General features: G+C 62.9%; 53 protein-coding genes and 2 tRNA genes. 30 read left to right on the forward strand and 25 right to left on the reverse strand.

The features are described from left to right. A partial coding sequence (locus BUE39_RS23745; RefSeq protein WP_073431167.1) for a transposase occupies positions 1 to 236 on the reverse strand: 236 nt, incomplete at its 3' end. Between the two features lie 54 nt (positions 237 to 290). Here BUE39_RS23745 and BUE39_RS23750 point away from each other — a divergent pair. Together BUE39_RS23750 and BUE39_RS23755 are read left to right on the forward strand one after the other, a co-directional pair. Further along, positions 291 to 752, forward strand: a complete 462-nt coding sequence (locus BUE39_RS23750; RefSeq protein WP_073431168.1) for a hypothetical protein — start codon at positions 291 to 293, stop codon at positions 750 to 752. A gap of 522 nt (positions 753 to 1274) precedes the next feature. Continuing rightward, positions 1275 to 1487, forward strand: a complete 213-nt coding sequence (locus BUE39_RS23755; protein ID WP_073431169.1) for an AidA/PixA family protein — start codon at positions 1275 to 1277, stop codon at positions 1485 to 1487. Positions 1488 to 1502: 15 nt separating this feature from the next. On the opposite strand, the gene BUE39_RS34415 is transcribed toward BUE39_RS23755, so the two are convergent. Both BUE39_RS34415 and BUE39_RS23760 read right to left on the reverse strand, forming a co-directional pair. After that, on the reverse strand, positions 1503 to 1952 hold the full coding sequence (locus tag BUE39_RS34415) for a hypothetical protein (protein ID WP_143031980.1): 450 nt from the start codon (positions 1950 to 1952) through the stop codon (positions 1503 to 1505). A gap of 691 nt (positions 1953 to 2643) precedes the next feature. Continuing rightward, positions 2644 to 3066 carry a hypothetical protein gene (locus BUE39_RS23760; protein ID WP_073431170.1) on the reverse strand — a complete coding sequence of 141 codons (423 nt, stop codon included), beginning with the start codon at positions 3064 to 3066 and terminating at the stop codon, positions 2644 to 2646. 335 nt (positions 3067 to 3401) lie between these two features. On the opposite strand from BUE39_RS23760, the gene BUE39_RS23765 reads away from it, so the two are divergent. Further along, positions 3402 to 4160 carry a TraB/GumN family protein gene (locus BUE39_RS23765; RefSeq protein WP_073431171.1) on the forward strand — a complete coding sequence of 253 codons (759 nt, stop codon included), beginning with the start codon at positions 3402 to 3404 and terminating at the stop codon, positions 4158 to 4160. A 29-nt stretch (positions 4161 to 4189) separates the two neighbouring features. Here the strand turns inward: BUE39_RS23765 and BUE39_RS34930 are convergent, their stop codons facing one another. Continuing rightward, positions 4190 to 4414 carry a hypothetical protein gene (locus tag BUE39_RS34930; RefSeq protein ID WP_159442589.1) on the reverse strand — a complete coding sequence of 75 codons (225 nt, stop codon included), beginning with the start codon at positions 4412 to 4414 and terminating at the stop codon, positions 4190 to 4192. 186 nt (positions 4415 to 4600) lie between these two features. Between BUE39_RS34930 and BUE39_RS23770 the strand changes: the two genes are divergently transcribed. Then, positions 4601 to 5095 carry a GNAT family N-acetyltransferase gene (locus BUE39_RS23770; protein ID WP_073431172.1) on the forward strand — a complete coding sequence of 165 codons (495 nt, stop codon included), beginning with the start codon at positions 4601 to 4603 and terminating at the stop codon, positions 5093 to 5095. 62 nt (positions 5096 to 5157) lie between these two features. On the opposite strand, the gene BUE39_RS23775 is transcribed toward BUE39_RS23770, so the two are convergent. Genes BUE39_RS23775 through BUE39_RS23785 form a run of 3 tightly spaced genes read right to left on the reverse strand, consistent with a single transcriptional unit; the run spans position 5158 to position 7162 of the window. Continuing rightward, the gene (locus BUE39_RS23775) at positions 5158 to 6021 is read right to left on the reverse strand and encodes a cytochrome c oxidase assembly protein (RefSeq protein ID WP_073431173.1); all 864 of its coding nucleotides are present in this window, start codon (positions 6019 to 6021) and stop codon (positions 5158 to 5160) included. Positions 6022 to 6030: 9 nt separating this feature from the next. Further along, positions 6031 to 6492, reverse strand: a complete 462-nt coding sequence (locus BUE39_RS23780) for a copper chaperone PCu(A)C (protein WP_073431174.1) — start codon at positions 6490 to 6492, stop codon at positions 6031 to 6033. A 16-nt stretch (positions 6493 to 6508) separates the two neighbouring features. Continuing rightward, positions 6509 to 7162, reverse strand: a complete 654-nt coding sequence (locus tag BUE39_RS23785; protein ID WP_374709824.1) for an SCO family protein — start codon at positions 7160 to 7162, stop codon at positions 6509 to 6511. Between the two features lie 377 nt (positions 7163 to 7539). Here BUE39_RS23785 and otsB point away from each other — a divergent pair, with 377 nt between their 5' ends. Both otsB and otsA read left to right on the forward strand, forming a co-directional pair. Then, positions 7540 to 8289: a trehalose-phosphatase gene (otsB, locus tag BUE39_RS23790; protein ID WP_073431223.1), complete on the forward strand. Its 750-nt coding sequence runs from the start codon at positions 7540 to 7542 to the stop codon at positions 8287 to 8289. Positions 8290 to 8344: 55 nt separating this feature from the next. Further along, entirely contained in the window at positions 8345 to 9817 is a 1473-nt protein-coding gene (otsA, locus tag BUE39_RS23795) for an alpha,alpha-trehalose-phosphate synthase (UDP-forming) (RefSeq protein WP_073431175.1), read from the forward strand. Positions 9818 to 9936: 119 nt separating this feature from the next. Here the strand turns inward: otsA and BUE39_RS23800 are convergent, their stop codons facing one another. Further along, the gene (locus tag BUE39_RS23800) at positions 9937 to 11808 is read right to left on the reverse strand and encodes an ABC transporter ATP-binding protein (RefSeq protein WP_176035815.1); all 1872 of its coding nucleotides are present in this window, start codon (positions 11806 to 11808) and stop codon (positions 9937 to 9939) included. Positions 11809 to 12474: 666 nt separating this feature from the next. Between BUE39_RS23800 and BUE39_RS23805 the strand changes: the two genes are divergently transcribed. From BUE39_RS23805 to BUE39_RS23815, 3 genes are all read left to right on the forward strand, one after another. Then, complete coding sequence (locus tag BUE39_RS23805; protein WP_073431176.1) at positions 12475 to 13539, forward strand: glycosyltransferase family 4 protein; 1065 nt, start codon at positions 12475 to 12477, stop codon at positions 13537 to 13539. A gap of 241 nt (positions 13540 to 13780) precedes the next feature. Beyond that, positions 13781 to 14632 carry a hypothetical protein gene (locus BUE39_RS23810; RefSeq protein WP_073431177.1) on the forward strand — a complete coding sequence of 284 codons (852 nt, stop codon included), beginning with the start codon at positions 13781 to 13783 and terminating at the stop codon, positions 14630 to 14632. Positions 14633 to 14784: 152 nt separating this feature from the next. Continuing rightward, complete coding sequence (locus BUE39_RS23815; protein ID WP_073431178.1) at positions 14785 to 15249, forward strand: DUF2214 family protein; 465 nt, start codon at positions 14785 to 14787, stop codon at positions 15247 to 15249. Between the two features lie 146 nt (positions 15250 to 15395). Here BUE39_RS23815 and BUE39_RS23820 read toward each other — a convergent pair whose 3' ends face one another. The 5 genes from BUE39_RS23820 to BUE39_RS23840 all read right to left on the reverse strand — a co-directional run bounded on the left by BUE39_RS23820 (position 15396) and on the right by BUE39_RS23840 (position 19961). Beyond that, the gene (locus BUE39_RS23820) at positions 15396 to 17273 is read right to left on the reverse strand and encodes an ABC transporter ATP-binding protein (RefSeq protein WP_073431179.1); all 1878 of its coding nucleotides are present in this window, start codon (positions 17271 to 17273) and stop codon (positions 15396 to 15398) included. A gap of 451 nt (positions 17274 to 17724) precedes the next feature. Beyond that, positions 17725 to 17799, reverse strand: a tRNA-Val gene (locus tag BUE39_RS23825). A gap of 48 nt (positions 17800 to 17847) precedes the next feature. Then, positions 17848 to 18582 (reverse strand): DNA polymerase III subunit epsilon, encoded by a 735-nt coding sequence (gene dnaQ / locus BUE39_RS23830; protein ID WP_073431180.1) that lies wholly within the window; start codon positions 18580 to 18582, stop codon positions 17848 to 17850. A gap of 81 nt (positions 18583 to 18663) precedes the next feature. Then, the gene (gene rnhA / locus BUE39_RS23835; RefSeq protein ID WP_073431181.1) at positions 18664 to 19110 is read right to left on the reverse strand and encodes a ribonuclease HI; all 447 of its coding nucleotides are present in this window, start codon (positions 19108 to 19110) and stop codon (positions 18664 to 18666) included. Then, entirely contained in the window at positions 19107 to 19961 is an 855-nt protein-coding gene (locus BUE39_RS23840) for a class I SAM-dependent methyltransferase (RefSeq protein WP_073431182.1), read from the reverse strand. Before BUE39_RS23840 ends, rnhA begins: the two co-directional genes overlap by 4 nt. A 17-nt stretch (positions 19962 to 19978) precedes the next feature. Between BUE39_RS23840 and gloB the strand changes: the two genes are divergently transcribed. The 7 genes from gloB (at position 19979) to BUE39_RS23875 (ending at position 30199) form a co-directional block, all read left to right on the forward strand. Beyond that, entirely contained in the window at positions 19979 to 20770 is a 792-nt protein-coding gene (gene gloB / locus BUE39_RS23845; RefSeq protein ID WP_073431183.1) for a hydroxyacylglutathione hydrolase, read from the forward strand. A gap of 155 nt (positions 20771 to 20925) precedes the next feature. After that, positions 20926 to 22569, forward strand: coding sequence for a transglycosylase SLT domain-containing protein (locus BUE39_RS23850; protein WP_073431225.1), 1644 nt, complete (start codon positions 20926 to 20928; stop codon positions 22567 to 22569). Positions 22570 to 22768: 199 nt separating this feature from the next. Then, positions 22769 to 24010 carry an MFS transporter gene (locus BUE39_RS23855; protein WP_073431184.1) on the forward strand — a complete coding sequence of 414 codons (1242 nt, stop codon included), beginning with the start codon at positions 22769 to 22771 and terminating at the stop codon, positions 24008 to 24010. A 438-nt stretch (positions 24011 to 24448) separates the two neighbouring features. Next, positions 24449 to 25603 (forward strand): glutamine-hydrolyzing carbamoyl-phosphate synthase small subunit, encoded by a 1155-nt coding sequence (carA, locus tag BUE39_RS23860; RefSeq protein WP_073431185.1) that lies wholly within the window; start codon positions 24449 to 24451, stop codon positions 25601 to 25603. A 180-nt stretch (positions 25604 to 25783) separates the two neighbouring features. Then, a complete protein-coding gene (gene carB / locus BUE39_RS23865; protein WP_073431186.1) occupies positions 25784 to 29038 on the forward strand; it encodes a carbamoyl-phosphate synthase large subunit in 3255 nt (1084 codons plus the stop codon). A 154-nt stretch (positions 29039 to 29192) separates the two neighbouring features. Beyond that, positions 29193 to 29669 (forward strand): transcription elongation factor GreA, encoded by a 477-nt coding sequence (gene greA, locus BUE39_RS23870; RefSeq protein WP_073431187.1) that lies wholly within the window; start codon positions 29193 to 29195, stop codon positions 29667 to 29669. 20 nt (positions 29670 to 29689) lie between these two features. Then, the gene (locus BUE39_RS23875) at positions 29690 to 30199 is read left to right on the forward strand and encodes a DUF4149 domain-containing protein (RefSeq protein WP_073431188.1); all 510 of its coding nucleotides are present in this window, start codon (positions 29690 to 29692) and stop codon (positions 30197 to 30199) included. A gap of 167 nt (positions 30200 to 30366) precedes the next feature. Here the strand turns inward: BUE39_RS23875 and BUE39_RS23880 are convergent, their stop codons facing one another. Next, complete coding sequence (locus BUE39_RS23880) at positions 30367 to 30894, reverse strand: YhbY family RNA-binding protein (protein ID WP_073431189.1); 528 nt, start codon at positions 30892 to 30894, stop codon at positions 30367 to 30369. Between the two features lie 209 nt (positions 30895 to 31103). Between BUE39_RS23880 and BUE39_RS23885 the strand changes: the two genes are divergently transcribed. The 11 genes from BUE39_RS23885 to phoR all read left to right on the forward strand — a co-directional run bounded on the left by BUE39_RS23885 (position 31104) and on the right by phoR (position 43241). After that, positions 31104 to 31766, forward strand: a complete 663-nt coding sequence (locus BUE39_RS23885; RefSeq protein ID WP_073431190.1) for an RlmE family RNA methyltransferase — start codon at positions 31104 to 31106, stop codon at positions 31764 to 31766. Positions 31767 to 31955: 189 nt separating this feature from the next. Then, the gene (gene ftsH / locus BUE39_RS23890) at positions 31956 to 33845 is read left to right on the forward strand and encodes an ATP-dependent zinc metalloprotease FtsH (protein WP_073431191.1); all 1890 of its coding nucleotides are present in this window, start codon (positions 31956 to 31958) and stop codon (positions 33843 to 33845) included. An 83-nt stretch (positions 33846 to 33928) separates the two neighbouring features. Further along, on the forward strand, positions 33929 to 34828 hold the full coding sequence (folP, locus tag BUE39_RS23895; RefSeq protein WP_073431226.1) for a dihydropteroate synthase: 900 nt from the start codon (positions 33929 to 33931) through the stop codon (positions 34826 to 34828). A 25-nt stretch (positions 34829 to 34853) separates the two neighbouring features. Next, a complete protein-coding gene (gene glmM, locus BUE39_RS23900; RefSeq protein WP_073431192.1) occupies positions 34854 to 36212 on the forward strand; it encodes a phosphoglucosamine mutase in 1359 nt (452 codons plus the stop codon). A 284-nt stretch (positions 36213 to 36496) separates the two neighbouring features. Next, positions 36497 to 37528, forward strand: a complete 1032-nt coding sequence (gene pstS, locus BUE39_RS23910) for a phosphate ABC transporter substrate-binding protein PstS (protein WP_073431193.1) — start codon at positions 36497 to 36499, stop codon at positions 37526 to 37528. Positions 37529 to 37660: 132 nt separating this feature from the next. Next, positions 37661 to 38662 carry a phosphate ABC transporter permease PstC gene (gene pstC, locus BUE39_RS23915; protein WP_073431228.1) on the forward strand — a complete coding sequence of 334 codons (1002 nt, stop codon included), beginning with the start codon at positions 37661 to 37663 and terminating at the stop codon, positions 38660 to 38662. Further along, positions 38659 to 39555, forward strand: a complete 897-nt coding sequence (pstA, locus tag BUE39_RS23920; RefSeq protein ID WP_073431194.1) for a phosphate ABC transporter permease PstA — start codon at positions 38659 to 38661, stop codon at positions 39553 to 39555. The genes pstC and pstA overlap by 4 nt, the downstream gene beginning before the upstream one ends. 17 nt (positions 39556 to 39572) lie before the next feature. Further along, positions 39573 to 40421 carry a phosphate ABC transporter ATP-binding protein PstB gene (gene pstB / locus BUE39_RS23925; RefSeq protein WP_073431195.1) on the forward strand — a complete coding sequence of 283 codons (849 nt, stop codon included), beginning with the start codon at positions 39573 to 39575 and terminating at the stop codon, positions 40419 to 40421. Between the two features lie 28 nt (positions 40422 to 40449). After that, entirely contained in the window at positions 40450 to 41154 is a 705-nt protein-coding gene (gene phoU, locus BUE39_RS23930) for a phosphate signaling complex protein PhoU (protein WP_073431196.1), read from the forward strand. A 26-nt stretch (positions 41155 to 41180) separates the two neighbouring features. Then, positions 41181 to 41882 carry a phosphate regulon transcriptional regulator PhoB gene (gene phoB, locus BUE39_RS23935; RefSeq protein WP_073431197.1) on the forward strand — a complete coding sequence of 234 codons (702 nt, stop codon included), beginning with the start codon at positions 41181 to 41183 and terminating at the stop codon, positions 41880 to 41882. Positions 41883 to 41927: 45 nt separating this feature from the next. Next, the gene (gene phoR / locus BUE39_RS23940; protein ID WP_073431198.1) at positions 41928 to 43241 is read left to right on the forward strand and encodes a phosphate regulon sensor histidine kinase PhoR; all 1314 of its coding nucleotides are present in this window, start codon (positions 41928 to 41930) and stop codon (positions 43239 to 43241) included. A gap of 134 nt (positions 43242 to 43375) precedes the next feature. Here phoR and ppk1 read toward each other — a convergent pair whose 3' ends face one another. Next, on the reverse strand, positions 43376 to 45439 hold the full coding sequence (gene ppk1, locus BUE39_RS23945) for a polyphosphate kinase 1 (protein WP_073431199.1): 2064 nt from the start codon (positions 45437 to 45439) through the stop codon (positions 43376 to 43378). A gap of 202 nt (positions 45440 to 45641) precedes the next feature. Here ppk1 and ppx point away from each other — a divergent pair, with 202 nt between their 5' ends. Next, positions 45642 to 47267 (forward strand): exopolyphosphatase, encoded by a 1626-nt coding sequence (gene ppx / locus BUE39_RS23950; protein WP_073431200.1) that lies wholly within the window; start codon positions 45642 to 45644, stop codon positions 47265 to 47267. Positions 47268 to 47340: 73 nt separating this feature from the next. Here the strand turns inward: ppx and BUE39_RS23955 are convergent, their stop codons facing one another. From BUE39_RS23955 to BUE39_RS23975, 5 genes are all read right to left on the reverse strand, one after another. Next, complete coding sequence (locus BUE39_RS23955) at positions 47341 to 48153, reverse strand: GNAT family N-acetyltransferase (RefSeq protein ID WP_073431201.1); 813 nt, start codon at positions 48151 to 48153, stop codon at positions 47341 to 47343. Positions 48154 to 48352: 199 nt separating this feature from the next. Further along, complete coding sequence (gene sixA, locus BUE39_RS23960) at positions 48353 to 48811, reverse strand: phosphohistidine phosphatase SixA (RefSeq protein ID WP_073431202.1); 459 nt, start codon at positions 48809 to 48811, stop codon at positions 48353 to 48355. A gap of 220 nt (positions 48812 to 49031) precedes the next feature. Next, positions 49032 to 49108 (reverse strand) — tRNA-Pro (locus tag BUE39_RS23965). 85 nt (positions 49109 to 49193) lie between these two features. After that, entirely contained in the window at positions 49194 to 49352 is a 159-nt protein-coding gene (locus tag BUE39_RS23970) for a DUF3309 family protein (protein ID WP_073431203.1), read from the reverse strand. 470 nt (positions 49353 to 49822) lie between these two features. Next, a complete protein-coding gene (locus BUE39_RS23975; RefSeq protein ID WP_073431204.1) occupies positions 49823 to 50002 on the reverse strand; it encodes a hypothetical protein in 180 nt (59 codons plus the stop codon). Positions 50003 to 50252: 250 nt separating this feature from the next. Here BUE39_RS23975 and BUE39_RS34935 point away from each other — a divergent pair, with 250 nt between their 5' ends. Beyond that, a complete protein-coding gene (locus BUE39_RS34935) occupies positions 50253 to 50426 on the forward strand; it encodes a hypothetical protein (protein ID WP_159442590.1) in 174 nt (57 codons plus the stop codon). A gap of 263 nt (positions 50427 to 50689) precedes the next feature. Here BUE39_RS34935 and BUE39_RS23980 read toward each other — a convergent pair whose 3' ends face one another. After that, a complete protein-coding gene (locus BUE39_RS23980; RefSeq protein WP_073431229.1) occupies positions 50690 to 52018 on the reverse strand; it encodes an MATE family efflux transporter in 1329 nt (442 codons plus the stop codon). A gap of 56 nt (positions 52019 to 52074) precedes the next feature. After that, a complete protein-coding gene (locus tag BUE39_RS23985) occupies positions 52075 to 52383 on the reverse strand; it encodes a DUF2288 domain-containing protein (RefSeq protein WP_073431205.1) in 309 nt (102 codons plus the stop codon). A gap of 110 nt (positions 52384 to 52493) precedes the next feature. Here BUE39_RS23985 and BUE39_RS23990 point away from each other — a divergent pair, with 110 nt between their 5' ends. After that, on the forward strand, positions 52494 to 53234 hold the full coding sequence (locus tag BUE39_RS23990; protein ID WP_073431206.1) for a pentapeptide repeat-containing protein: 741 nt from the start codon (positions 52494 to 52496) through the stop codon (positions 53232 to 53234). Positions 53235 to 54072: 838 nt separating this feature from the next. Here the strand turns inward: BUE39_RS23990 and BUE39_RS23995 are convergent. From BUE39_RS23995 to BUE39_RS24005, 3 genes are all read right to left on the reverse strand, one after another. Then, complete coding sequence (locus BUE39_RS23995; protein ID WP_073431207.1) at positions 54073 to 54399, reverse strand: hypothetical protein; 327 nt, start codon at positions 54397 to 54399, stop codon at positions 54073 to 54075. 120 nt (positions 54400 to 54519) lie between these two features. Next, complete coding sequence (locus BUE39_RS24000; RefSeq protein ID WP_073431208.1) at positions 54520 to 55233, reverse strand: peptidoglycan DD-metalloendopeptidase family protein; 714 nt, start codon at positions 55231 to 55233, stop codon at positions 54520 to 54522. A gap of 184 nt (positions 55234 to 55417) precedes the next feature. Continuing rightward, positions 55418 to 56326, reverse strand: coding sequence for an aldose epimerase family protein (locus BUE39_RS24005; RefSeq protein WP_073431209.1), 909 nt, complete (start codon positions 56324 to 56326; stop codon positions 55418 to 55420). Positions 56327 to 56868: the final 542 nt, after the last annotated feature.

Below are 56868 nucleotides of genomic sequence, written 5' to 3' on the forward strand. Positions count from 1 at the left end.
GAGCGGATGCTGTAGAGCACCTGGATCAGCATGGCTCGCAGCAACTTCTCCGGCGCGATGCTCGGCCGCCCACCCTTGAGGTCGGCCTCGTACATCCCGGCAAACAACCGATCCATCTTCACCAGTGCTTCGTTCGCCATCACCCGGATCGAACGCAACGGATGCGACTTCGGAACGAAGTCGTCCAGCTTGCGCATGGAAAACAAACTCTCGGTGAATGTGTCGGCGCCGCGCATGATCTCCAAGGGGCAAGTGGGGGTCTTCCATCAACGCTTCAGGGGCCTTCAGCGATGACATTACCGCCGATACTTCAGCAGCCTGTTAGGGTTGTTGTCATTAACCGCGGTGATGCTCCAGCGTCGCTTGGCAGAGTATGGGTTGACAGTGAATATTTAGCGGGAGCTACAAAATTTAGGCTTCGAAATGATTCGGATGCCATTATTCAGCCTGGAAGCAAACTACTCACATTTGATATTATTCCCCTGCTGGATGAGGGCGAGTCTTATCGCAGTTCTTTGGAAATGATGTCCCTCGTCTTGCAAAAAAAATCTGCGCCACGCACGGAAATTCGTTTTCAATTGCTTCAATCTGATGGACGATTTGTAATTCAGGCAACATCGTTGGATGCAGACCAGCTGTTCCAACTGTTACGAGCTAATTCCGATCGCTGCTCATCCATCAAGACGCCTGATTTCGAAAATGGGTGTATCGGCGGAGGAACACCTAAAGAGGCACGAGTTCCGGCGTCGTGAGTCAAAGTACCGTGAGGCTTGGATCAATAAGTCTGAAATTCGGATCGGCCCATGTGACCACTCTAGTAAAAATTTTGACAAAAATACTCGCTTTCGCTCAGAGTCAAGAAAACTATATTCAAGGGAGCCGGGCACACGTACGCCCGCGATGTCCGCTTGCCGTTGCCGGCCCGTTTCGGTCGCCCTCGTAAGCTATGCCAGACGACTGTTATGGCCGATGACTTGCCGGCGGGTACGAGGCGCTGAATGTCGATGTACCTTGAAAGCTGCCGCCTAAGCCGAACTACGGCGGACAACCCGCTTCGTTGGCAAGCGCGAAGTCTTCGTGTTTGGGGTGCTGTTTTATATGGCGAACACCAACCTGTTTGCGTTGGAAATTTCTATTTTTGCGGGAACAAAGGCATAAACCTGTAAACGCTGACAGGTGTACTCGGACTGCAATCGTGGGAAATTGCGTGGGCAACATGTTGAAGAAGTGTCGTCAAGATTAAACCCGCGAAATCTACGCAATGGAGAACACTTATGACATCCGACGTGACTCTGCTAGCGACCACCCAACAGGTCAATATACTGGTGGTAATCGACACGGAATATGTTAAGGCTATAACCAAGAATCCAAGCAAGGATTGGAAAACTCCGACCGGCATCACGCACACCGGCCAGTTCATGCTTTGCACTGGCTCGCGAGGCCCCGTGAAAGGACAGGGGACGGGCGATTTAGAGTTCATGGCATGACCAGATTTCTGCTAGTCAACTTGTGTAATTGAAGTTAAATTCAATTGTATCGCCCGCGTTATGCACACCCGTGATAGTGGCAAAATTGGTCCAGGCCGCCGCAACAAGTTGTAGACCCGGTCCCGGTGTAATCAGTAACGTATTGTCATCTCGCAGAAAAAAGTATGCTCTCTCTGCAAAACTAACGCCACAAGCGATCAGGATCCCGCCCACATTATTTCCGTTAATAGGCCAAGAATCGCCCACGATTCCGAGGTATGCATCACCATCGGCTAAAATATTATGCATCGCACCGTTTTCTGGATCCGGAACTATATGGAATATTTCAGCAGGATTTCCGTTGTTCGTGGGATACGATATTAGCGGCGATGTTTTCGTTTGCTGGCCCACTATTTGGTGATCTATTGCGAATTGCAGCGTCTTGTCGTGACTAAGTATAGTCGCGTAACCTTCTTTCAAAATCATTTCGTTCCTCGCTTAGTGTATTGATTGAAACGGAAGAGTCTCCGATTCAACGATACGGCTTCGTGGTGGTTTAAGCTCAAAAGGCACGCTTTGGAATTGTTGCAAAGGTTTATCGGTTGACCGCGGCGCTTGTTCCGCAAGTGCGAGGTAGTCCCCCAATAATCATACGAATTATCGCGCGGCTAGTACATCGGAACAACCTGTCGATGTTGGTAGGTACCGTCGGCCTGCCCCGGCCTCGCGGGATGACAGTCCTCGGCAGTCTCATCAATTTTGTCTTTCCAGTCTCCTGGATTCGCCATCAGGCTCAAGAATTCCCGGCATCCTCACGCAAAGGTCCGTTGTCCAAGCGAAGCGGTCGCCCGAAGGTCCAGTCGCTGGCAGAGGCAGACGTCACTTGATGGCCGCGACCGGTCTCTCGACGGAAACGGACAGCGCCGGCAAAGATATGTGAAGTGGTTAATCTGGATGGTTAATCGATGTAAGTGATTGAATCAAGAGGGATGGTGGCGGCCTGCAAAGCCGTTTAGGCCGGTTCGACTCCGGCTCGCGCCTCCAGTAGTTGATGTAAGGAAAAGCCCCGACTCGTCGGGGCTTTTCTTTTTTCGGCGTCTTGTCATGCATGTCAATGCGGTGCGCGCGGTGTGATGCGAGGCGCTTTCCAATTATCGGCACCAGGTCGATACGGTATTCAGAAGCGTCGGCTATAGGAAATCGCGACGGTGCGGCTGCGGCCATCCCGGCTATAGCTGATGGCCCAGTTGGTCAGCAATGCTCCGGTCAGCGCGCCCGCTACGTCGGCGACCAGATCCTTGTACGAAAACCCGCCGCCGCGGCACGTGCCGTCGATGCCTTCCTTGATCAAGCCAGGTATCGTACCGATCAGCGTGCCGTAGATCACGGGATGCTCGGTATCGCGCGTCAGGTAGGCGCCCAGTGCGCCGAAAGGCGCCGAGACCGCGAAGTGCTTCAGCTTGTCGCTGTGAAACCAGCTATCCGATGTTTGCATGCGATACCCACCGCGTCCCCCGTTGCAGTCTATGTCCGCATGCGCCGCAGCGCTTACGCTTAGCATCGTGGCAAGCCAGATGCCGTGTCGCCATTTCGTTGACATGTTTTACTCCCCCTTTTGTTTCTACGTTTTCGTTTCGACGTTTTTCTTATCGGGACGCATACCGGGCCGGTACCCGATTTGCGCGTCGCCAATCTGTGTTGTCGTTTTACAGGGGGGCATGCGTGGGAAACGTCGGTTGGCATACGACCATTCCGCCAACTGTGTGCGCTGTGCCGCAGATGCGGATAATGGCGGCTTCGCGTGCGGGTAATCACGCACGGCCAAAGCCGGCATCTCGAACACCGCTGCGTTTTTCCGCTGTTGGGATTGCGCTCGGCGTCACTACGTGAATCGCTCGCTTCTTCGCATCATTTTCCCGTCCGCACCGAGGCTGCATGTATCTACAACTCACCGGCACCCAGGTCCGTCTGCTGGGCTCGATGCATCTGTTCCCCGCGGCGAGCCGCAAGATGCCGCCGTGGATCGCCGAAGCGTACGACTGGGCCGAAGCGCTGGTCTTCGAGTCCGATCCGCCGACGATCCTGCCGTTTCTGAAGGCGCATCCGCACGATGGCGCAAACCGGCTGCGGTCGCTGCTATCCGCCGATGCCTGGCACCGTCTCGAGGCGGCGTGGCCCGTCGAGGGAGCATTGGCGCCGCTCGCCGATCTGCGTCCGTGGGCGGCGTTGATCGTCGCGCCGACGTTGTTCCAGCAGGTGGTCGAAGGTGTCGAGCCGCGCATGCTGCGCTCGGCGATCACGCAAGGCAAACCGTATCGGTATCTGGAGACCGCGCAGGAAGTGGCCGCGTCGCTCGAATCGATTCCGCTCGATGCGATCGGCGCCGCGCTCGGCTTGCTGATGTCCGATCTGGCGGAACCGCAGCGCACGCTCGAGCGGATGCACGCAGCCTGGCTGGACGGCGATCTGGCCGAGGTGCAGCGCATCGCCGCCGAATCGCCGATGTTCAATTTGCCGGGCATCCGCGAGGCGATTCTGGATGCACGCAATCGCGCCTGGGCGGCGCGTTTGAAGGATCTGGCAACGCGTCCCGAACGGACGTTGATCGTGGTGGGCGCGCTGCATCTGTGCGGTCCCGGCAACCTGATCGACTGTCTCGCGCATCCCGTCGAACCGGTTTTTGCGAGCACGTAGCGGATTCGCGTCTCGCATGCCTCGCGGCATCACGAGTTGAGCGTGAACGTCCCGTATGACAGAACTCCCCGGACTCGTACCCGCACCTGCTCGACGCGCGCAACGCCCAGGCTCAGCGCGGTTATCAGATCCGCTATAGCGTTGGCCAGAAGCAATACGATCCGGTGCGGCATGGCGCGATCGGCGAACTGCTGGCGGCGGCCGATGCCGCGATGTACAGCCACAAGCAGGCGTCGAAAGCGCGCACCGTTCATAGCCGCTGAGCGCGGCTCGGGGCGTCAGCGGGACCGGACGTGCTTCATGCGCCGCGAGCATCTCACGCTGCTTTTTGCGCATGCATCGTCACCACGCGCGCGCTGCCGCGTGACTCAAGCGCAGCGCGCCCGGCATAATTGCGGATCGCCGCCACCTGTCCCGGCCCACTTCTTTTGAGCCTTTCCATGAACGAACCGAAGCACACTGCCGCCGCGCGGCTCGCTGAAATCGAATGGCGCTGGAAAGCCTTCGACGAACTCACGAGCGCCGAAGTCTATGCCATGCTGGCCGCGCGCAGCGCGGTATTCGTCATCGAACAGCATTGCCTGTATGGCGACATCGACGGGCTCGATACCGACGCCTGGCATCTGTTGGCCTACGGGCCCGGCGCAACGCGTCCGCCGCTGGCCGGCTATCTGCGCGTGCTGTTGCCCGACGCCGATGATGCCGATATCCGTATCGGTCGCGTGCTGACCACCGCGGATTTTCGCGGCATCGGTCTCGGCAACGCGATGCTCGAACGCGCGCTCGAACACATCCGCGCGCAGTGGCCGCGGACGCCGGTTCGTTTGCATGCGCAGGCGCATCTTCAAGGCTTCTATGGGGCGTTCGGCTTCGCGCCGGTATCGGAAATCCACGAAGAGGACGGCATTCCGCACGTCTGGATGCGCTCGGCCTGAGCGTCGTCACGAAGCCCTGCGCGTGCGCGCCGAACGGCCGGCTCCTGTGCCGGACGCCTGGCTCAGCGTTGGCCGCGCGCCAACGCTTGCGCCGCCAGCGCGCGCCGTTCGCCGCGCAGGCGTCCGCGAGCGGAGAGCCGCATCCAGTGACGCAGCGCCACCAGCGCGCCGATCACGCTCATCATCGAGCCCGGAATCCATAGCAATAGCCCGCCGATCTGCTGATCGCGCATCGGACTCAGCCACGTGAAGGCACGGCCGCAGATCGAATAGATCGGATACAACTCGCGCGGCGTGAAGAAGATGAACGCGCCGAGGATGATTTGCGGCGGTATCGCGGCGATCACCACCAGCACGCGCTTGCCGGGCGACAAACGCGCCGGCGGCGCCGGCCGCGGATCGAGCACGAGCCACCAGAACAGCAGGCCGTCGATCACCATGCTCCAGTTCATCACGCGATAAAGCCGCCAGTCGAGCATCGCGACGAAATGCACCGGCGACATCAGCCAGAAGTAAATCAGGCCGACGAACAACGTGACCGCGACCACCGGATGCATCACGATATCGAGCAGTTTGCGCACCGCCGGGGTTTCGAGCGCGGGCCGCACGAAGCGCTGCCGCCAGCCGAACGGAATTCCCGCGCGCAATGCGGTGCCCGGATACGACAGCGCAATGAAGAACGGCCCGAGGTGATGCAGCACCAGATGCTGCGCGCGATGCATGAAGAACTCATGCTCGAAGAAATAATCGAGCCGCGTATGCAGGGCGACGTATAACGCCACCAGCCCGAACCAGAAGGAAACGCGCCGGGCGGCCGACAGCTTCGCCTTGCGCGCGCCGCGCACGAACAGGATCGCCGGCACCAGCAGGGCGATCACGACGGTCGGCGAAAACTCCCAGGGATCGAGCCAGTAGAGCAGGTTCATCGCGGCGGGTTACTTGGTCTGGGCCGGCGATTTGACGGCGAACGGCGCGTCGAGCGTTTCGCCGTCGGAGAACTTCAGCTTGAGACGCACCGTGTCGCCCGGTGCGATCTTGCGCTTCGCATCTTCGAGCATGACGTGATAGCCGCCCGGCGCAATCGCCACCTGGCCGTGCGCGGGCACCGTGAGCCTGTCGACCATCACCATCTTCTGCGACGAACCGTTCGACACGGTCTGATGCAGCATCGCGTCGCCATAATCGCTGCTCGAAATATCGACGAGATCGACCGGCTTATCGCTGGCATTCACGAGCGTCGCGTAGCCGGCGGCGGGCAAGTTGTTGGGCAGCCAGCGGACCCAGGCGTCCTTGACGCTGATCGCCTGCGCGCCGGCGGCTTGCGCGGGCGGAGCGAAACCGAACGAAAGGGCGAGGGTGCAGGCGAGGGCGGCGAACGGTTTTTTCTTGATCGACATAGTGGAATCGGAAAGGTCAGGAGCGGTCATCGATGATACGGCGCAGGTCCTGCGCGATCGCATCGGGGGTGTCGTGGTCGGTGGCCAGCAGACGCGCGCGGCCTTGCGGATCGAACACGTAGACGGCGGAGCTATGGGTCACTTCGTAGCTGCCATTCGGGTCGCGCTTTTCCATCTGATAGGCGACGCGGTAGCGCTTGGCGAGCGACTCGATTTGCCGGTCGGTGCCGGTCAACCCTTCGGCGTGTTGCGAGTCGAAGGCGCCGACGTAATCGTGCAGGGCCTGCGGCGTATCGCGCGCGGGATCGACGGTGATGAACAGGATGCGCACTTTTCGCGCGTCGGGGCCGAGCTTGCCGAGCACTTGCATTAGCCGGCCCATCGTTTCCGGGCAGACATCCGGGCAATGCGTGTAGCCGAAGTAGACCAGCGCGGTGCGGCCCTTGAACGAATCGCCGTCGACGGCGCGGCCGTCGTCGGCGGTCAGCGTGAAGTCGAGGTCCGGCAAGTGCCCGGTCACATTGGTCAGGTGCCAGGGCTCGGCGCGTTGCGTGCAGCCGGCGAGCGCTGCCAGCGCGGCGATCGCGACGACCGCGCGCAGCGCGAACCGTTGCACCAGGCGCGGCCGGTCTGACGGTGCGCGATCGGCTTGCCGGCGTCGTGATGAGATGGTCGGGAACAAAGCAGGTATCAATGACTCGATTAAAAAGCGGCGCTTGAAGGGCAGCCGCCATCGCCGCCAAGCCGCGAGATCGTGCAAATATGAACGTGACCGCAACGGTCCGGCGTGGCAGCGACTGTATCGCAAAATCTCCGGTGGCGTCGTCGAGCGCCCGCTGGCGCGCGGTTTGCGAGGCAATTTGACGCACGCCGATGAAAGCCGGCTGCAGCCTGATCGTTCTCTTTTTGAATGCAATCCGAAGCGGTCTTGCCGCGCGCCGTCAGGCCGAGCCTGTGTCCTCGCTTACTTTCTCGAAAAATTGACTGATGCGCGGTAAGATGCGCACACTTTTCCGGCCGCACAAGGCTGAAAGGCAAAACCAACCGATGCAAGTACTTCCGGCTGTCCTGTCTCCGAGCGAGACGGCATTTTTCTTCGATTTCGACGGTACGCTCGTCGAGCTCGCACCCACGCCGGATGGCGTGCAGGTCGAACCTCGCGTGGTCGAACTGCTGAGCGAACTGCGGCGTTTGACGAACGGCGCGGTCGCGGTGGTGTCGGGCCGCGGCATCGACAGTATCGACGCGTTCCTCGGCATGCCCGACCTGCCGATTGCCGGCCTGCATGGCGCCGAGCGGCGCGACGCGAACGGCGACACGCAGCGCATCGGCTTTCACGATCAGCGGCTGTTGCGAATGGAGCAGGTGCTCGCGCAGGTGGTCAACGAACATCCCGGCATGCTGCTCGAAATCAAGGGCGCGGCGCTCGCGCTGCACTACCGCAACGCGCCGGACCGCGAGCCGGTGGCGCGCGAGGCGACCGAGCGTCTGGTGGCCGATTACCCCGGCGCATACGTGCTGCAGCCCGGCAAGATGGTCTACGAAATCAAGCCGAAGGACGTCGACAAGGGCCGCGCGATGCGCGCGTTCCTGGACGAGCCGCCGTTCGTCGGCCGCTTCGCGGTGTTCGCCGGCGACGATCTGACCGATGAGAAAGGCTTTGCCGTCGTCAACGAGCGCGGCGGCCTGTCGATCAAGGTCGGCGTGGGCGAGACGATGGCGCATACGCGCATCGAATCGGTCTCCGCGCTGCTCGACTGGGTCGAATCGATTATCGCGGCGGCGCACAGGGCATGATCGCCACGCCGCGCCGCTCAACGCACCTAACGCACCGTATCGGGAATCGCGCTTCATGAGCCGACTGATCATCGTATCGAACCGGGTTGCGCCGATCTCGGAGGGCGGCCCGGCGGCGGGTGGTCTGGCGGTCGGCGTGTACGACGCGCTGAAGGAAACCGGCGGCATGTGGTTCGGCTGGAGCGGCGACGTGCTGAGCTCGGGTCAGCCGCGGATCAAGGTCGAGGAGCGCGGGCCGGTGACCTTCGCGACCATCGCGCTGATGCGCCGCGACTACGATCAGTACTATCGCGGCTTCTCGAATGCGACGCTCTGGCCCGCGTTCCACTACCGCGCCGATCTGTTGCACTACGACCGGCACGACTTCGAGGGCTACGGGCGGGTCAATGCATGGCTCGCGCAGCAACTCGTGCCGCTTCTGCGCGACGACGACGTGATCTGGGTCCACGACTATCACCTGATTCCGTTCGCGCAGGCGTTGCGCGCGGCCGGTGTGAAAAATCGCATCGGCTTCTTTCTGCATATTCCGTTTCCGGCTTCGCAGGTGCTGCTCGCGGTGCCGCCGCATCGGGAACTGGTCGAGGCGCTGTGTTCGTTCGATCTGCTGGGCTTCCAGACCAGGCCGGACTTGCGCGCGTTCTGCGATTACATCGTCAACGAGGCGAACGGCACGGTCGACGCATCGGCGAGCGGTCCGCTCACCGTTCACGCGTTCGGCCGCACGTTGCGCGCGTCGGCGTACCCGATCGGCGTCTATCCGGACGAGATCGCCGAACTGGCGAAAGCCGGCGAGCGCGGCAAACCGGTGCGCACGATGAAGGCGACGCTGCATTCGCGCAAGCTGATCATGAGCGTGGACCGCCTCGATTATTCGAAGGGGCTGGTCGAGCGTTTCCGTGCCTTCGAGCGTCTGCTCGAACATGCGACGGCGCAACGCAACAAGGTGTCGTTCCTGCAAATCGCGCCGCCCACGCGCGCCGACCTGCACGCGTACCAGGACATTCGTCTGCAACTCGAAGGGGAGTCGGGACGCATCAATGGCCGCTTCGCCGAACTGGACTGGACGCCGATTCTCTACATTCACAAGCAATACGAGCGCTCGGTGCTGGCCGCGCTGTTTCGCACCGCGCACGTCGGTTATGTCACGCCGTTGCGCGACGGCATGAACCTCGTCGCCAAGGAATATGTGTCGGCGCAAGACCCGGAGAATCCGGGTGTGCTCGTGCTGTCACGCTTTGCCGGCGCGGCGCAGGAACTGGATGGCGCGCTGATCGTGAATCCGGTCGATATCGACGGCATGGCCGAAGCGCTTGCTCGCGCATTGGACATGCCGCTTGCGGAGCGCCAGGCGCGTCATCGCGACATGATGGTGCAGTTGCGGGAGAACAATGTATCGGTGTGGCGCGATAACTTCATGCGCGATCTGCAAGGTGTCGACGGCGCCGGGAATGGTGCAAGGAGCACCAGAAGCGGGAAGGCGCGCGCCGTGGCGGGGAAAAAGGCGGCGCGCGAAACGCTGGCCGGATAGCGCTTTAAAAAGGCTGCCTCCCGAGGTTCGGAAAAACAGAAAAGCCGCTTTCGAGCGGCTTTTCTGTTTGCAGCCTGCTGACGGGTTACAGCGCAGGGTTACACCGCGTCGCGCGTGGCTCAGACCACGTGCTGTTCGTCGACTTTCTTGCCGCCGACATGCAGCGTCGCGCCCTTGCCGTACTGCTTCGACAGCAGATCGCGATACAGACCGGGGCGCAGGCGCAGCTCTTCCGGGCTGCCGTCGTCGATTACCTTGCCGGCGCTCATCACGATGATCCGGTCGAAGTTGTTCAGCGTCGACAGGCGGTGCGCGATCGCGATCACCGTGCGGCCCACCATCAGGCGGTCGAGCGCTTTCTGGATCGCTTCTTCCGACGCGCTGTCGAGCGCCGAGGTGGCTTCGTCCAGCAGCAGGATCGGCGCGTTCTTCAGGATCGCCCGAGCGATCGCGATGCGTTGACGCTGGCCGCCGGAAAGCTTCACGCCGCGGTCGCCGACAATCGTGTCGAAGCCTTCCGGCATCGCCTCGATGAAGTCCGTGCAACGCGCCTCGCGCGCGGCGGCGAGCACTTCTTCGCGGCTCGCTTCGGGACGGCCATAGGCGATGTTCTCGTACACGGTGCGATGGAACAGCGAGATATCCTGCGGCACCAGCGCGATCGCATGGCGCAGGCTGTCCTGCGTGATCGTGGCGATGTCCTGGCCGTCGATTTTGATCGCGCCGCCCTGGGTCTCATAGAAACGCTGCAGCAGCGCCAGCACGGTGGACTTGCCCGCGCCCGACTTGCCGATCAGGCCGACCCGCTGGCCCGCCTCGATATGCAAATCGAAGTGATCGAGAATCGGACGGCGGCGCGGGTAGGCGAACGTCACGCCTTCGAAGTCGACCCGGCCGCCTTGCGGCACGAGTTCCGTCGCGCCGTCGCGATCCGGCATGCCGTGCGGCTCGAGCAGCGTGCGCACGGCCTCCGCGAGCCGCGCCACGTGCTGCGTGACGTCGACGAGCGCCACGGCCAGATCGCGCGTGCCGTGCAGAATCGTGAAGCCGAGCGAACTGACGAGCACGATGTCGCCGGAAGTCGCCCGGCCCTGGTCCCACAGCCACAGCGCCCAGCCGAGCAAGCCGGCCGAGAGCAACGCGGTGATCACCGCGTGCAGCAGGCGCAGCTTCTCCAGATACAGCAGGCTCTGCTGGCGCGCCTCCATTTCCGCCTTGACGGTCGCGCCGAAACGCTGCTGCTCGCGAAACGTCATGCCGAACGCGCGCACGAGGCCCATGTTGCTGATCACGTCGACCAGTTCGCCGTCCACGGAGGCCGCCCGGGTGGCGAAATGATGATGACGCGCCGAGCCGCGGCCGGCGAGCTTGTACAGCACGACCGACAGGATCGCCGAGCACAGCATCAGGCCGCCGGCCATCAGCGGATTCACCGCGGTGATCATCACGATCGCGCCGAGCACCGCGATGCACGGCGGCAGCACGTTCCAGGCGGTGGTGTTCTCGGCGGTGTACACCGCGTTCGAGGTGGCCGTGATCCGGCTCGCGAGCATGCCCGGCTGCTTCTCCGAGTAATAGGTCGGCGAGTGTCCGCTCAAATACTGGAACAGATCGCGCCGCAAGTCGCCGGTCACGGCGACGAACGTGTGCGCGGCGACCCAGCCGCCGACCCGCCACAGCAGGTTGTCGGCGGCGATCAGGCCGACCAGGATGGCGAACGCCCCCCACAGCGGACCGGGATGATGCCGGCCCTGGCCGAGCACGTCGATCAGGTGTTTGATCGCGTATTGCGATGCGAGCGCACAGCCCACGGCCGCGAATACGCTGCACACGACGATCGCATGCGCGAGCGGGTGGCGGCGAATAAAGCGGAAAAGAAACGCAAGCGGCCGATGCGCATAGCTCGCGAGCTTTGCGTTCTGGGCGTTGCGCTGGGCGATGGTTAAGTGTTCCAAATTGATCGTGGGTTCGATGGGTTTCGGCTTGCGCATGCAAAGCGCGGGCCATACGGAAAAAAGGGTTCGCCGCGAACCCGATGCTTCGCATTGTAAACATGCAAAAGCGATTACGCCCTGGGTATCCGGGCCGTGACGCGAGTGATTTCGCGATAGAACTGCACAACCTGTAGTTGCTCGACCGCCCAGCACGGCGTGGGGTTCACGCCGGCTGCGAAAAGTTTCGAGATACAATTACAAATTGCCTTCAACCGAGGCGCGTCATTGCTTCAACGCTGCCGGTAAAGTTGACGCGCAAGCTTGCAAGAGCTTGCACATGTCGGGTCGACCGGACCTGTCCAAGGCCAACCGCCACTGTAGAACCGCCTTATAAAACAAGGGTTTGTAAAGTGTTTCCCTCGTGTAACAACGTAAAGACTTTGAAATGTCGTGGCGCGGCAAGGATTCGGGCATCGATAATGCGTGCTCCGTAGGCTCCTGAAATTTCTGACAGTTTGTCAACGTAGGCCGCGCGAGTGCGTTTACCGGCACATGCGCAGACGGTGATCGACTGGTCTGGGCCACTATCCAGGCGACCCATCGCAAGATTTCTCGAAGAATCAGGCCGCGCCGGCATGTCCGGCAGGCGGCCCGGGCGAGCAAGCGAGTCGCTTTTATCAAACGCAGTACCTTTGCCTGATTTTTTACGAGGAGTTCTTCATTATGCGAATCGCTCAAATCGCTCCGTTGCACGAGGCGGTTCCTCCCAAGCTGTACGGTGGTACGGAACGCGTCGTGTCCTACCTGACCGAAGCGCTGGTCGAACAGGGCCATGATGTGACGCTGTTCGCGAGCGGCGATTCGCAAACCTCGGCAAAACTCGAAGCTTTCTGGCCGCAGGCGCTGCGCCTCGATCCGACCATTCGCGACGTGATGGCGCCGCACATGCTGCTGCTCGAGGAAGTGCGCCGCCGCGCGGACGAATTCGACGTCCTGCATTTCCATATCGACTATTACCCGTTCTCGCTGTTCGCCCGCCAGCCGGTGCCGTTCGTGACCACGCTGCATGGCCGTCTCGATCTGCCGGAATTGCAGCCGATCTTCAACACGTTCAGCGACGTGCCGGTGGTGTCGATTTCGGACAACCAGCGTATTCCGCTGCCGCAGGCGAACTGGCTGCAAACCGTCTATCACGGCCTGCCGGAAAACCTGCTCACACCGATCAAGGACGTGAAGCCGAGCTACCTCGCGTTCCTCGGCCGCATCTCGCCGGAAAAGCGTCTGGACACCGCGATTCGCATCGCCCAGCAAGCCGGCATGCCGATCAAGGTTGCCGCGAAGCTCGACAAGGCCGACCGCGCCTATTACGAAGAAGTGATCAAGCCGCTCATGTCGCTGCCGCACGTCGAATACATCGGCGAAATCAGCGAATCGGAAAAGACCGAGTTCCTCGGCAACGCCCACGCGCTGCTGTTCCCGATCGACTGGCCGGAGCCCTTCGGTCTGGTGATGATCGAAGCCATGGCTTGCGGCACGCCGGTGATCGCGTTCAATCGCGGTTCGGTGCCGGAAGTGATCGAAAACGGCGTGTCGGGTTTTGTCGTCGAAGATGAAATCAGCGCGGTCGCCGCGGTCAAGCGTCTGCACACGTTGCCGCGCGAAACGGTGCGCAAGGCGTTCGAGTCGCGCTTTTCGTCGAAGGTCATGGCGCAGAACTACGTCGCCACCTACGAGGAACTGCTGCGTCAGAAGCATCGCACGGTGCTGCGCGAAGTCAACGCCAGCTAATGCGCCATAGGTAAAAGCAGTCAAGCCGGTTCACCAGGCGCTTTCGGGCGCTCACTGAACCGCGAGTAACGCCCCGTGAGCCACTCGCCGCGGGGCGTTGTTGCATGCGCGCCGCGTTTTTCCCGAGGAGCGGCGGAAATGGAGGGTTTCGTGTCTGCAAGAATGGGTCACCCTCCGTAATATCCCTATAATGGCCGTGCCGCAAATTTGGCTGCGGCGCCGCCGACGACAGGAGGATGCCTTGGCGAGAACGAAAGAGACGCGCGCGAACGCGGCGCCCGGCGCCGGAACGATTTTCGCGCTGCGCGCCATCGGTCTCGTGCTTCTGGCTCGCTGGCTGTTTTCGATGGCGCAGATGGACCTGGGCGCGGCGCTGTCGGCGATGGTGTCCTCGCCGTGGGCGTGCATCAACCTCGTGTTCCTGTTCCTGCTGATCTTCCTGCCCGGCGCGCGCGCCGTGGCCGAGCGTCCGTTTCATCCGCTGCCGCAATGGCTGCGCCAGGCGCTGCGTCTGTTTGCTTTCCTTGGATTCCTGTTCGCGGTCTGGTCGGTGGGCGCGTTCGCGGCGAGCGCCGGTTGGCGGCGCACCGTGCAAACGGTGGCGGCCACCAACGGCTGGCTGCTGGCCGCGCCGGCGCTATACGCGGCCGTCCTGTGGATTTGCCGCCCGCGCGCGCTGTGGCGAACCAATGTCGCCGCGCGCCGCTTTGCGATCGGCCGCTATGCGGTTGCGCTCGATCCCGTCACGCGCACAGTGAGCGTGTGGGCCGAGCGTCGCAAGGTGGGGCAGTACGACGCTCGCGAATTGTCGGTGCGTTGGGCCGCCGCGCAAGGCGTGCGCGGCACGCCGGCGGCCGCTCGCACGGTGGTGTTCGCGACGGCCGGCGAGCCGGACGGGCACGCGGCGCCTCGCTCGACCGCTGCGCCGTCGCTGGCGCGCGGCGCCTTCGGCCGCCGCCCGAAAATCGAATTGCTGTGGGACTCGCCGGCTGCTGCCGGCCATAACCGACAGACCGTATTCCGCACCGCGCTGACTACCGAAGGCGATCGGGTCGCCGCGCGTGCGCTCGACACGTCTTTGCAGCAAGTCTGAATCCGACGCTTTGTGCAGTCGGCCACACGCGGTGGCCGAAGCGGGCGTCGTAAAGTAAGCGCTGGTCGATAATGAAGTGAGTGCCGCACGGCGCTGCAAGGCCGGCGGGTCAGACGTACACCGATCGTATCGCGTCGTTTGCAGGAGTCGCTATGCTGGTTCGCTGGTTGCTTGCCGCCATTCATCTGCTCGCTTATGGGTTCGCGCTCGCGTCGATTCTCCGGCGTACCTGGGCGCTACGCCGAGCCACTGTGCCCGCGGCCTTGCGATCCCTGTTCCGCGCCGACACCCGCTGGGGCCTCTCGGCACTGGTGCTCGTCATTACCGGCTTGATGCGCGTCTTCGGCACCTACGAAAAAGGCGCGGACTACTACCTGCATGAGCCGCTCTTTCACGTCAAGATGACGCTGCTCGTGGTGATTCTCGTCCTCGAAGTACCGTCGATGCTGGCGCTGATGCGCTGGCGCGCCGCGGTGAGGAAGGGCGCCGCGCCGGATCTTCGAAAGGCGCGTTCGTATGCCCACCTCAGCGTGATCCAAACGGTGCTGCTGGTTTTGATGGTGTTCGCGGCCGCGGGAATGGCGCGCGGCATTGGCTTGTCCGCGGGCGCGGTGTAGCTGGCGCGCCCCAACGATAAAACCGGGCGGGGCGTGCCGTCGCGTTGTACGGCCAACGCGCTAAGCGTGTGAAACGCCAGCGCAAACCGTTTGCTACCGGTACTTACCGGCGGTCTCCGCTCGACGTTCCACACATTCGTTGCAAGTTACTTCCCCACGAGCAGACTGGAATCATCTGTCCGGTTTGCCTTGGCGGCCGCCGTCTCGGGCAAGGTATCCGGCTCGCTCAAGCCCTTGATGAGTTCCAGCGCCTGACGTTCGAACAACCGCCGGTACAGCCCGTTCTCGAGCTTGATCAGCGCATCGTGACTGCCTTCCTCGATGACCTTGCCCTTGTCCAGCACCAGCAACCGGTCGAGTGCCCGCACGGTGGACAGGCGGTGCGCCACCACTAGCGTCGTGCGGCCCATCATCAGCCGTTCCATGGCCTGCTGGATCAGCACCTCGCTTTCACTGTCGAGGCTCGAGGTGGCTTCGTCCAGAATCAGGATCGGCGCGTTGGCGAGGAACGCGCGCGCGATCGCCACGCGCTGACGCTCGCCGCCCGACAGCTTCACCCCGCGTTCGCCGACCAGCGTGTCGTAGCCATTGGGCAGCGCCGCGATGAAGTCGTGCGCGCTGGCGAGCCTCGCGGCGCGCTCGATCTCGGCGCGGCTCGCGCCGGGCCGCGCATACGCAATGTTCTCCGCGAGCGAGCGGTGAAACAGCACCGGCTCCTGCTGAACGATCGCGATCTGGCTGCGCAACGACGCTTGCCGCACGTGTGCGATGTCCTGACCGTCGATCGTGATGCGGCCTTCCGACAGATCGTAAAGGCGTTGGATCAGCTTGATGAAGGTCGTCTTGCCCGAACCCGAATGGCCGACCAGTCCGACGCGTTCTCCGGGCGCGATCCGCACGGAGAAGTTGTCGTAGAGCGGCGTGGCGTTCGCACCGTAATGGAAGGTGACGTGCTCGAAACGAATCTCGCCCTTGCCGATCACGATCGGACCCGCGCCCGGCTGATCCTCGATGCCGAGCGGCTGACGTTCCAGCGACACCAGCTCTTCCATGTCGTTGACCGAACGCTGCAGATTGCGAATGTGCATGCCCACCTCGCGCAGATAACCTTGCAGCATGAAAAACATGGTGAGCGCGAACGTGATGTCGCCGACACTCGCCTCGCCGCGCATCCACAACAGCAGCGCGGCGCCGAGAATCGCAGCCTGAATCGCCACCAGCATGCCGCCCTGCACGCCGCCATTGATGGTGCCGCGCATCCACGTGCGGCGCGTGCGATGACGCCACTTGCCGATCACGCCCGCAAGCAGCGCCTCTTCGCGCTCCTCGGCACCGAACGCCTTCACCACGCCGTTGCAACTGACGGCGTCGGCGAGCGCGCCGCCCATGCGCGTGTCCCACGCATTCGCAAGGCGCGCGGCGGGCGCCACGAAGCCGAGCGACAGGGCCACGGTCACCGCGATATACAACACCGAGCCGATGCCGACGACCGCGCCCATCATCGGCCAGCGCCAGCCGAGCAAGGCCGTTGCGCCGACCAGCATGACCAGCGACGGGAACAGGGCGATCAGCAGCGTATCGTTGAGCAAGTCGAGCGCCCACATGCCGCGCGTGATCTTCCGCACGGTCGAGCCGGCGAAGCTGTTGGCGTGCCAGTCGGTCGAAAAGCGCTGCACGCGATGAAACGCGTTCGCGGCGACCTCGCTCATCATCTTGAGCGTGAGCTTGATGATGTGAAAGAACACGCCCTGGCGAAGCAGGGTGGCGCCGAGCCCAAGCGCGCTCAGCAGGCCGAAGGCCGTGAGCGCGGCGTGCCAGGCGACGGCGTTGCCGGCCGAGCCGGACGCGATCGCGTCGACGAGATGCCCGGCGAACATCGGCGTGAGCACGTCCGCCACGGCCGAGAGCAGCACGAGCACCGTGATGGCGACGATGCGCCAGGGCTGCCGCGCCCAATGCAGGAAGGTGAAGCCGAGGACGTCCTTGAAGGCTTGTCCGCGAAAGTCGAGTTTTTTTCTGTTCATTTGCGACGACCCGGCGACGCATGAGCGCACCGAGGTTCCAGTCAGAAGCGAGAGAACGAGACAGTCGAAGCGTGCCGGAAAGCACCGGCAATGAAACTGTGGACTGTCTGGGATTTTGCGCGGAACGCCGGGTTCAGGCGGAGCCGCGTAAGCGACGGATTAAGGTCGCGAGACCATGTAAGGGATGGCGATGTGCACTGCAAACATGTGACGCCTCCCTATGGTCGAATGAGGTGAAGAAGATGGACGGGGCGAATGCCCGAGTGCCGACTATATCAGCAAGTGCCTGGCGGCTGCAATCGTACGAAGTTTCGGTGTTGACGCGCAAGCCTGACGAGGCTGGCGCACTGCGGCATGCAATCAGACGCTGAAGCTTGAGCGGCAAATAGAAAAGGGCCTACGCATTTCTGCATAAGCCCTTTAGTCTTCGGTGATCGACACACCAAAATTCTGGTGGGTAGTACTGGGATCGAACCAGTGACCCCTGCCGTGTGAAGGCAGTGCTCTACCGCTGAGCTAACCACCCGAAGAGAGCCGAATTATGTCAGGGTTTTTTTTACGCGTCCAGTATTTTTTAAGCGGCTTGCTCATCCGCTGCGGGCACGGTTTCGAGGCGCCACACGCTCGTGCCCTTGACCGCCTTGTCGAGACCGTCCAGCACGGCCTGATGCGCCACGATTTCGTCGTCGCTGGCGGCGATCACGACCAGTTCGAGCGAGTCGATCGCCACACGCGGCGCATGCTCGTTTCCATTCGCGTGAGACTCGCCGAGCATGTCGATGACGAGGCTTTCCTGGCCGCGCGTCATCGCCAGATAGACCTCGGCGAGCAACTCCGAGTCCAGCAGCGCGCCGTGCAGCGTACGGTGCGCGTTGCTGATGCCGAAGCGATCGCACAGCGCATCGAGTGAATTGCGCTTGCCGGGGAACATCTGTTTGGCGCGCGCGAGCGTGTCGATGATTTCCCCGCAATAGGTGCTGACAGGCGGCAGACCCAGCAGGGCGAACTCGGCGTCGAGGAAGCCGATATCGAATGGTGCGTTGTGAATGATCAGGTCCGCACCCTGGATGAAGTCGCGGATCTGGTCGGCGATCTCGCCGAACTTCGGCTTGTCGCTCAGGAACTCGGTGGTCAAGCCGTGCACCGCCAGCGCGCCCGGATCGCTGTCGCGTTCCGGATTGATGTAGAAGTGCAGGTTGTTGCCGGTTAGCCGGCGGTTCACGAGTTCGACGCAACCGAGTTCGAGAATCCGGTCGCCGGTGCGTGCATTCAGGCCGGTGGTTTCGGTATCGAGGATGAGTTGGCGCATGGGGGATTAGCCTGCTTCAAAAAATTGCAGCAAAAAAGACGGGTGCACGCATGGGTGCCGGCGCGGACCTCATGGCGGACGTCACAGTTCGGCGAGCGACGCGACGCCGCGATTGGCCAGTTGATCGGCGCGTTCGTTTTCCGGGTGGCCATTGTGGCCGCGCACCCAGCGCCATTCGATTTCGTGTTGCGCGACGAGCGCGTCGAGCCGCTTCCACAAATCGGCGTTCTTCACCGGCTGCTTCGCGGCGGTGATCCAGCCTTTCTTTTTCCAGCCGTGAATCCATTCGCTGATGCCCTTCTGCACGTACTGCGAGTCGGTATGCACGACCGCCTTGCAGGGGCGCTTCAGCGCTTCGAGCGCGGCAATCACGCCCATCAGTTCCATGCGATTGTTGGTGGTATTCGCCTCGCCGCCGAACAGTTCTTTTTCCTGGTCGCCGAAGCGCAGCAACGCGCCCCAGCCGCCGGGGCCGGGGTTGCCCTTGCAGGCGCCGTCGGTATAAATATCGATGTGATCGGAAGTCATTGAGTGTGGTTGCGTGTGTTCGGTGTGGCGGCGGGCGCGAGGCCCGGAGCGAGGACGGGTTTCTTCACTTTCAGCGGGCCGACGAGACGCATGCCGCGCACGCGCTTGATCGCCTTGATCATGTAGGTCGCGCCGAAAATCGGCCACCAGCGGTCGCCGGCGGCTTCCATGAAACCGTAGCGGGACAGCCACTGATCGCTGCCGAGGGGCGGACGATAGCAGCCGAAGCGCCCGCGTTCAAGGTCGAAACCCAGTAGCTTGATCCAGTCCTTCAGGCGCGTGAAGGCGATCAGATCGACCGCGGCGGGCACAAAGGGCCGCCCGGTCATTTTGCCGACCGATTGCCGCGCGCCCCATAACGACAGCGAGTTGAAGCCGAGAATGATCAACTGGCCTTCGGGCATCAGTACGCGCTCGGCTTCGCGCAGCAGCCGGTGCGGGTCGCTGGTGAATTCCAGCGTGTGCGGCATCACGATCAGGTCGACGCTTTGCGCTTCGAACGGCAAGTCGAGCAGATCGCACCATACCGCGCTGCGCCCGGCCGGCGCGGTCAGGACGGTGGGCTCGGCTTGCGCGGAACGGTTACCCGCGGAGCCGTTGCCGGCCTGCGCCGGGCCACGCGGAAAAGTGTAGGGCGCGCTCGCGCCGCTCGCGGCATCGAGCACCAGCCCGCGGCACGGCATGCGGTTTTCGCGCAAGGCGTCGAGCTGCGGCAGGCCAAGTTGCAGCGCGTGGTAACCGAACACGTCCGACACCACGCGGTCGAGCTGGGTCTGCTCCCACTCGAGCACGTAGCGGCCAGGCGGTGAATCGGTCCAGGCGGGCCAGTCTATAATCGCTCGGTCAGTCATATCAAAATGCGTCGCCTATGAATGCGCTCGAGTACGTACCGGTCCCGGCGTTTGAAGACAATTACATCTGGGTCGTTTCCGACGGACACCAGGCGGTGGTCGTCGATCCGGGCGAAGCCGCACCCGTGCTCGCCTATCTGGCGAAACGAGGTTGGCGGCTGAGCGCTATTTTACTCACGCACCATCATCAAGACCACGTCGGCGGGGTGGCCGATCTGCTGAATGGCCAGGCCGTTCCCGTGTACGGCCCCGCCGGTGAAGCGATCGAGCATCTCACACACCGTCTCCGAAATGGTGATCACGTGACGATCGCGGCCCCCGCGCTCGAATTCAGCGTGCTCGAGGTGCCTGGTCACACGAGCGGACATATTGCCTACTTCCAGGCGGCGGACCCGCGCGGCACGCCGCACGTGTTCTGCGGCGACACGCTGTTCGCTTGCGGTTGCGGCCGGCTGTTCGAAGGCACGCCGCAACAAATGCTTGCCTCGCTGGATTCGCTCGCCGCGCTGCCCGGCGCGACCGAGGTCCACTGCGCGCACGAGTACACGCTGTCGAACATCCGCTTCGCGCTCGCCTGCGAGCCGGACAATGCCGAGCTGCAAGCCTGGCGCGACAAGGCGAGCGAACTCCGCGCGCGCAATACGCCGACACTGCCCACCACCATCGCCCACGAACGCGCCGTGAATCCGTTTTTGCGCGCCGGCAATCCGGCCGTTCAAGCGAGCTTGCAGGCGCAGTTGCATGAGAAGGTCTCTGACCGGTTGGCGGCATTCACATCGATGCGTGAATGGAAAAACCGCTTCCGTTAACCGGATTCGCATGAGGGTGTTGTTCAGGGGAATAATCCGAAAAATTCGCCAAGCCCTAGATTTACTTGATTTTTTCGTAATTTTCCGATTGACGCGGACGTTGGCGTTTCGTACTATCGGCTCAAATTCCAGCCCTTGTGGAAACCGAGACGTTCATGAGATTTATCTTAAGTGCGTTGCTGGTCCTGACACTCGCCGCTTGCGCGAGCCAGGGACCGACAACGAATAGCCCCACCACCGCAACAAATCCCGCCAGTCAGCAAGCCGTAGCCGACGCCCTTCGCAAGACAGCCACCGCCAAAGAGACGATTAACGTCGATCAGGGTTCAGTCACTCAACTGACCAGCGCGGATGCCGATCTTTGGGGCCGTATTCGCCGCGGTTTTCAAATGCCGGATTTGCAGACCGACCTCGTCGATATGCAGGTCAACTGGTACGCGCAGCGTCCCGATTACGTGCAGCGCATGACCGAGCGCTCGCAGAAGTACCTCTATCACATCGTGGAGGAACTCGAGGCGCGCCATATGCCGACCGAGCTCGCGCTGCTGCCATTCATCGAATCGGCGTACAGCCCGCAGGCTTTGTCCGTGGCGAAGGCGGCCGGCATGTGGCAGTTCATGCCCGGCACCGGCCGCACCTACAACCTCAAGCAGAACATGTGGCAGGACGAGCGTCGCGACGTGCTGGCCTCGACCAGTGCCGCGCTCGACTATCTGTCGCGTCTGCATGACATGTTCGGCGACTGGCAGCTCGCGCTCGCCGCGTACAACTGGGGTGAGGGCAATGTGCAGCGCGCGATCGCGCGCAATGAAGCGGCGGGCTTGCCCACCGACTACCTCAGCTTGCGCATGCCGAACGAGACGCGCAACTACGTGCCGAAGCTGCAGGCGGTGAAAAACATCGTGGCGAACCCGCAAATGTACGGGCTCGCGTTGCCGTCGATTCCGAATCACCCGTATTTCGTCACGGTCACCACCTCGCACGATATCGACGTGGACACGGCTGCCAAGCTGGCGAATCTTTCGTTGGATGAATTCCGTTCGCTGAATCCATCGTTCAGGAAGCCGGTGATTCTCGGCGCCACGCAGCCGCAGATCCTGCTGCCGTTCGACAACGCGAGCGCCTTCGAGCGCAATCTGAAGACGTATTCGGGTTCGCTGTCCTCATGGACTACCTACACCGTCACGGAGCGTTCGGCGCCGGCGGCGATCGCGCAAAAAATCGGCGTCGACGCCGACACGCTGATGGAAGTGAACAAGATTCCGGCCGGCATGCGTCTTAAGCCGGGCTCCACGATCGTGGTGCCGCGCGGTTCGGACGACGACGAGGACATCAGCGCCGATGTTGCCGAAAGCGCGGTTCTGGCGATGGAGCCGGACGTCCCCGATACCCGCAAGATGTTGATCCGCGTGCGCCGCAATCAGAGCATGGCGGCGATCGCCGCACGTTACGGCGTTTCGCTCGGCCAGTTAAAGTCGTGGAATCGCACGCATCGTAACGAGGTTTCGCGTGGCCAGGTCATCGTGCTGCACGTGCCGGTGGGCAAGACGGTGCCGAGCGAACCCGGCCCCGAACGCATTGCCACCAACGTGCAAGGCGGCGGCGTCCAGAAAATCGGCACGCGCGTTGGTGACACGAAGAAGGGCCGTGGCCGTTCAGCGGTGGTCAAGGTGGCCGAGCCCGCGGGCAAAGCCGGCAAGCCGGCGGCATCCGCGAGCAAGGGCAAGGTGACGAAAGCGTCGGCTTCCACATCCAGCAAGGTGTCGAAAACCGCGGCCGACACGAAGAAGAGCAAATAGCGCGAAAGCCGCTCCGCCTCGGTAGTGAGGCCACGCAGTACTGGAGCACCGCCGCCATAGCGATGCGCTCGCACCGAAGTCTTGCGAACGCCGTCACCTGTGTGACGGCGTTTTTCGTTGTGCGGTTCATCGCGGGCGAGTTCGACGGATTTCCTTTATCGTTCGAGCTTTGGCCGACCGGCCGCCCCGATCGAAGCTTATGTCGTCGACCCAACTGCGCGTCTTTCTCCTGTTTTCCGCCGGTTACTTCGTTTCGTACGTGTTTCGCGGCGTCAACCTGGGCTTTGCTCCGTTCATCACGCATGACCTAGGCTTGTCGGCAACCGATCTCGGTTTGCTGACCAGCCTGTATTTCCTCGGCTTCGCGGGCGCGCAAATTCCGGCCGGCGTGTTGCTCGATCACTTCGGCGCGCGGCGCGTGACCGCCGCGACCCTGCTGTTTGCCGCGCTCGGAATAGGGGTGTTCGGCGCCGCCCATAGCGTCGGCGTGATGATGGTCGGGCGGCTCCTGATCGGCGTCGGCGTGTCGGTGTGCCTCGGCGCGGCTTTCAAGGCGTTGGCGCAGCACTTCGCGTTGGCGCGCCTGCCGCTGATGAACGGACTCGTGATGGCGATCGGCGGTTTAGGCGGCGTGATGGTGGGCTCGCCGCTCACGTGGGTGCTCGGCTTCGCGAGTTGGCGCACGGTCTGCGTGGGACTGGTTCTGCTGACGGTGCTGGTGGCGCTGGCGCAATGGACGCTTGCGCCGGACGCGCACGAAACGCGCCGACAGGCGAGTCTTGGCACTCAATTCAAAGGCACCTTGCATATCCTGGGCAGCGCCGCGTTCTGGAAAATCGCTTCGTTCTCGGTCGTCACCCAAGGCGTGTTCTATGCGATGCAATCGCTGTGGGTGGGGGCCTGGTTGCGTGACGTTCAGGGCTTCGAGCCGCCCGAGGCGGCCGCGCTGGTGTCGATTCTGGGCTTTGCGATGATGGCGGGCTGCGTGGGTTTCGGCGCGGCGGCGCGCGTCCTCGAACGCCGCGGCGTCTCGCTGTATGCGTTTTGCGGCGTGGGCATGGCGCTTTACGTTGCGACGCAAATGCTGATCATGTTCCGCGCGCCGCTGCCCGCAGGTCTGCTGTGGGCGGCGTATGGGATTTTCGGCGGCACCGGCATTCTCAGCTACGCGGTGATGGCACGGCATTTTCCTGCGCAGATGACCGGCCGGGTGAACACCACGCTCACGCTCATCATCTTTCTGCTGATCTTCGGTTTTCAGATCGGCGTGGGTGCGGTGCTGTCGCGCTGGCCGGCGAGCGGCGGCCACTATCCGGCGGTCGCGCATCTGACCGCCTGGGGCATTCTGGTGGGGCTGCAGGTGTTGAGCGCGGTCTGGTACGTATTGCCTGGCCGCACGCCTGTTCGGCCGGTCGTGCTGCATGCGGAGCACGAGGCCTGAGACTGTCGCGCGGCGCTGCGCCGGCCCGAGCGCGTTTGCCGACGCTATCCCGATTCCGCTCGCCGCAAGTCTTGACCGACGGCGGCAGCGCTCCGCCCAGCAAGGGTTTCACCGATTTCTGCGGACGCGCGCCCTGGTTCGCTCCCCATCTCGGATTTGGAGAGAAGGGCAGTTTCCAGCTATAATTACAAGGTTTGAGCTTATCAACCCGCACCCTAGCGCCTACCTCTCCCATACCGTTCATCCGCCGCGCGCCGTTTGCGTAGCAAGAAGGGCCACGCACCAGCCGATCCGTCCAGACAATGGGCTCATCGCGCCCCTTGCAACGTCGACGGCAGTACGCGAGCGAGTCTGCGCGCGCATCCCGTGGATGCTTTTCGCTGCGGCTCGCAGTCGGATAGACAGGTCGGCAACAGGGTGTTCCCCAAGGAGTCTCCCGTGTTGCCGTCATTTTCTCCCGCTCTGCTCGCGCTCGCCGACGGCACGGTCTTTCGTGGTTATTCCATCGGCGCCCCAGGGCATACGATCGGCGAAGTCGTGTTCAACACCGCTATCACCGGCTATCAGGAAATCCTGACTGATCCGAGCTATGCGCGCCAGATCGTGACCCTCACGTATCCGCACATCGGTAACGTCGGTGTGAATGCTGAAGACATTGAGGCTACGAAAGTCCATGCCGCCGGCCTGATCATTCGCGATCTGCCGGTTCTCGCGTCGAACTTCCGCATGGAGCGCACGCTCTCGCAGTATCTGCAGGACGAAGGCGTGGTCGCCATCGCCGGCCTCGACACCCGCAAGCTGACCCGCGTTCTGCGCGACAAGGGCGCACAGAACGGCGCGATCCTGGCCGGCTCGGACGACGAGGCCAAGGCCATCGAACTCGCGCGTTCGTTCCCAGGCCTCTCGGGCATGGACCTCGCAAAGGTCGTATCCACGAAGGAAGCCTACGAATGGACCCAGACCGAATGGCGTCTTGGCACGGGCTACGGCAAGCAGAATGCGCCGAAGTACCGCGTGGTCGCGTTCGACTACGGCGTCAAGTACAACATCCTGCGCATGCTGGCCGAGCGTGGTTGTCACGTCACGGTGCTGCCGGCGCAAGCCAGCGCGGCTGACGCGCTCGCGCTCAACCCGGACGGCATTTTCCTTTCGAATGGCCCCGGCGATCCGGAACCGTGCGACTACGCGATCGCGGCCACGAAGGAGCTGATCGAGCGCGGCATTCCGACGTTCGGCATCTGCCTCGGTCACCAGATCATGGGGCTCGCTCTCGGCGCGAAGACCCTGAAGATGAAGACCGGCCACCACGGCGCAAACCATCCGGTGAAGGATCTGGACGACGGCCGCGTGGTCATCACGTCGCAGAACCACGGCTTCGCGGTCGACGCCGACACGCTGCCGGCCAACGCCAGGGTCACGCATGTCTCGTTGTTCGACGGCACGCTGCAAGGCTTCGCGCTGACCGACAAGCCGGCGTTCTGCTTCCAGGGGCACCCGGAAGCATCGCCTGGTCCGCACGACATCGCCTATCTGTTCGACCGCTTCACCGGGTTGATGGACGCGAAGAAGGCAGGCAGGACCGCGGCGGCGTAAGAGGCGATAGAAGCGGGCCTGTGAAGCGCCGTTGCGGCGCGCGCGGCCGAGCCGCGCCACGCACTCGGCGCACTCACTGTGCTCAGCGCCTGTCGGGCGAGCCGCACAAACAGAGCGCGCGCAGCGTAGCAACGACGCGCGCCGACGGAAAGAATTCAGGAATACATTAGCGAGAGCGTTATGCCCAAGCGGACAGACATCAAGAGCATCCTCATCATCGGCGCGGGTCCGATCATCATCGGCCAGGCGTGCGAGTTCGACTACTCGGGCGCGCAGGCATGCAAGGCGTTGCGTGAGGAAGGCTACAAGGTCATTCTCGTCAACAGCAATCCGGCGACGATCATGACCGACCCGAACACGGCCGACGTGACCTACATCGAGCCGATCACGTGGGAAGTGGTCGAGCGCATCATCGCGAAGGAGCGCCCGGACGCGATTCTGCCGACCATGGGCGGTCAGACCGCGCTGAACTGCGCGCTCGATCTGCATGCGCACGGCGTGCTGGACAAATACAAGGTCGAGTTGATCGGCGCGTCGCCGGAAGCGATCGACAAGGCGGAAGACCGTCAGAAGTTCAAGGACGCGATGACGAAGATCGGCCTCGGTTCGGCCAAATCGGGCACCGCGCATTCGATGGAAGAAGCGCTGCAGGTGCAGGCGAAAATCGCGGTGGAAACCGGCAGCGGCGGCTATCCGGTGGTGATCCGTCCGTCGTTCACGCTGGGCGGTTCGGGCGGCGGCATCGCCTACAACCGCGACGAATTCGAAGAGATCTGCAAGCGCGGTCTCGATCTGTCGCCCACTCGCGAATTGCTGATCGAAGAGTCGCTGCTCGGCTGGAAAGAGTACGAGATGGAAGTGGTCCGCGACAAGAAGGACAACTGCATCATCGTCTGCTCGATCGAAAACCTGGACCCGATGGGCATCCACACCGGCGACTCGATCACCGTCGCGCCGGCGCAAACGCTCACCGACAAGGAATATCAGGTGTTGCGTAACGCGTCGCTCGCGGTGCTGCGCGAAATCGGCGTCGATACCGGCGGCTCGAACGTGCAGTTCTCGATCAATCCGAAAGACGGCCGGATGATCGTGATCGAAATGAACCCGCGTGTGTCGCGTTCGTCGGCGTTGGCGTCGAAGGCCACCGGCTTCCCGATCGCGAAGGTCGCGGCGAAGCTCGCGGTCGGCTACACGCTCGACGAACTGAAGAACGAAATCACCGGCGGCCAGACGCCGGCGTCGTTCGAACCGACGATCGACTACGTCGTCACGAAGATCCCGCGTTTTGCGTTCGAGAAATTCCGCGAAGCCGATTCACGCCTCACCACGCAGATGAAGTCGGTCGGCGAAGTGATGGCGATCGGCCGCACCTTCCAGGAATCGTTCCAGAAGGCGCTGCGCGGTCTCGAAGTCGGCGTCGACGGCCTGGACGAAAAGACCAGCAACCGCGACGAGATCATCCGCGAGATCGGCGAAGCCGGTCCGGATCGCATCTGGTACGTCGGCGACGCGTTCCGCATCGGCATGAGCGCCGCGGAAATCTTCGAGGAGACCTCGATCGATCCGTGGTTCCTCGCGCAGATCGAACAGATCGTCCTGAAGGAAAAGGCGCTGACGGGCCGCACGCTTGCGAGCCTGTCGAAAGAAGAACTCAAGTATGTGAAGCAGAGCGGCTTCTCGGACCGACGTCTCGCGAAGCTGCTCGGCGCGAAGCCGGCCGAAGTGCGTCAACGCCGGATCGAGTTGAACGTGCGTCCGGTGTACAAGCGCGTCGACACGTGCGCCGCCGAGTTCGCGACGAAAACCGCCTACATGTACTCGACCTACGAGGAAGAGTGCGAAGCGAACCCGACCAGCAACAAGAAGATCATGGTGCTGGGCGGCGGCCCGAACCGGATCGGCCAGGGCATCGAGTTCGACTACTGCTGCGTGCACGCGGCGCTCGCCATGCGCGAGGACGGCTATGAAACGATCATGGTCAACTGCAACCCCGAAACCGTTTCGACCGACTACGACACCTCCGATCGTCTCTATTTCGAATCGCTGACGCTCGAAGACGTGCTCGAAATCGTCGACAAGGAAAAGCCGGTCGGCGTGATCGTGCAATACGGCGGCCAAACGCCGCTGAAGCTCGCGCTCGATCTCGAGGCGAACGGCGTGCCGATCATCGGCACCTCGCCGGACATGATCGATGCCGCGGAAGACCGCGAGCGTTTCCAGAAGCTGCTGCAGGATCTCGGCCTGCGTCAGCCGCCGAATCGCACGGCGCGCGCCGAAGACGAAGCGCTCAAGCTCGCCGACGAAATCGGCTACCCGCTGGTGGTCCGTCCGTCGTACGTGCTGGGTGGCCGGGCGATGGAAATCGTCCACGAGCCGCGTGATCTCGAGCGCTACATGCGCGAGGCCGTGAAGGTGTCGAACGATTCGCCTGTGCTGCTCGACCGCTTCCTGAACGACGCGATCGAATGCGACGTCGATTGCATCTCCGACGGCGAGGCCGTGTTCATCGGCGGCGTGATGGAGCACATCGAGCAGGCGGGCGTGCACTCGGGCGACTCGGCTTGTTCGCTGCCGCCGTACTCGCTGTCGAAGGAAACCGTGGCCGAACTGAAGCGTCAGACGGGCGCGATGGCCAGGGCGCTGAACGTGATCGGCCTGATGAACGTGCAGTTCGCGATCCAGCAAGTGCCGCAAGCGGATGGTTCGAAAGAGGACGTGATCTACGTGCTCGAAGTGAATCCGCGTGCATCGCGCACGGTGCCGTACGTGTCGAAGGCAACCAGCCTGCCGCTCGCGAAGATCGCGGCGCGCGCGATGGTCGGCCAGAAGCTCGCCGAGCAAGGCGTGACGAAGGAAATCGATCCGCCGTACTTCAGCGTGAAGGAAGCGGTGTTCCCGTTCGTCAAGTTCCCGGCAGTCGATCCGGTGCTCGGACCGGAAATGCGCTCGACCGGTGAAGTGATGGGCGTGGGTCAGACGTTCGGCGAAGCGTTGTTCAAGTCGCAACTCGCGGCGGGTTCGCGTCTGCCGGAGTCGGGCACGGTGCTGTTGACCGTGATGGACGCCGACAAGCCCAAGGCCGTCGAAGTCGCGCGCATGCTGCACGAACTCGGCTATCCGATCGTCGCGACCAAGGGCACCGCTGCCGCGATCGAAGCGGCGGGCGTGCCGGTCAAGGTCGTCAACAAGGTGAAGGACGGCCGTCCGCACATTGTCGACATGATCAAGAACGGCGAGATCGCGCTGGTCTTCACGACCGTCGACGAGACCCGCGCGGCGATCGCCGATTCGCGTTCGATCCGCATGAGCGCGCAGGCGAACAAGGTCACGTACTACACGACCATGTCCGGCGCGCGGGCCGCGGTGGAAGGCTTGCGCTATTTGAAGGACCTGGAAGTCTATGATTTACAAGGACTCCACGCTCGCCTAAACTAAGGCTTCGAATACCTGTCCAAGACGTAAGTGCCGCGGTTAAGCGGCGTTTCGCAGGTGCCTCGGCCCGGGTCTCGCCCGGCGCTCTGGTCCGCGCGAAATGCACTTAACCGCGGTGATTTTTTTTACGGCCGTTTTTTAGCCTCTAGAGTTGTTTATGAGCACTATTCCATTGACGAAGCGCGGCGCAGACATGCTGCGCGATGAATTGCAGCGCCTGAAATCGGTTGAGCGTCCCGCGGTGATCAACTCGATCGCGGAGGCACGCGCCCAAGGCGATCTGTCGGAAAACGCGGAATACGACGCGGCGAAGGAAAAGCAGGGCTTCATCGAAGGCCGTATCGCCGAAATCGAATCGAAGCTGGCCGGCGCGCAGGTGATCGACCCGTCCAAGGTGGACGCGGACGGCCGCGTGGTGTTCGGCGCAACGGTGGAACTGGAAGACCTGGATTCGGGTGCGCCGGTCAAGTATCAGATCGTCGGCGACGACGAAGCGGACATCGACCACGGCCTGATCTCGATCAGCTCGCCGATCGCCCGCGCGCTGATCGGCAAATCGGAAGGCGACGTGGCATCGGTGCAGGCGCCGGGCGGCGTGCGCGAATACGAAATCATCGCGGTTAGCTACATTTGAGGGCGGCTCCGGTGTCCTTGATGCCGCATCGATTTTTCCGTCTGCTGACGGTGGTGTGGGTCGGTAGTCTGCTGACTATCGGCTATGCTGTCGCGCCGGTGCTGTTCACGTCGCTCGATCGCACGACGGCGGGCGCGGTGGCCGCGCAGTTGTTTCGCATCGAGGGCGTGCTGGGTGCGGTGTGCGGCATTTTGCTGCTCGTTCTCGCCAACGTATTGGTTCGCCGTGGCGGCGACGCGTATCGTCGTCTGCGCTGGCTGATCGCGGGCATGCTCGTGTGCGTGCTGGTGGGTTACTTCGCGTTGCAGCCGTTCATGAATGCAATGCGCGTGGCCGCGTTCGAAGCGGGTAGCGATGTCGGCCATTCGGCTTATGCGACGCGCTTTGGCATCCTGCATGGCGTGTCGAGCCTGTTCTATCTGGTCGAAAGCCTGTTGGGCGTGGCGCTGGTGTGGAAGCTGCCGGCGGGCGCCGGCGCAGTCATGGCTGAAGCAGATGGCGGCGGTGCCGCCGGGCGCGTAACGCGCTGATTGTCGGTTCGCGCGCCGCGCAGTTTCGTGTTCGAGCAGCCCGGCAGGTCCGCCCAGGCATCAGCCCGAACGCGCAGTTCAAGCCGCGGTTCAAGAATTCGCCTCGCGCAATCAGCGTTAAAGCAAACCAGAGTGCGGACCTGGTCCGCACCTCCACCCTCATTCGCTTATTTCGACGACTGATGCGAGCGCTTCGCGCTGGTCTGGCGCTTCTTGGCCCGCTTGATGTTGCCGCCTTGCGTGACGCGTTCATTGCCGCGCACCACGACCGCTTTTGCCTTCGGCTTGCGCATCGGGATTTCGCTGGGCTTCACCACGGTTACCACGCGCGGTGCGCGGCCCTTGCCCGGTTTGGCATCCGCGGCGGCTTCCCGGGCGCTCGGCAAGGTGCCGCGCCTGGTCTTCACCGCCGGTTGCGCGGTTTCAGGCTTCCAGATCACGAGCAGCTTGCCGATGTGCTGGATCGGCGCAGCGTTCAGCTTGTCGCAGATTTGTTCGTAAATCGCGATGCGTTCTTCGCGTTCGTCGCCGAACACGCGGATTTTGATCAGCTGATGGGCGTCAAGGTGGACCTTGATCTCGGCGAGCACAGCGTCGGTCAAGCCTTCGGCGCCGACGAGCACCACCGGTTTGAGCGCGTGTGCCTGGGAGCGCAATTCGGCGCGTTGGTCGGAAGAGACTTTGAGGGCTGGCATGGAAAGTGGGAGACTCGACTAAAATGGCGGCGCCTGCATTCCCGATCCACTCGTTCGATTAGCGGCGATTGGGTTTTCGATCGATCAGCAGGACGGCGCGTCAGAACAACAGAATCGCGGATGGCCGCCAGTTTTGGCGGTGGCCGCGCGAAATTAACCGCGTATTATCCGCTAAAGCGCGACATGGCGCAGCAAGAGTTCAACGTTTAATGGCAAAAAACAAGTTCAACACGGCATGGCTGCATGACCATATCAACGACCCGTACGTGAAAATGGCGCAGCGGGAGGGCTATCGCGCCCGCGCCGCCTACAAGCTCAAGGAAATCGACGAACAGGACAAGCTGATCCGTCCGGGGCAGGTGATCGTCGACCTCGGCTCGGTGCCGGGCAGCTGGAGCCAGTACGCACGCAACAAGCTCGCGAAGGGCGCGCAGCGCGACGCCGAACGCGAGGGCGGCATCGACGGCACGATCATCGCGCTGGACATGCTGCCGATGGAGCCGATCGCCGACGTTCACTTCATCCAGGGCGACTTCCGCGAGGACTCGGTCCTCGGCCAACTGGAAGAATTAGTCGGAGAACGCCAGGTTGATCTTGTAATTTCGGATATGGCGCCCAACCTGTCGGGGGTGGCGGTGGCGGATGCCGCGCGAATCGAGCATTTGTGCGATCTCGCGCTGGAGTTTTCGCAAAATCACCTGAAGCCGGATGGTGCCCTTTTAGTCAAATGCTTTCACGGCAGCGGTTACAGCCAGATTGTCGAAAAGTTCAAGCATCAGTTCAAGGTGGTGGCGGCCCGCAAGCCGAAGGCGTCGCGGGACAAGTCGTCAGAAACGTTTATTTTGGGTAAGCATCTCAAGCGGCCCGCGTAGGGCGCTGCAGGACGGATCCGCATCTGCCGATAAATAGTCTGCCGGCGCCGGAAATTGGCGCTGTAACAGCCGGTTACGCTATTTCTGTGGTAGTGAAACCTTATGGCAGGGGTCTGCGGACTGGATTAGAATGCTTTCGTGGTGCCGCAAGGCAAGTGTAGGCGCCCGTCTAAGTGAAGGAGTGGTGCTTTGAACAACAATATGTTTTCGAAGGCAGCAGTGTGGCTGGTTATCGCACTGGTGCTGTTTACGGTGTTCAAGCAGTTCGACAAGCCCCGTGTCCAGGAAGGCGTTTCCTATTCGCAGTTCATGGACGACGCGAAGAACGGCAAAGTCAAGAACGTCATTGTCCAGGGGCGGAACCTCACGGTCACTCCAGCAGACGGCCAGAAGTACCAGATCGTGTCGCCGGGCGACATCTGGATGGTCGGCGATCTGATGAAGTATGGCGTTCAGGTGAGCGGCAAGGCTGACGACGAACCTAATGCGCTGGTGTCGGCGCTGTACTACCTCGGGCCGACGATTCTGATCATCGGTTTCTGGTTCTACATGATGCGACAGATGCAGGGGGGCGGGAAAGGCGGTGCGTTCTCGTTCGGCAAATCCCGTGCGCGTCTGATCGACGAAAATAACAACGCGATCAATTTCACCGACGTCGCCGGTTGCGACGAAGCCAAGGAAGAAGTCTCCGAACTGGTCGACTTCCTGCGCGACCCGCAGAAGTTCCAGAAGCTGGGTGGGCGCATTCCGCGCGGCGTGCTGCTGGTCGGCCCGCCGGGAACCGGCAAGACGCTGCTCGCGCGCGCCATCGCCGGCGAGGCGAAGGTGCCGTTTTTCAGCATCTCGGGTTCGGACTTCGTTGAAATGTTCGTCGGCGTCGGCGCGGCTCGCGTGCGCGACATGTTCGAGCAGGCCAAGAAGCACGCGCCGTGTATCGTGTTCATCGACGAAATCGACGCGGTCGGCCGTCATCGCGGCGCCGGCATGGGCGGCGGTAACGACGAACGTGAGCAGACGCTGAACCAGATGCTGGTCGAGATGGACGGCTTCGAGGCGAACTCGGGCGTGATCGTGATCGCCGCAACGAACCGTTCGGACGTGCTCGACAAGGCGCTGCTGCGTCCGGGCCGTTTCGATCGTCAGGTGTATGTCGGTCTGCCGGACATCCGCGGCCGCGAACACATCATGAAGGTTCACCTGCGCAAGGTGCCGATCTCGAACGACGTCGACGCGGCGGTCATCGCTCGCGGCACGCCGGGCTTCTCGGGCGCCGATCTGGCGAACCTCGTGAACGAGGCGGCGCTGTTCGCGGCTCGCCGCGGCAAGCGCATCGTGGAGATGACGGACTTCGAGGACGCGAAGGACAAGATCTTCATGGGTCCGGAGCGCAAGTCGGCCGTGATCCGCGAGGAATCGAAGCGCGCCACCGCGTATCACGAGTCGGGTCATGCGGTGATCGCCAAGCTGTTGCCGAAGGCTGATCCGGTGCACAAGGTCACGATCATCCCTCGCGGCCGCGCCCTCGGTGTGACGTGGCAATTGCCGGAGCACGACAACGAAACGTATTCGAAGGACTACCTGCTCGACCGTCTCGCGATCCTGTTCGGTGGCCGTGTCGCCGAGGAATTGTTCCTGAACCTGATCAGCACCGGCGCGTCGGACGACTTCAACAAGGCGACGCAAACCGCGCGCGCCATGGTGGCTCGCTTCGGCATGACGGACGCGCTGGGACCGATGGTCTACGTCGACGACGAAAACGACGCAACGCCGTTTGGCCGCGGGTTCACGCGTACCATTTCAGAAGCGACGCAACAAAAGGTCGACGCGGAAATTCGTCGCGTGCTTGACGAGCAGTACAACCTTGCGAAGCGCCTGCTGGAAGAGAACCGCGACAAGGTCGAAGCGATGACCGCCGCCCTGATGGAGTGGGAGACGATCGACGCCGATCAGATCAACGACATCATGGCCGGACGTCCGCCGCGTTCGCCGAAGAGTTCGCCGCCGCCGGCAAGCGACGCCTCGTCGGGCGGCAGCCCGGGCACCGAGGTCAAGCCGGGCAGCGCTACCGCGCCGGCCTGATAGGCGACCAGTAGAAAGTGCGGGCCGGTGTGTTTCACACCGGCCCGTTTTGCATTTATCCGTTTTATATGAAGCGCTGCCACGTGTCGAAAGTCGACTTTCTCTCTTTTCCCATTCCCGAGCCCCTTCAATGCGGCCGCTTCAAGCTGACCTTTGAACGCCCGTTGGTCATGGGCATCCTGAACGTCACGCCCGACTCCTTCTCCGACGGCGGCCAATACGTGATGCGCGGCGATGCGCTGCGCCAGGCCGAGCGCATGCTGCTCGACGGCGCGGACATCATCGACATCGGCGGTGAGTCCACGCGTCCCGGCGCGCCGCCGGTATCGCTCGACGAGGAACTGGAGCGCGTGATCCCACTCGTCGAACAGTTGCGCGGCGCGAATGTGCCGTTGTCGGTCGATACCTATAAGCCGGAAGTGATGCGCCAGGCTTTGAGCGCGGGCGCGGATCTCATCAACGACGTCTGGGGTTTCCGGATGCCCGGCGCGATCGAGGCGGTGCGCGATAGCGAATGCGGTTTGTGCGTGATGCACATGCTCGGCGAACCGCAGACCATGCAACGCGGCGAACCTGTTTATGTCGATGTGGTCAGCGAGGTCCGGCAGTTTCTGGAGGAACGGGTCGCGGCTCTCAAGCAGTCAGGCATCGCTCGTGCGCGCATCAGCGTCGATCCGGGTTTCGGTTTCGGCAAGGCGGTGCTCGAGCATAATTACGCGCTACTCGCGCATCTGCCGGATACGGCGCCCCGAGCAGAGCCGCCGTATCCGATTCTCGCGGGCATGTCGCGCAAGTCGATGATCGGTGCGGTGGTCGGGCGCCCGGCGCCCGAGCGCATCGCGGGCAGCGTCGCCGCGGCGGTATGCGCAGCCGGGCGGGGCGCCGCGATTGTGCGCGTGCATGACGTCGCGCAAACAGTGGATGCATTGAAAGTATGGACGGCCATGCGCGACGCAGCGAATCACGGCCGCACGCGCGGCTGAACGCAAGGAAGGAGGAAAATAAAATATGGCACGTCGTTTTTTCGGCACGGACGGAATTCGGGGCAAGGTCGGCGAAGGGCCCATTACACCGGAGTTTGTTTTGCGGCTCGGCTATGCCGCCGGCAAAGTGCTGGCGGGCGCGGACCGCTGGGCGAGAACGGGCGCGAGGCCCACGGTGCTGATCGGCAAGGACACCCGCGTGTCGGGTTACATGCTCGAGGCCGCGCTTGAAGCGGGTTTTTCCGCGGCCGGTGTCGATGTGATGCTGGCCGGCCCGATGCCCACTCCGGGCATTGCGTATCTGACGCGTGCGCTGCGGCTCGCCGCGGGCGTGGTGATCAGCGCGTCGCACAATCCGTACTACGACAACGGCATCAAATTCTTCTCCGCCGACGGCAACAAGCTGCCCGACGAAGTGGAAGCGCAGATCGAGGAGCAACTGGACCTGCCGCTCGCGTGCGCAGCCTCCGAGCAGCTCGGCAAGGCACGGCGTCTCGACGACGCGGCCGGCCGCTACATCGAGTTTTGCAAGAGCACGTTTCCGGCTGCGTTCGATCTGCGCGGCCTGAAGCTGGTGGTGGATTGCGCGCACGGCGCCGCGTATGACGTCGCGCCGCATGTCTTCCACGAACTCGGCGCCGACGTGATCCCGATCGGCGTCGCGCCGAATGGCTTCAACATCAACGACGGCGTCGGCGCGACCGCGCCCGACGCGCTGATGCGCGCGGTGCGAGCCAACCACGCGGATCTCGGCATCGCGCTCGACGGCGACGCCGACCGTCTGCAGGTCGTGGACGCCGCCGGCCGCCTGTATAACGGCGACGAACTGCTGTACGTGCTGGTCAAGGACCGCATCGCCACCGACGGCAACGTGGAAGGCGCGGTCGGCACCTTGATGACCAACATGGCTGTCGAAGTCGCGCTGCAAAAAGCCGGCGTGAAATTCGTGCGCGCGGCGGTGGGCGACCGCTACGTGCTGGAGCAGTTGCGTGAACACGGCTGGCAACTCGGAGCCGAAGGCTCCGGCCATATTCTTTCGCTCGACCGCCATTCCACCGGGGACGGCATCGTCTCGGCGCTCCTCGTGCTGGCGGCCATGAAGCGCAGCGGCAAGACGCTCGCCGAGCTGCTCGACGGCGTCACGCTGTTTCCGCAGAAGCTGATCAACGTGCGGATGAAGCCTGGCGCCGACTGGAAGGGCAGCGACGCGATCCGCCGCGCCATCAGCACGGCCGAGGGCGCGCTGAATGGCCGTGGGCGCGTGCTGATCCGCGCCTCGGGCACCGAGCCCGTGCTGCGCGTGATGGTCGAAGCCGAAAAGGTCGACGACGCGCTGCTGCATGCTGAATCGATCGCCGGCGCGGTCAAGGAAGCGACCGCCTGAACCACGGTTTCCTGCACGGCGTTGGGACGATGCTCGGATCGTCCCAACGCCCACCGCCACCTAAAAATCCCCTCCCGCGCACACGCAAACGTTCGCGCCCCATCTTTTTCGCCTAATCTGTAGAGCGACGCAAAACCGGCGCTTTCACCGAACAAAACGCCTTTCACATCCGTAAACAGACTGTCACGCGAGTTTCACGGTCGGTCACGTTACTGTCACAAAGAGACCCTAAGCTTCGCGGTGTTCGTGTTACTCGCTCACACCGCTCACACCTTGGAGGTCTCATGAAATTGATGCAAACCGTGTTCGCTGGCGTCGCTGGCGCGCTTTTCGCGATCGCAGCGCAAGCCGCAGACATCACCGGCGCGGGCAGCACCTTCGCAGCACCGATTTACACGAAATGGGCCGACGCCTACCAGAAGTCCGGCGGCGGTAAGGTTAACTACCAGGGCATCGGTTCGTCGGGCGGCGTGAAGCAGATCGTCGCGAAGACCGTCGACTTCGCCGGTTCGGACGCTCCGCTGAAGGACGAAGAACTCGCCAAGGAAGGCCTGTTCCAGTTCCCGACGGTGGTGGGCGGCGTGGTGCCGGTCGTCAACGTGCCGGGCGTGAAGCCGGCTGAACTGACGCTGTCGGGCGAAGTGCTCGGCGACATCTACCTGGGCAAGATCAAGAAGTGGAACGACCCGGCGATCGTCGCGCTGAACCCGAAGGTCAAGCTGCCGGATACCGACATCGCCGTGGTGCGCCGCGCCGACGGTTCGGGCACCAGCTTCATCTGGACGAACTATCTGTCGAAGGTCAACGCCGACTGGAAGTCGAAGGTCGGTGAAGGTTCGACGGTCAACTGGCCGACGGGCACGGGCGGCAAGGGCAACGACGGCGTCGCCGCCTTCGTGCAACGTCTGCCGGGCGCAATCGGCTATGTGGAATGGGCGTATGCCAAGCAGAACCACATGACGTATGTCGCACTGAAGAATTCGACGGGCACGGTCGTCGAGCCGAAGACGGAAACCTTCAAGGCAGCGGCAGCGGGCGCGGACTGGTCGAAGTCGTTCTACCAGATCCTGACGAACGAGCCGGGCAAGAACGCATGGCCGATCGTCGGCGCGACGTTCGTGCTGGTTCACACGACGCAGGAAAAGGCGCCGCAAGGCTCCGAAACGCTGAAGTTCTTCGACTGGGCATTCAAGAACGGCACGCAAGCCGCCAACGATCTGGACTACATCTCGCTGCCGGAGTCGGTGGTATCGGAAATCCGCACGCAGTGGAAGTCGAAGGTGAAGGACGCCGCGGGCAAGCCGCTCGCGGAGTAATTAAAGCGGTAGGCAGTCGCATCGCGTAACACGTTGGCCGTCCTCGCGCGAGGACGGCCAACGGCATTGACCGGCAACATCGCCGCGCGACAAGTGTCGTACGGCAACTGGAAACAGATCCATCAGGCTCTCATGTCCGATATCCATTTAGCGTCCGGCTCGTCGCGTTCGACCCCGCCCGGCAGCGCGTCGCAGCAGAAAGCGCCCAGCCGCGCCGGCGATATCATTTTCGGCGGCCTCGCACGCCTTGCGGCCATCGTCACGTTGCTGCTGCTCGGCGGCATCATCGTTTCGCTGATCGTCGCCTCGTTGCCCTCGATCAAGCAGTTCGGCCTCGCCTTCCTGTGGACCGCCGAATGGGATCCACCCAGCAAGCAATTCGGCGCACTGGTGCCCATCTACGGCACGGTCGCGACCTCGCTCATTGCACTCATCATCGCGGTGCCGGTCAGCTTCGGCATCGCGCTTTTCCTCACCGAACTCGCGCCCGCGTGGCTGCGCCGGCCGCTCGGCATCGCAATCGAACTGCTCGCCGCGATTCCGTCGATCGTGTACGGCATGTGGGGCCTGCTGGTGTTCGCGCCGATCTTCGCGACGTGGTTCGAGAAGCCGCTCGGCGCGGTGCTCGGCGGTATTCCGGTGGTGGGCGCGTTGTTTCAGGGCGCGCCGATCGGCATCGGCATTCTGTGCGCGGGCGTGATTCTCGCGATCATGATCATTCCGTACATCGCCTCGGTGATGCGCGACGTGTTCGAAGTCACGCCGGTGCTGCTGAAGGAATCGGCGTACGGCATCGGCTGCACGACGTGGGAAGTGATGTGGAAGATCGTGCTGCCCTTCACCAAGAGCGGCGTGATCGGCGGGGTGATGCTCGGCCTCGGCCGCGCGCTCGGCGAGACGATGGCGGTCACCTTCGTGATCGGCAACACCAATCTGCTCGACAACGTCTCGCTGTTTTCGCCGGGCAACAGTATTACCTCGGCGCTCGCCAATGAATTCGCCGAAGCCGATCCTGGCCTGCATACGTCGGCGCTGATGGAGCTCGGCCTGATCCTGTTCGTGATCACCTTCATCGTGCTGGCGATTTCGAAAATGATGCTGCTTCGCCTCGAGAAAGGGGAGGGCGCGAAATGAGCCAGTCCAGTCTGAATATGCCCGGCTCGAACGACGCCGTCGCGCTCGAAGCCATGCGCGTGCGCCTGCAAGGCCGCCGCCGCATGAAGAACGCCGTCGCGCTGACGCTGTCGCTCGCGGCGATGGCGTTCGGCTTGTTGTGGCTCGTGTGGATTCTCTATACGACGTTGCGCCTCGGCATCGGCGGTTTGTCGGTCGAACTGTTCACGCAATCGACGCCGCCGCCGAACACCGATGGCGGCGGGCTCGCCAATGCGATCGTCGGCAGCGTGATGCTGGTTGTGCTCGCGACCTTCGTCGGCACGCCGATCGGCATCCTGGCGGGCGTCTATCTCGCCGAATACGGCCAGAAAGGCTGGCTCGCCAGCGTCACGCGTTTCATCAACGACATTCTGTTGTCGGCGCCGTCGATCGTCGTGGGTCTGTTCGTCTACGCACTCGTGGTCGCGAAGATGGGCCACTTCAGCGGCTGGGCCGGCGTGTTCGCGCTCGCCTTGCTGCAGATTCCCATCGTGATCCGCACGACCGAAAACATGCTGAAGCTGGTGCCGAACGCGCTGCGTGAAGCCGCTTTCGCGCTCGGCACGCCGAAGTGGAAGATGGTGCTGTCGATCACGCTGAAGGCGTCGGTCGCCGGTATCGTCACCGGCGTGCTGCTCGCGATCGCGCGCATCGCCGGCGAAACCGCGCCGCTGCTTTTCACGGCGCTGTCGAACCAGTTCTTCTCGCTCGACATGGGCCAGCCGGTCGCGAATCTGCCGGTCACGATCTACAAGTTTGCGATGAGCCCGTTCGCGCAGTGGCAATCACTCGCGTGGGCCGGCGTCTTCCTGATCACGCTCGCGGTGCTGGGATTGAACATCCTCGCGCGCACGATCTTCTCGAACAAGTAAGGGCGGAGTGTAATCCGATGAATATGGCAGAAACTCAACTCAATCCGATTTCGCGCCCGACCGCGCCCGCCGGTTTCGATCCCGCCCAGAGCGGTCAGGCGCAAGCTCAGTCGCGCCCGAAGATCGAGGTCAACGACCTCAACTTCTTCTACGGCAAGTATCACGCGCTGAAGAACATCAACCTGCGGATTCCCGAAGGCAAGGTGACCGCGTTCATCGGCCCGTCGGGTTGCGGCAAGTCGACCTTGTTGCGCACCTTCAACAAGATGTATGCGCTCTATCCGGAGCAACGCGCCGAAGGCGAGATCCTGATGGACGGCGAGAACCTGCTGACCTCGAAGCGCGATATCTCGCTGCTGCGCGCGCGGATCGGCATGGTGTTCCAGAAGCCGACGCCGTTCCCGATGTCGATCTACGACAACATCGCGTTCGGCGTGAAGATGTTCGAAACGCTGCCGCGCTCGGAGATGGACGACCGCGTGGAATGGGCGCTGACCAAGGCCGCGCTGTGGAACGAAGTGAAGGACAAGCTCGGCCAGAGCGGCTATGGGTTGTCGGGCGGTCAGCAGCAGCGTTTGTGCATCGCGCGCGGTATCGCGATCCGTCCCGAAGTGCTGTTGCTCGACGAACCGTGCTCCGCGCTGGACCCGATTTCGACGGGCCGTATCGAGGAATTGATCGCCGAACTGAAGAGCGATTACACGGTGGTGATCGTCACGCACAACATGCAACAGGCGGCCCGCTGTTCGGACTACACTGCCTATATGTACCTTGGCGAACTGATCGAGTTCGGCGACACCGAAAAGATCTTCATCAAGCCGGTCCGCAAGGAAACCGAGGATTACATCACTGGCCGCTTCGGCTAAGCCGCCGAGCACAATAACGGAGTACGACATGTCCGATAAACACCTGTCCAGCCAGTTCGACGCCGACCTGAATCTGGTTTCCTCGAAGGTGCTCGAAATGGGCGGCCTCGTCGAATCGCAGATCGTCAACGCCATGCGGGCGCTCAACGAATTCGATCTCGACATCGCCGAACAGGTGATCGCCGCCGAAGAGCGCCTGAACACGATGGAAATTGAAATCGACGAGGAGTGCAGCAACATCATCGCGCGCCGTCAGCCGGCCGCGCGCGACCTGCGCCTGTTGATCGCGATTTCCAAGACCATCACGAATCTCGAACGCGCCGGCGACGAAGCCGAAAAAATCGCCAAGCGCACCAAGCGGCTGATGGAAGACGGCGCGTCGCGCACCATCAATATCGCCGAGATCAAACTGTCGGGCGAAATGGCGGTGTCGATTCTGCGCCGCGCGCTGGACGCGTTCGCGCGTCTCGACACGGTGGCCGCCGCGCAGATCGTGCGCGACGACAAGGCGATCGACGAGGAATTCCGCGCGTTCGTTCGCAAGCTGATTTCGTACATGACCGAAGATCCGCGTTCGATTTCGGTGGGCCTTGATTTTCTGTTCATCGCCAAGGCGATCGAACGGATCGGCGACCACTCGAAGAACATCGCCGAATTCATCATCTACATCGTGAAGGGCACCGACGTGCGGCACAAGTCGCGCGACGCGCTCGAACGCGAAGCGCTCAGTTAATCCAGAGATAAGGACCAGAGGTGCCGATGCCCAGCAGCATTCTCGTCATTGAAGATGAGCCCGCCATTTCCGAACTGATTTCGGTGAATCTTCAACACGCCGGACACTGCCCGATTCGCGCGTACAACGCGGAGCAGGCGCAAAACCTGATCAGCGACGTGTTGCCCGATCTCGTCCTGCTCGACTGGATGCTGCCGGGCAAGTCCGGCATTGCGTTCGCGCGCGACCTACGCAGCAACGAGCGCACCAGGCACATTCCGATCATCATGCTGACCGCGCGTGGGGATGAGCAGGACAAGGTGCTCGGCCTCGAAATCGGCGCGGACGACTACGTCACCAAGCCGTTCTCGCCCAAGGAACTGATGGCGCGCATCAAGGCGGTGCTGCGCCGCCGCGCGCCGCAGCTTACCGAGGACGTGGTCGCGATCAACGGCCTGAAGCTCGATCCGGCGACGCATCGCGTGGCCGCGCATGCGGAAGGCAGCGAGATCAAGCTCGACCTCGGTCCGACCGAATTCCGTCTGCTGCACTTCTTCATGACGCATCCGGAGCGCGTGCATAGCCGCACGCAACTGCTCGATCAGGTGTGGGGCGATCATGTATTCGTCGAGGAACGCACGGTGGACGTGCACATCAAGCGCCTGCGCGCGGCGCTCAAGCCGGCCGGGTGCGATGCTATGATCGAGACGGTGCGCGGCAGCGGCTACCGGCTTGCGAAGAGCGCCTGAGCTCGCCGCCCCGGCGCATACGTCCTTCCTCTCGATCGCTAGACCATGAACATCATCTGGGCGCGCTCCATCGTGTCGGTCGTGCTGCTGGCTGTTCTGTGCGTGGTGGTCGGCGCGCTCGTGAGCGTCAAGGCGGCACTCGTCCTCGCGATCGTCTTGCTGCTCGCGCAGAGCTTCTTCAGCACTTTCCACAAGCAGCAGCTCTGGCGCCTGCTCGACGCGCCGGTTTACGGCGAGGTGCCGAGCGCCCCCGGCATCTGGGGCGAAATCTACTACCGTCTGCATAAGCTCGCGAAGCGCTGGCACGCTCAGGTGCGCCAGGTCGAGCAGCAGCATTCGCGTTTCATCCAGGCGATCCAGGCGTCGCCGAACGGTGTCGCGATGCTCGACGATCACGACCAGATCGAATGGTGCAACGCCATCTCCGAACTGCATTTCGGTCTCGACGCGAAGCGCGATCTGCGTCAGCACATCACGCATCTGGTGCGTCAGCCCGATTTCGTCCGCTACCTGAATTCGCATCGCTACGAAGAAATGCTGATCATGCGCGGCATGGGCGACAAGCGCCAGAACGTGCTGTCGGTGCAGGTGTTTCCCTACGGCGAAAACCGCAAGCTGGTGCTGTCGCAAGACATCACCGAACTGGAGCGCACCGACGCCATGCGGCGCGACTTCGTCGCCAACGTCTCGCATGAACTGAAGACGCCGCTCACGGTGCTCTCCGGTTTCCTCGAGACGATGCGCGAATTGCCGCTGAACGAAGCCGAACGCGGGCGTTATCTGGAACTGATGGAGCAGCAGGCCTCGCGCATGCGCCATATCGTCAACGATCTGCTGGTGCTCGCCAAGCTCGAGGGCGACAACAAGCCGCCGAGCGATCAGATGATCGACATGCGCGCGGTGCTGCGGCATCTGAAGCACGATGCGGAAAGCCTGTCGAGCGATCATCACAAGATCGCGTTCGACGTGGACGAGGGCCTCACCGTGACCGGGGTGGAAACGGAAATCCTCAGCGCGCTCGGCAATCTCGTGACGAATGCGATTCGCTACACGCCGGACGGCGGCGCAATCAGGGTGAACTGGCAGGCGAGCGGCGGCGGCGCGGTGTTCTCCGTCACCGATAGCGGCTTGGGCATTCCGGCGGCGGACATTCCGCGGCTGACCGAGCGCTTCTATCGCGTCGATCGCAGCCGCTCACGCGACACGGGCGGCACGGGCCTGGGCCTCGCGATCGTCAAGCACGTGCTGCAACGGCACGATGCACAACTCGAAGTGAAGAGCGAGGAAGGCCGCGGCAGTACCTTCACCGTGCGCTTTCCGACATATCGCACGGCACGCCGGCAACCGGCGCCGGCTTGAGCGGCGCGCGCAGCGGCTGAAAAGACAAGCCCGCCTGGCAAGAACGCAAGGCGGGCTTTATATCGCGTGTGGCCGGCGTGTGGCCGGCGTATGGCCGGTTCACGCTCACCGAAGCGAGCGCCACGACCGTCAGCTCACGGGCAGAACTTCCCCAGCAAACTCATCTGCGCATTGCGCGACGATTTTCCCGGCCGGCGACGCCGATAGTGACCGTCGCTTTGCATCAGCCACGCGGACTGGTTGTCGCCGAGAAACGCCGACAGACCTTCGGCGATCACACGCCGCTTCAGGCGCCGGTTGTTGATCGGAAACGCGACTTCGACACGACGGAAGAAATTGCGGTCCATCCAGTCGGCGCTCGACAGATAAACCTGTTCCTTTCCGCCGTCGTAGAAGTAATAGATACGATGATGTTCGAGAAAGCGCCCGACGATCGAGCGTACCGTGATGTTCTCCGACAGCCCCGGCACGCCCGGCTGCAACGAACACACGCCGCGCACGATCAGATCGATCTTCACGCCCGCCTGTGACGCTTCGTATAGCTCGGCAATCACGGTGGGTTCGAGCAGCGCGTTCATCTTCGCGACGATGCGCGCCTTGTTGCCGGCGCGCGCATGCTCGGCCTCGGCGCGAATCGATTCAACGAGTTTTGGATGCAGCGTGAACGGCGATTGCCACAGTTCGTGCAGCTTCAGTTCGCCGCCAATGCCGGTCAGTTGCTGGAACACGTGGTGCACGTCTTCGCAGATCTTCTGATCGGCGGTCATCAGGCCGAAGTCGGTATAAAGACGCGCGGTGCGCGGATGATAGTTGCCGGTGCCGAGGTGGACGTAGCGCTTCAACGTGGTCTTGCCGCCGGCCGACACGCGCCGCACGATCAGCATCATCTTCGCGTGGCACTTGTGGCCCACCACGCCATACACCACGTGCGCGCCCACCGCTTCGAGCTGCGACGCCCAGTTGATATTGGTTTCCTCGTCGAAGCGAGCGAGCAGTTCGACCACCACCGTCACCTCCTTGCCGTTGCGCGCGGCTTGCATCAGCGCGTCCATGAGCGGCGAGTCGGTGCCGGTGCGATAGATGGTTTGCTTGATCGCCACCACGTTCGGATCTTTTGCCGCCTGCAACAGCAGTTCCAGCACCGGCTGAAAGCTCTCATACGGATGATGCAGCAGCACGTCGCCCTGATCGATCACGTCGAACAGGCTGGTGCTGTTGGCGATCTGCGGCGGAATCGAAGGGATGTGCGGCACGAACTTCAGGTCGGGCCGGTCCACCATCTCCGGCAATTGCATGAGCCGAACGAGATTGACGGGGCCGTCGGCGAAATAGCAATCCTTGGTGGTGAGGCTGCTCTCGTCGAGCAGGCGCCGCACGACGTGCGCGGGCGTTTCCGCCGACACTTCCAACCGCACCGCATTGCCCAGATGGCGCGCGGGCAATTCGCCCTGCAACGCGACGCGCAGATTGGTGATCTCGTCTTCGTCGACGAACAGTTCGCTATTGCGCGTGATGCGAAACTGATTGCAGCTTCGTACCACCAGGTTCGGAAACAGCTCGCCGACAAAGCGCTGCAACAGCGAACTGAGCAGCACGAAACCATGCGGATAGCCCGACAGTTCCTGCGGCATGCGTACGAGCCGCGGCAGCGCGCGCGGCGCTTGCACGATGCCCATCATCGCCTGGCGGCCGAACGCGTCCTTGCCTTCGAGTTCGACGACGAAGTTCAGGCTCTTGTTGAGCACACGCGGAAACGGGTGCGCGGGGTCGAGCCCGATCGGCGTGAGCACCGGCAGCAGTTCATTGAAGAAATAGTCGCGCGCCCATTCGGTCTGCGCTTCGTTCCATGCTTCGGTGCCGTGAAAGTAGATGCCTTCCGCTTCGAGCGCGGTCAGCACCGTATCGTGCAGCATGGTGTATTGGCGATGCACGAGCTTCTGCGCGCGCTCGACCACGAGGTCGTAGACGTGCTGCAGCGACATGCCGTCCGGCGACAACGCGCCGGGGTTGTCGCGCATCTGTTCCTGCAGTCCGGCCATGCGGACTTCGAAAAATTCGTCGAGATTGCTACTGGTGATGCAAATGAAGCGCAGGCGTTCGAGCAAAGGAACGGCGGGGTCGGCTGCTTGCGCCAACACACGCTCGTTGAAACCCAGAATGCCCAGTTCGCGATTCAATAACGGGTAGCGGATGGACATCGGCAGCGAGAATGGAGGATCAGGTAGAGACGCGAAAAGACGCTCGGAAATTCTCACAGTATGATGACAAGGTTATGACATTCTCGATGTTATAAATTCTACGCCGTATTCGCCGCGTGTCGTCAATATGACGCAGTGCATATGGGACCATGGGGCACCCCCATTGCTGCGAGGTGACATCGTGAGGCCCCGTACGCTTAGAATGGCGTCTTTGAACAGCGCGGCCGGCCACAAGACGCCCAAAGCGCCGGGTGAGCATCCGGTGTCTTCCGCATCCACCGCCGCCGCGCTCGCGCGCATGGAGTCCGCTTACCCGATGGTCAATACGCCACAACTCCTCGCCGCCGTCGACCTCGGCTCCAACAGCTTCCGTCTGATCGTGGGCCGGGTCGAGGAAACCGACGCGGGCAGCCAGATCTATCAGGTCGACGCATTGCGTGAGCCGGTGCGTCTTGCCGCCGGTTTATCGCGCGACAAGATGCTCGATCGCGCCTCGCAAGTGCGCGGCTGGGACGCGCTCAAGCGGTTCGGCGAGCGGCTGCGCGACTTTCATCCCGACCACGTTCGCGCGGTCGCCACCAATACGCTGCGCATCGCCAAGAACGCGGGCGAATTTCTCGGTGAGGCGCAAGCCGCGCTCGGCTTCCCGATCGAGGTGATCGCCGGGCGCGAGGAAGCCCGCCTGATCTATGCGGGCGCCGCGCACTCGGTGCCCGCCAGCGCCGGCAAGCGACTCGTGGTCGACATCGGCGGCGGCTCGACGGAATTCATCATCGGTTCGCATTACACGCCGATCAAGATGGAGAGCCTGTACATCGGCTGCGTGAGCCATAGCCGGACGTTCTTCCCGGCAGGCAATGTCGACGAATACACGATGCGCCAGGCCGAACTCGCCGCGGGCCGCGAAATCCAGATCATTTCCGCCGAATACAAGAAAACCGGTTGGGAGCAGGCGATCGGTTCGTCCGGCACCGCGCGCGCGTTGGCCGAACTGGTCGAGGCCAACGGCTTCAACGATCCGGGCGTCACCCACGGCATTTCGCGCGGCGGGCTGGAGCGGCTCAAGCGCGCGTTGATCAAGGCGGAGAACGTCAATCGTTTGAAGCTCGTCGCGTTGAAGAGCGATCGCGTGCCGGTGCTGGCCGGCGGCCTGTCGATCATGATCGCGGTGTTCGACGAACTCGGCGTCGATTACGTCGATACGACAGACGGCGCACTGCGTCTCGGCGTGCTGTATGACCTGCTGGGCCGTTCGCAGCACGAAGACATGCGCACGGTCACGGTGGAGGGCTTCATGCGCCGCTATGGCGTGGATCGTGCGCAGGCCGGGCGTATCGGCGAACTCGCAGTGCGCTTTTACGACCAGTTCGCGGAGCCGGACGAGGAGCGCCGGCTGGAAAACCGCATGTTCCTCGGTTGGGCGGCGGCGCTGCATGAAATCGGGCTATCGATTTCGCACAGCGCGTATCACAAGCATTCGGCCTATATCGCCAGCAACGCGGACATGCCGGGTTTTTCACGCACCGACCAGGCGCGGCTCGCCGCGCTCGTGCTCGGTCACGCGGGCAAGCTCGGCAAGCTCTCGCAAACGCGTGAAGTGGAATGGCCGCTGCTCTTCTGTCTGCGGCTCGCGGCGCTGTTGTGCCGCCGCCGTGCGGATGTCGGCTTGCCGAATATCGCGGTTGCGCAGGCCAACGGCGGCTATGAGGTGCGTCTGCCGAACGAATGGGTGGCGAACAATCCGCTGACCGACTACAGCCTGATCCAGGAAGCCGCGGAATGGGAGAAGGTTGGCATCCCGTATCGGGTGGTTTATACCGACGATTGAAGCGCGTCTCATCGTCGGTGAAAAGAGAAAAGCCCGGTCATTGCCGGGCTTTTCTTTTGAACATCGCCGCTGCTCAGCGCGGCATCGCATCGCCGAGGAAGTGGCGGGCGTAACGCGCATTGATGTCGGACAGACGGAACAGCGTCAGGAAGTCCGCGGTGTTGAAGTCGGGATCCCATGCGGGCGCGCCGCAAATCTTCGCGCCCAGACGCAGATAACCCTTCACGAGCGGCGGCGGCGCGACATCGGCGCCCGTTTGCAATTCGTCCACGGGCAACGGCGTGTGCGGGAACGCGCGATATTCCGGCGCCGTCATGGCGTTATCGCGCAGCGAGCAATACAGATTCGCCGCGTAGTGGCCGCCGTCGACCATCGCGACGCTCGCGCAGCCGAGCATCGTTTCGTAGCCGTTGTGTTTCATGTACCCGGCGAGCCCGGCCCATAGCGACATGATCACCGAGCCGCTGCGATAGTCGGGATGCACGCATGAGCGGCCCACTTCGACCATCTTCGCGCGCAGGTGCGTGAGACGCGACACGTCGAATTCGCTTTCCGCATACAGGCGCCCGATGCGTGCCGCCTGGTGTGGCGGCAACGCGCGATACGTGCCGACCACTTTCAGCGTGTCGAGATCGCGCACCAGCAGATGATCGCAGTAGTTGTCGAATGCATCGACGTCGAGACCCGTGGGGCCCGTCAGGCGCGCGCCCATTTCGTCGGCGAAAACGCGGTAGCGCAGACGCTGCGCCTCGCGCAGTTCTTCATCCGTGCGGGCCCACGTGACTTGCAGGCGATGCTGGGCGGTGACCGTCTCTTCGGCGCGCGGCAGACGACGCAACTCGAAGATCGAAGCGAGGGGCAGGGTAGGCGTCGGCAGTTCTCGCATGGGGCGTCCTGGTCGAAAAAAGGGAGAATTCTTTTTTCGCCAATGTAGTAACGCCCGGTGACGCTCGCATGGCAAAGCCGTGACGATTGGATGACTGCCCGTCAGCATGAGGAGCTTGCGGCTCGCCATGCCGCGCTTTCGCAAGCGGGTTTTGCGCTGGCGGCACGCGTTGTTGCGCGGGCTTTGAACGCCGCGTTGCCTAGATCAGATCGGGACTGATCGCGGCGCGCAGCACGGCCTGTTCATCACCGTCGCGTTCACGGCTCGCGATCCACCATACGCCGGCTTTTTTCAGTGGCCAGCTTGCCTCGCTGTCGCCGACGAGCCGCGCGGCGACGTGGCCGAGCGTGGGTTGATGGCCGACCACCACCACCGTTTGCGCGATGCCCTTGGGCCAGCCGGCCGCCTCAAGCACGTCATTGGCGCTGGCGTTGGGCGCGAGTTCGCGCATCACGCGATACTGGTCGCTCAACGTCTCGGCGGTTTGAATGGTGCGTACGGCCGGACTCGCGAGGACCACGGCGTCGTCGGGCAGCCGCGCGCGCAGCCATTTGGCGACGTTTTGCGCCTGCTTGCGGCCCCGGGTAGTGAGCGCCCGGGACAGATCGCTGGCGGCAAAGTCTTCGGCTTCGGCGTGACGCCAGAGAATCAGGTCCATGCATGTCTCCTTGATTCTGGTTGCTGGGGTTTGCTACGGTTGGCGGCCAGGGTGGCTGCGCGGGTTTTTGCCCGTTTTCACTCACTGTCGCATGCGGCATTGTGAGTCCGCAAGTCGATGCCCTCATCGATTCCTAAGTGAAACGCCCGCTAGCAAATGCAACGCCCAAAAGCAAAAACCCGCGAAGCCGGAGGCGACGCGGGTTTCGTATTGCTTTTCGTGGTCGGAGCGAAAGGATTCGAACCTTCGACCCTCTGATCCCAAATCAGATGCGCTACCAGGCTGCGCTACGCTCCGACGAATCCGAGATTCTATCTGGCATTGGGTGCCAGAGTCAATCACGAATTGCGCCGGCGCGAAAAGGCAGCGCGCGGCCATGCTTCTATAGCCGCCCCATCACGAGCAATGCGATCACGATGATCAAGACGACGCCGATCACGCCGGTCGGCGCATAGCCCCAACCGCTGCTGTACGGCCAACTCGGCAATGCGCCAATCAGCAGAAGGATGAGCACGATAAGCAGTATGGTTCCGATGGTCATTCGAGTTCTCCTGTCCGGCCCTCAGAGGCTGGGCCACATGGTCTGATGGTCGGCGCATGCACGCCGGGACGATCGGCGCGCGGCATGCGCGCCTTCAGGTGTGAGTGAGCAAGGCACGTGCCTATCGGGGAACAAGGCGGGCAGGGCAAGCCGCCGGGCGTGTGGGTGCGCGTTGTGGGGCGACGGTGTTTTCATGTCACTGCAGGCAGGAAAAACTTGCGCGCGCGGCGCCTGTATTCGGGGCGGTGTTTGATGGGCGACGGCGTGCATGCAAGGCGTTGCAGCCGGGGCGGGCCGATAACGATCGTAGCCGGCGCGCGGTAGCCGTGGCGACACAGTCGTCGTAGTGGTCAAAAGAATCGACGTGCGCGAGCGCCGCGCCGTCGGGTGCGGTTCCCGCTTGGCCCGGGAGTCGCTACCGCGTTGTCAACCGAATCCACGAAAAGGCCGAACGAGCGCGAGTACCCTGTTCAGTGCCGGCGACGCATCCAGTGCGGCATATGCATGTGCTGATGGGTGACCCAGTGATGCAGCATGCCTTCGCCGTGGTGCTCGCGCTTGTATTCCCGCGATTCGAAAATCGACAGCGCCAGCAGCACGAGCAGACCTATTGCGAGCCCGACCAGACCTGCGATCGATTCAGCGTCCATGGCAGTCTCCTATGACGTGCGCCTGTGACATCAATAGTAGGTCACGCCCGGCGATTTGGGAGCCGAAGAGCGCTTGCCGCAATACGGGAAACCGAAATCCGTCGCGGTGTGTCCAGGCGTCTTTCAGGGATGTACCTCGCTTATCGCGGCGCCGGGGAATGGGCTTTGCGGGTAGACTCTCGGCGCCTGGTTGCAAGCGCGTCTGGTTTGCGCTCGCTGCCGCTACTTCATTCTGTTCCGGGAGAGATTGGTGTCCATGATTCGCGTCCCATTGGTTGTGCTGCTGCTGGTCGCTGGCCTCGCCGGCTGTGCGAGCGGTCCCGGCCGTCACGGCGGTCCGCCGCCGCAAGATCCCGCCGACTATCACGGGGTGCCCACCGATAATCGGCCGCCCTCGATGGTGCCCGCGCCGGTCTCGCCTTGAGCGTCGACTGAAGATCAAAGCGAAAGCGCCGACGCACGCGCGCTCACAGTTACGCATGCAGTTCGCACGGAGCGCGCGGGCTGCGGTCATTCCAGAGCCCATCTCATGCGCGACACGCATGCGCCTGTTTCAAGCCATCACCGCGCCGCGGCCGGAATGCATGAGATCGTTGCGCGTCATGCCTTGACGGCAGGCGCAAAGCACCGCCTCGCGTCAGATTCGCGTTGCAACAAAGGCATGCCACTCGGACGCACAATCGACGGCTAGCCGTTCGCACCCGCCATGCCGCGCACGATGCCCGGCAGGTAGCGCGCGAGCGTCACGCCCCGCGCGGCCATGAAGATCAGCATCGCGGCCCACAAACCGTGATTGGCGAAGAGCGCCAGCAACAGCCACGACGCCGCCACGAACACCGCGAACGACACCACCATCGACATCATCAGTTCGCGCGTTCGCGTCGCGCCGATGAACACGCCGTCGAGCACGAAGCCCCACACCGACACCACGGGCGACAACGCGGCCCAAGGCAGATACGTTTCAGCGGCGGCGCGCACCGCGGCCTGATCGGTCAGTCGCTCGACGATCCATGCGCCCGCGCCCCAATACACGAGCGAGAAACCCAGCGCGCCGAGCGCGGACCACAGCGCCGTCACGCTAATGGCCTGTCTGAAGCCGTGGCGGTCGCGCGCGCCGATCGCCGCGCCGACGAGCGCTTCGGCGGCGTGCGCGAAGCCGTCGAGTCCGTAGGCCATGAAGGTTTGAAAATTCAGCAGCAGCGCGTTGGCGGCGAGGATGGCGTCGCCCTGGCTCGCGCCGAGATGCGCGAACCAGCCAAACGACAGAAGCAGGCACAGCGTGCGGACGAAGATGTCGCGATTGAGCACCACCAGACGCCTGAGCGCCGCCGCGTCGAGCAAGGCCGCGCGGTTCAGCGCGGGCAAACCGCGCGGCCGGCCGCGCCACAGCAGCGCGGCGCCGAGCACGAAGCCGAGCGCGTCGGCCGTGGCGGTCGCGGCGCCGATGCCGGCCACGCCCCAGTCGAAGCCATGCACATACAGCAGTACCGCCACGATGTTCACGCTGTTGATGAACACTTGCGAGAGCAGCGCGAGTCGCACTTGCTGCGTGCCGAGCAGCCAGCCGAGCACGACGTAATTGCCGAGCGCGAGCGGGGCCGCCCAGATGCGCGCGTGGCAGTAGATGCGCGCTTGATGCTGCACGGCCTCGCTGCCGCCGATCGCGCGCAACGTGTACTCGATCAGCGGCATTTGCAGCGCCAGCACCGCCGCGCCGATGGCGGCTGCGAGCAGCAGCGCGCGCACGACGTCGTTGCGCAGCCCGGCCTCGTCGCGCGCACCATGCGCTTGCGCGACGAGGCCCGTGGTCCCCATGCGCAAAAAGCCGAAGCCCCAGAACACGAAGTTGAAAAAGACGCCGCCGAGCGCCACGCCGCCGAGATACGACGCGCCGTCGAGATGGCCGGCGACGGCGGTGTCGACCGCGCCGAGAATCGGCTGCGTCAGATTGGCGAGGACGATGGGAAACGCCAGCGTCAGCACCCGGCGATGCCAGTGCGCGGGCACTGCGGGCATGGCAGCGCCCGCGCCGTCTCGCAAGGCGGCTTCCTTCGGGCCGTGCGCGGGTTCGCTCAACCGCGTTCCTGCACGCACACCCAAGGAGAGACGACCACCGCCCACAGATCGGGATCGCGCGCGGCGAAATCCGCGGCGGTTTCCGCCTGCACGCGTTCGACGAGGCCGGCGGACAGCCATTGCGTGACCTGCGTGGTGTCGTCGCTGGCGATGGCTTCGGCGACGCTGACCAGATCGAGGTCGCGTGCGACGCGCAGCAGCATGCCGCGCGCGAAAAAGCGTTCGAGTTCGGGCCAGCCGATCTTGGCGGTTTCGGCGAGCAGTTTCGCGTACAGCGGGCTGTGGGTGGCGTCGTTGGAAGTCATCGTTCGCGCGTTTTTGACGGGCCGTCACTATAAACCATTGGCGCGGACCGCCAGGGCGGCGCGCATTCCGGTAGGCTTTGGGTCTTGCGAAATTCTGATTCTGAACCCTCATGTCACTCGATTCAACGGCGCCGGCTGCGGGCGCGCAAGCTCATCAAGTGCTCGGCGCCACGCTTGCGCGGGCCGACGTGGAGCGCCTCATCGCGGCGAATCGCGCGAGCGATAGCGAGCCGCCCCGGCAGCCGCTTCATTTCGCCGACTGCGATTTCGAAGGCGCCGATCTGTCGCGGCTCGATCTGCGCGGCGCCGAATTTCATCGCTGCACGATTGTGGAGACCTCGTTTTTCGGCGCGACGCTCTCGCAGACGCGCTGGGTCCGTTGTCGCGGGCGCGAGGCGGATTTCGCGTCCGCCGACCTGGTCGACGCGGCGTTCCAGTCGAGCGATCTGAACAACACCAGTTGGCGGCGCGCCAAGCTCGCGTCGGTGTCGTTTCACGGCTGCAAGCTGACGGGCGCGAATTTCGAGGCTTGCGCCGCGCTTGGCTTGAGCTTCGTCGAGAGCTTGCTGGTGGGCGCGCATTTGCGCGGCCTGTCGTTTCGCAAGGCCACGCTCCAGCAACTCGATTTCTCGGATGCCGATCTCGCCGGCGTCGATTTCCGTGAGGCGATCTTCGAGGGCGGCAGCCTGAAGGACGCGCATCTGAAGGGCGCACGCTTCGACGGCGCCGATTTGCGCGAAGCCGATTTGAGCGGCGTGCGGCTTGTCGATGCGGCGCTCTTCAAGGGCGCGACGATTTCGCATCATCAAGCTGCGGTGCTCGTCACCGAGCTCGGTTTGCGAGTCATGTGAGCCGGAGTTTTAGCCGGCCGGGCGAGACCAATGGCCGGTTCGAATCGACGGGCGACGCGCATATCATTCCATTGGTAGAATGAATAATGGTTTGATTTTAAAACTTCGCAATTTGTATGTTATTGCCAGATTTTAATTATTTCGCCATTCGCGAATTTTTCCCGTGACGAAATTCCCTCGATTTATTCGTACGGATCAACGCGGATTAAATGCCCGCGTTGGTGTGTTTGCGCACCAAGTCTGAGCGGCGCGAAATGCGCCACGATTATGCCGGGTGCGCCTCGCCAAAATCGGTTTTTTAGTCTTTCTTCAGGGTTTTTGAACGCGCTTTGGGTATAAGCCTGGGTGCCCCGTCTGTCGGGCGATGCACGGATTTTCTTCGGCGCGATTAATCGCTTTGCCTGACGAAATGGTGCGTGGATTGAGCGTGGTTATTGCCGACGTTTCTGGTTCACATAATGCGGAATCCGTACGCCGCATCACATTGCATGAGAAATTAATATATTGCGCTTGTAAAAGCGAGTTGTTAGATTTCGTTCTGGCGCATGGTGAACCGGTCCTTTGCCGATATGCGCCGAACCCCCGTTAGCCCGGCCTCGTGCCGGGCTTTTTTTTGCTCCGATTCACACGCCGTCGATCGTGAAAGTGACATCCCTTTTTGTCGCTCACGATGTGCTTGATTTTTTTTGGCGCCTCTCCAAGGGCGTCGTCGCGCGTGCGGTTGGATTTCGCTGCGGCCTCCGCCCGCGCTCGCGAAGGCGGCGGAGGCGCTAATGCCTGCCGGTTCTGGCGAGTCTGCTGCCAGTGCCAGCGGTGCCGCTTGTTGCGGGCCGGGCCGTCATTGTTTGCAGCGAATCACCATCGACCGGTTCTTCACATTCGCGCCGAAAATCCCGCCGACCGAGCCGCCGGAAGTGCCGCCGCTGTCGACGTCTTTTGAAACGACGTCGTAGCCGTAATTGCCGCAGACTTCGCCGGCGCGCTTGTAGCACTCGCCCCAACTGGAACTGGCGTCGCTGCCGCTGCAGTTGATTGCAAAGCCGGTTTCGCCGCTAGGCAGGTACGTCATGGTGGTGGTGCTGGAGCAGCCGCCGAGGCCGCCGAGCGTCAGCAGGCCAAGACCGATCGCCGCCGCGGTCGCGACGGACGCAAATGCGCTCTTCATGACAGATTCCTCACAGATGACGGGAAAGACGTGGCGCACGGCCACGTCGCGTGTCGGAAAGAGCGTAGCACGCGAGGTTCCCTCGACCGCGGACGCAGGGCGCGTGCCAGCGCTTCAGACCTATCTGGGCGGCAGTGCCTTCGACGGATCGATCGAGCGGCCCTGATAGCGCAACTCGAAGTGCAGCATGACACGATCGGTATCGGTGTTGCCCACCTCGGCGATCTTTTCGCCGCGCGCGACCGATTGGCCTTCCTTCACCAGCAGCACGCGGTTGTGCGCATAAGCGGTCAGGTACTCGGCATTGTGTTTGAGGATCAGCAGATTGCCGTAACCGCGCAAACCGTTGCCCGCATACACGACCGTGCCGGCCGCCGCGGCGACCACCGGTGTGCCCGCGGCCGCCGAAATATCGATGCCCTTGGAATTGGCGCCGTCGAAGCGCCGGATCACGGTGCCGTCGGCCGGCCAGATCAGCGAAATCGCGGAAGCCGGCGCGGACGACGGCGCGCTGTCCTCCGAGGCCGGCGCCGGGCGCGGCGACGCCGAAGCGCTCGCGCCGCCGTTACTGCGTGTCGCGCCGCTCGTCGATGCTCCGCCTGGCGGCACGACGCGCAGCACCTGGCCGACCTCGATGCTGTCCGGGTTGGTCAGATTGTTCCAGCGCACGATGCTTTGCACCGATTGCCGGTTGCTGCGCGCGATTTTCGACAGCGTATCGCCCCGTTCGACCCGATAGAAGCCTGGCGCCACCGGCGCCGACCCGCACGCGACGAGCAGCGCCACCAACGACGCGCAGGCGAGCCGTTTGATCATTCTTGTTGTTCCCCGCATTGGACCTCGCAAAGCGCTGCCGCGCGCCGATCCCGATCACGCGGCAGGTGGATGCAAAGCGTCCGATTCTAACGGTTTTGCGTTGCAACACGCGAAAAACGGGCAGCGACAAGACCACGCGCGGCATGAAACGCGGCGCAACGCGGCCCCATCCACCGCGCGTCGCTCGACGTGAAAGCCGCCATCAGCGCAGCTTGCCGACGTTGATACGCAGCGTGGCCGCCTCGGTTTGTCCCGGTTCGAGCCAGCGCAAACCCATGCCGTTGTGGATCGCGTCCGGCAGTCCCAGCCACGGCTCGACGCAGTAGAAGTCGGAATCAGCGGCTTCGGTCCACGTGGTGACGGCGTACCAGGGCACCGAGTCCGGCCGCTGCAGATCGATGGTGACGAGCCGGTTGAGCCTAGGCGCGATGAGCCGCACCGGTTGATCCGGTTCGCCGACGAGGCAATGGAACCGGTCATGAATGCGCGCCTCGTCGAGCGTGTAGCGCGCTTCGCCCGGCTCGGCGGCGCTGATCGAACCGTCGTCCTGCTGATGGCGGCGTTCGGTGCGCGGCAGTTCCAGCGAGGTCTCGCCGCGCTGCGCGTGCGGCAGCGTGAAGTAGAAGTGATGGCCGGCGTAGTAGGGCAGCCGCGCGTCGCCGGTGTTGGCGGTGCGCAGCGTGACTTCGAGCGTGGCTGCGTCGATCAGGGTGTAGACCGCCTCGAACCGGAAGCCGAACGGATAGAAGACGCGCGTCGCGGCGTTGTCGGTCAGCACCATGCGCAGGCCGGCGCCATGAACGTCGGCATGGGCGTCGAACGGCAGGTCGCGCGCGAAGCCGTGCATCGGCAACTCGCGCACCGCGCCCGCGGCGTCGCGCCAATAGCCGATCTTGCCGTCGACACGATGGCGGCCGAGAAACGGAAACAGCAGTGGATTGCCGCCACGGATCCGCGCGGGCTGACTCCAGTCGGCGTGCTCGGGCCAATGAATCACGGCCTCGCCGTCGATCGTCCACGACAACAGACGGCCGCCGGCTTGCGGCGCGAAGCGGAGCACGGAGGCGTCCTGGGCGATTTCGAGAATGTCCTGTTGCGGGGAAAGGGGCATGGTCGATGGGCTGGTTGGTCAGGTTGAGTGAAGGTTGGCAGACGCATCCGACGCATACCTCACGAACGTGCCGGACGCCCGACAACGCCGAATATGTGCGTTGTCAGACGAAGATTTTGCGCCGCTTTGTGCTACGGGGAAACCCTTCTGGGGAAATTGCGGGTGTCGCACAAGGGGCTTCCTTGCAGATAATCCGTCTCACTGCCCGGTGATCAGAACACCGGGCGAGACCGGCTCAGGAGGGCGTGATGGATCTCGCAATGGCAATGGGTGTCGCACTGTTCGGCATGTTCGCAGCAAGCACGGTCTACTTTTTCTACCAGCTCGAGCGCTGATCCCACCTTTCGTTTCGCCTGCCGGCCCGCCACTGCGCACTGGCGTGAAGCCGGTCGCTTGAAGCTCACGAATTTCTCATGATGACAGGGTCGCCGTTCGCGGCGGCCCGTTTCTTTTTCCGGCGCGTAACAACGGTTTCCAGTTGTGACGCAGCGCATCAATATTTCCCCGATCGAGGCTCAAACGCTTGGCGCTGACATTGCAGC

This window comes from Paraburkholderia terricola (assembly GCF_900142195.1).
In the GTDB taxonomy this organism is placed as follows: Bacteria; Pseudomonadota; Gammaproteobacteria; order Burkholderiales; family Burkholderiaceae; genus Paraburkholderia; species Paraburkholderia terricola.

Bases quoted from the DNA above. Each gene is read 5' to 3' on its own strand.
- BUE39_RS23770 (WP_073431172.1), top strand. From the start codon at position 4,601: ATGAACGAACCGAAGCACACTGCCGCCGCGCGGCTCGCTGAAATCGAA.
- BUE39_RS23970 (WP_073431203.1), bottom strand. From the start codon at position 49,352: ATGACCATCGGAACCATACTGCTTATCGTGCTCATCCTTCTGCTGATT.
- BUE39_RS23760 (WP_073431170.1), bottom strand. From the start codon at position 3,066: ATGTCAACGAAATGGCGACACGGCATCTGGCTTGCCACGATGCTAAGC.
- dnaQ (WP_073431180.1), bottom strand. From the start codon at position 18,582: ATGCGCCAACTCATCCTCGATACCGAAACCACCGGCCTGAATGCACGC.
- BUE39_RS23955 (WP_073431201.1), bottom strand. From the start codon at position 48,153: ATGCGAGAACTGCCGACGCCTACCCTGCCCCTCGCTTCGATCTTCGAG.
- phoB (WP_073431197.1), top strand. From the start codon at position 41,181: ATGCCCAGCAGCATTCTCGTCATTGAAGATGAGCCCGCCATTTCCGAA.
- glmM (WP_073431192.1), top strand. From the start codon at position 34,854: ATGGCACGTCGTTTTTTCGGCACGGACGGAATTCGGGGCAAGGTCGGC.
- BUE39_RS23800 (WP_176035815.1), bottom strand. From the start codon at position 11,808: ATGCGCAAGCCGAAACCCATCGAACCCACGATCAATTTGGAACACTTA.
- BUE39_RS23875 (WP_073431188.1), top strand. From the start codon at position 29,690: ATGCCGCATCGATTTTTCCGTCTGCTGACGGTGGTGTGGGTCGGTAGT.
- BUE39_RS23850 (WP_073431225.1), top strand. From the start codon at position 20,926: ATGAGATTTATCTTAAGTGCGTTGCTGGTCCTGACACTCGCCGCTTGC.
- BUE39_RS24005 (WP_073431209.1), bottom strand. From the start codon at position 56,326: ATGCCCCTTTCCCCGCAACAGGACATTCTCGAAATCGCCCAGGACGCC.
- rnhA (WP_073431181.1), bottom strand. From the start codon at position 19,110: ATGACTTCCGATCACATCGATATTTATACCGACGGCGCCTGCAAGGGC.
- BUE39_RS23775 (WP_073431173.1), bottom strand. From the start codon at position 6,021: ATGAACCTGCTCTACTGGCTCGATCCCTGGGAGTTTTCGCCGACCGTC.
- otsB (WP_073431223.1), top strand. From the start codon at position 7,540: ATGCAAGTACTTCCGGCTGTCCTGTCTCCGAGCGAGACGGCATTTTTC.
- carB (WP_073431186.1), top strand. From the start codon at position 25,784: ATGCCCAAGCGGACAGACATCAAGAGCATCCTCATCATCGGCGCGGGT.
- BUE39_RS23855 (WP_073431184.1), top strand. From the start codon at position 22,769: ATGTCGTCGACCCAACTGCGCGTCTTTCTCCTGTTTTCCGCCGGTTAC.
- BUE39_RS23805 (WP_073431176.1), top strand. From the start codon at position 12,475: ATGCGAATCGCTCAAATCGCTCCGTTGCACGAGGCGGTTCCTCCCAAG.
- pstC (WP_073431228.1), top strand. From the start codon at position 37,661: ATGTCCGATATCCATTTAGCGTCCGGCTCGTCGCGTTCGACCCCGCCC.
- BUE39_RS23975 (WP_073431204.1), bottom strand. From the start codon at position 50,002: ATGGACGCTGAATCGATCGCAGGTCTGGTCGGGCTCGCAATAGGTCTG.
- BUE39_RS34415 (WP_143031980.1), bottom strand. From the start codon at position 1,952: ATGATTTTGAAAGAAGGTTACGCGACTATACTTAGTCACGACAAGACG.
- BUE39_RS23985 (WP_073431205.1), bottom strand. From the start codon at position 52,383: ATGACTTCCAACGACGCCACCCACAGCCCGCTGTACGCGAAACTGCTC.
- BUE39_RS23980 (WP_073431229.1), bottom strand. From the start codon at position 52,018: ATGCCCGCAGTGCCCGCGCACTGGCATCGCCGGGTGCTGACGCTGGCG.
- BUE39_RS23840 (WP_073431182.1), bottom strand. From the start codon at position 19,961: ATGACTGACCGAGCGATTATAGACTGGCCCGCCTGGACCGATTCACCG.
- pstB (WP_073431195.1), top strand. From the start codon at position 39,573: ATGAATATGGCAGAAACTCAACTCAATCCGATTTCGCGCCCGACCGCG.
- sixA (WP_073431202.1), bottom strand. From the start codon at position 48,811: ATGGACCTGATTCTCTGGCGTCACGCCGAAGCCGAAGACTTTGCCGCC.
- greA (WP_073431187.1), top strand. From the start codon at position 29,193: ATGAGCACTATTCCATTGACGAAGCGCGGCGCAGACATGCTGCGCGAT.
- BUE39_RS23815 (WP_073431178.1), top strand. From the start codon at position 14,785: ATGCTGGTTCGCTGGTTGCTTGCCGCCATTCATCTGCTCGCTTATGGG.
- BUE39_RS23820 (WP_073431179.1), bottom strand. From the start codon at position 17,273: ATGAACAGAAAAAAACTCGACTTTCGCGGACAAGCCTTCAAGGACGTC.
- BUE39_RS23750 (WP_073431168.1), top strand. From the start codon at position 291: ATGACATTACCGCCGATACTTCAGCAGCCTGTTAGGGTTGTTGTCATT.
- BUE39_RS23755 (WP_073431169.1), top strand. From the start codon at position 1,275: ATGACATCCGACGTGACTCTGCTAGCGACCACCCAACAGGTCAATATA.
- ppk1 (WP_073431199.1), bottom strand. From the start codon at position 45,439: ATGTCCATCCGCTACCCGTTATTGAATCGCGAACTGGGCATTCTGGGT.
- phoR (WP_073431198.1), top strand. From the start codon at position 41,928: ATGAACATCATCTGGGCGCGCTCCATCGTGTCGGTCGTGCTGCTGGCT.
- BUE39_RS23880 (WP_073431189.1), bottom strand. From the start codon at position 30,894: ATGCCAGCCCTCAAAGTCTCTTCCGACCAACGCGCCGAATTGCGCTCC.
- BUE39_RS23990 (WP_073431206.1), top strand. From the start codon at position 52,494: ATGTCACTCGATTCAACGGCGCCGGCTGCGGGCGCGCAAGCTCATCAA.
- BUE39_RS34930 (WP_159442589.1), bottom strand. From the start codon at position 4,414: ATGAACGGTGCGCGCTTTCGACGCCTGCTTGTGGCTGTACATCGCGGC.
- BUE39_RS24000 (WP_073431208.1), bottom strand. From the start codon at position 55,233: ATGCGGGGAACAACAAGAATGATCAAACGGCTCGCCTGCGCGTCGTTG.
- pstA (WP_073431194.1), top strand. From the start codon at position 38,659: ATGAGCCAGTCCAGTCTGAATATGCCCGGCTCGAACGACGCCGTCGCG.
- BUE39_RS23780 (WP_073431174.1), bottom strand. From the start codon at position 6,492: ATGTCGATCAAGAAAAAACCGTTCGCCGCCCTCGCCTGCACCCTCGCC.
- otsA (WP_073431175.1), top strand. From the start codon at position 8,345: ATGAGCCGACTGATCATCGTATCGAACCGGGTTGCGCCGATCTCGGAG.
- BUE39_RS23765 (WP_073431171.1), top strand. From the start codon at position 3,402: ATGTATCTACAACTCACCGGCACCCAGGTCCGTCTGCTGGGCTCGATG.
- gloB (WP_073431183.1), top strand. From the start codon at position 19,979: ATGAATGCGCTCGAGTACGTACCGGTCCCGGCGTTTGAAGACAATTAC.
- phoU (WP_073431196.1), top strand. From the start codon at position 40,450: ATGTCCGATAAACACCTGTCCAGCCAGTTCGACGCCGACCTGAATCTG.
- BUE39_RS23995 (WP_073431207.1), bottom strand. From the start codon at position 54,399: ATGAAGAGCGCATTTGCGTCCGTCGCGACCGCGGCGGCGATCGGTCTT.
- pstS (WP_073431193.1), top strand. From the start codon at position 36,497: ATGAAATTGATGCAAACCGTGTTCGCTGGCGTCGCTGGCGCGCTTTTC.
- BUE39_RS23885 (WP_073431190.1), top strand. From the start codon at position 31,104: ATGGCAAAAAACAAGTTCAACACGGCATGGCTGCATGACCATATCAAC.
- ppx (WP_073431200.1), top strand. From the start codon at position 45,642: ATGGCGTCTTTGAACAGCGCGGCCGGCCACAAGACGCCCAAAGCGCCG.